Origin of the sequence: Streptomyces polygonati (assembly GCF_042650325.1) — a bacterium.
GTDB classification, from domain to species: domain Bacteria; phylum Actinomycetota; class Actinomycetes; order Streptomycetales; family Streptomycetaceae; genus Actinacidiphila; species Actinacidiphila polygonati.
The window spans coordinates 343,299-399,182 of record NZ_JBHSBB010000005.1; the positions used below are offsets into that span (position 1 = coordinate 343,299).

Here is a 55,884-nt window from a genome sequence, read left to right on the forward strand (position 1 = left end):
CTTCATGTGGGCCCACCCGGGCAAGCAACTGCTCTTCATGGGCCAGGAGTTCGCCCAGGGCTCGGAGTGGTCGCACGACAAGGGCCCGGACTGGTGGCTGCTGGACGAGACCTACCCGGCGGCGGCCGACCACCGCGGGGTACGGGACCTGGTCCGCGAGCTCAACGCGGTCTATGTCGCGACGCCGGCCCTGTGGCAGCGCGACACCGACCCGGCCGGCTTCGCCTGGGTCGACGGCGGCGCCTCGGAGGACAACACCTTCTCCTTCCTGCGCCACGACGCGGCCGGCGAGCCGCTGCTGTGCGTCAGCAACTTCTCCCCGGTGGTCCGCGAGGGCTACCGGCTGGGAGTGCCGGAGGGCGTCTGGGCGCAGGTGCTCAACACCGACGAGCAGCGCTACGGCGGCAGCGGCGTGGCCGCCGACAGCCCGCTGAAGAGCGAGCCGTCGGCCTGGCACGGCCGCCCGCACAGCATCCAGGTGACCCTGCCGCCGCTGGCGACGGTGTGGCTGCGCCCGGTGGGATGAGCGGCTGAGCCGGTGACCCGGTGGGCAGCCGCTCGGTCGAGCGGCCGCTCACCGGGTCAGAAGACCGACTCCGCCTCGTCCATCCGGTCCTCGGGGACCGTCTTGAGGTGGGTGATCGCGTCGGCCAGCGGGACCATCGTCACGCGGGTGCCGTGCAGGGCCGTCATATGTCCGAAGGCGCCCTTGTGCGCCGCCTCGACCGCGTGCCAGCCGAAGCGGTTGGCGAGGATGCGGTCGTAGGCGGTGGGCACGCCGCCGCGCTGGACATGGCCGAGGATGACCGGGCGGGCCTCCTTGCCCAGGCGCGCCTCCAGTTCGCGGGCGAGGGTGGTGCCGATACCGGTGAAGCGCTCGTGGCCGTACTTGTCGATCTCGCCGACGCCGTAGTCCATGGTGTCCTTCGCCGGGTGCGCGCCCTCGGCGACGCAGATCACGGCGAACTTCTTGCCGCGGGCGAAGCGCTCCTCGATCATGGCCACCAGGTCGGCGGGGTCGAAGGGCCGCTCGGGCACGCAGATGCCGTGGGCGCCCGAGGCCATGCCGGCCTCCAGCGCGATCCAGCCGGCGTGCCGGCCCATCACCTCGACCACCATGACGCGCTGGTGGGACTCGGCGGTGGTCTTGAGGCGGTCGATGGCCTCGGTGGCGACGGTGACCGCGGTGTCGAAACCGAAGGTGCGGTCGGTGCCGTTGATGTCGTTGTCGATCGTCTTGGGCACGCCGACCACCGGCATACCGGCGTCGGACAGCATCCGGGCGGCGGTCAGGGTGCCCTCGCCGCCGATCGGGATGAGCACGTCCAGGCCGTACTGGGCGCAGAGTTCGTCCGCGTTGTCCGCGGCCTCGCGCAGCCGGTCGCGCTCCAGCCGGGCCGAGCCCAGGATGGTGCCGCCGCGGGCGAGGATGCCGCTGACCGAATTGAGGTCCAGGGGCCGCAGGCGGCCCTCCAGCAGTCCGACGAAGCCATCCTCGAAGCCGATGACCTCGTCGCCGTGGCCGGTCATCGCCCGGTGGACCACGGACCTGATGACAGCGTTCAGTCCGGGGCAGTCGCCGCCCGCGGTGAGGACTCCGATGCGCATGAGGTGGTGTCTCCAAAGAGGTGCGGGTGGGTCGGCACGGGGCCGCTCACGGTGGGCGCGATGTTCACTTCTCTTACGGGGACTTCGGTACCAGCGTGCACTCGGTGATCCGCCCGGCGAGATAGTCGTCCACATTGCGGACGGTCGCTTCGACGATCTGGCTGACGGCTTCGACGGTGAAGTACCCCTGATGGGAGGTGACCAACACCTGCGGATGGGTCAGCAGTCGCGCCAGTGTCTCGTCCGTCATCACCTCCAGTGATTTGTCATAGAAGAAGACTCCTGCCTCCTCCTCGTACACGTCCAGTCCCACCCCGTCGAGCCGTCCCTGGTCCAGCGCCTCCATCAGCGCGGCGGAGTCGACCAGTCCGCTGCGGCTGGTGTTGACCAGGACCACGTCGTCCTTCATCCCGGCCAGCCGCCGGGCGTCGATCAGATGGTGGGTGGACGGCATCAACGGCACGTGCAGGCTGATCAGATCGGACTCGCGGCACAGCCTGTCCAGCTCCACGTATTCCATCCCGAGCCGCTCGCACTCGGGGTTGACGGTGATGTCCCAGCCCAGCAGCCGCATGCCGAAGCCGCCGGCGATCGCGGCGAAGGCGGTGCCGATCCGGCCGGTGCCGATCACCCCCACGGTACGCCCGTGGAAGTCGCGGCCGAGCAGGCCGTCCAGCCGGAAGTCGAAGTCGCGGGTGCGGCGGGAGGCCCGCACGATCCGGCGGTTGAGCGCCATGGCCAGGCCCCAGGAGAACTCGGCCACCGCGTGCGGGGAGTAGGCGGCGACCCGGGCCACGGTGAGGCCGAGCCGCTCGGCGTGGTCGAGGTCGATGTTGTTGTACCCGGTGGACCGCTGGGTGATCAGCCGGGTGCCGCCGCGCACCAGGGCCTCCAGCACCGGCGCGTCCAGCACCGCGCTCACACTGGTGGAGACCGCTTCGTAGCCGGCCGCGAGCGGCACCGTCTCGGCGGTCAGATTCGTCTCCAGCGCGCGGACGGTGTGCCGGGGGGCGAAGGCCCGCTCCAGCAGCGGCCGCTCGTCGCGCTGCACTCCGGTCACCAGGACATCCACCGCACCGGCCTCCTCTCGGCCAAACCGCCCCCTGCTGTTCACCCTACGTGCACTCCGCGGTGAACCGATAGACCCTATATCCGGGTATTTACGGTGCTGGGAACACGGTCCGTGAGCGGTGGGCCCCCTTGGCGGGCGACAGCCCGGCGGGCACGTTAGCGTCGTGGGTGCGTACGGCCGTACGCGCGGGCCCGCCGCCGGGCGGCGGGGACAGAACGGAGCACTTCGGTGACGCGCAGCGTCTATGTCACGGGGATCGGCCGCGGCGACGGCCGCCAGGTCGTGGAGCTGGGGGTGATGGAGCTGCTGACCCGGCAGGTGGACCGGGTCGGGATCTACCGCCCGCTGGTGCACGACGCCCCCGACCGCATCTTCGAGCTGCTGCGCAGCCGCTACCGGCTCGCCCAGGACGAGGGCACGGTCTTCGGCATGGGCTACGAGGAGGCCGCCGCGCTCCAGGCCGAGCAGGGCCAGGAGGCGCTGACCGCCCGGCTGGTCGAGGGCTATCTGCGGGTCGCCGAGTCCTTCGAGACGGTGCTGATCCTGGGCTCGGACTTCGCCGACACCAATCTGCCCGCCGAGCTGGGGGTCAACGCGCGGCTGGCCAACGAGTGCGGCGCCTCGGTGCTGGCGGTGATAGGCGGCCGCGAGCAGAGCGCCGAGTCGGTGGCAGCGGAGGTCCGCAACGCGCACCACGCGTACACCAACCTGGGCTGCGACGTGATAGCCCTCGTGGCCAACCGGGTGGATCCCGGTGAGGTCGAGGAGGCGGCGGAGCTGCTGCGCCGCGCCCTGGACGTCCCGGTGTACGTACTCCCCGAGGAGCCGGCGCTGTCCGCGCCGACCGTCTCCCAGATCGTGGAGCACCTGGGGGCCGAGGTGCTGCTCGGCGACGAGGCCGGGCTGGCCCGGGACGCGATGGGCTTCGTCTTCGGCGGCGCGATGCTGCCGACCTTCCTGCCGGCGCTGACCCCGGGCTGCGTGGTGGTGACCCCGGGCGACCGGGCCGATCTGATCATCGGGTCGCTGGCCGCGCACTCGGCCGGCTCGCCGCCGATCGCCGGGGTGCTGCTGACGCTGGACGAGAAGCCGGGGCCCGACATCCTGGCGCTGGCCGACCGGCTGGCGCCGGGCACCCCGGTGATCGCGGTGGCCACCGGTTCCTTCCCGACCGCGGCCGGGCTGTTCACCCTGGACGGCAAGCTGGGCGCCGGCACGCCGCGCAAGGCGGAGACCGCGCTCGGCCTGTTCGAGACCCATGTGGACACCGCCGAGCTGACCGAGCGCTTCTCGGTGGCCCGCTCCGAGCGGGTCACCCCGATGATGTTCGAGCACGCCCTGCTGGAGCGCGCCCGGGCCGACAAACGGCGGATCGTGCTGCCCGAGGGCGGCGAGGAACGGATTCTGCGGGCCGCCGAGGTGCTGCTGCGCCGGGGCGTCTGCGATCTGACCCTGCTCGGCGACGAGGCCGCGATCCGCAAGAAGGCCGGCGATCTCGGCATCGTGCTGGACGATCCGGCGGTGCTGGTCATCGACCCGCAGACCTCACCCCTGCGGGAACGATTCGCCGAGCTCTACGCGCGGCTGCGGGCGCACAAGGGCGTCTCCTTCGAGCTGGCCTACGACATAGTGGCCGACGTCTCCTACTTCGGCACCCTGATGGTGCAGGAGGGGCTCGCCGACGGCATGGTCTCGGGCGCGGTGCACTCCACCGCGGCCACCATCCGGCCGGCCTTCGAGATCATCAAGACCCGGCCGGACGCCGCGATCGTCTCCTCGGTGTTCTTCATGTGCCTGGCCGACAAGGTGCTCGTCTACGGCGACTGCGCGGTCAATCCCGACCCGGACGCCGAGCAGCTCGCCGACATCGCCGTCCAGGCGGCCGGCACCGCGGCCCGCTTCGACGTGGAGCCGCGGATCGCCATGCTGTCGTACTCCACCGGCACCTCGGGCACCGGCGCCGACGTGGACAAGGTGCGGACGGCCACCGAACTGCTGCGTGCGCGGCGGCCCGACCTGCTGGTCGAGGGACCGATCCAGTACGACGCGGCCGTCTCGCCGACGGTGGCGGCCGCCAAGCTGCCGGGCTCGCCGGTGGCCGGGCAGGCGACCGTACTGATCTTCCCGGACCTCAACACCGGCAACAACACCTACAAGGCGGTGCAGCGTTCGGCCGGCGCGGTCGCGGTCGGACCGGTCATGCAGGGCCTGCGCAAGCCGGTCAACGACCTGTCGCGGGGCGCCCTGGTGCAGGACATCGTCAACACCGTCGCCATCACGGCGATCCAGGCGCAGGGGGACGGCCAGTGAGCGCGACCAGGGTTCTCGTCCTCAACTCCGGCTCCAGCTCGGTGAAGTACCAATTGCTGGAGATGACCGACCACAGCCGGCTCGCCTCCGGCCTGGTGGAGCGGATCGGCGAGGAGGGCGGGGTGGCCGACCACACGGCGGCGCTGCGGCAGGTGGCCGCCGAGCTGGAGGACCGCGGCCTCGGCCTGGACTCCCCCGAACTGGCCGCGGTCGGCCACCGGGTGGTGCACGGCGGCACCAGCTTCACCGAGCCGACCCTGGTCACCGACGCCGTACTCGCCGAGATCGAGCGGCTGGTGCCGCTGGCGCCGCTGCACAACCCGGCCAACATCACCGGCATCAAGGTGGCCCGCGACCTGCGGCCCGACCTGCCGCAGGTCGCCGTCTTCGACACCGCCTTCCACGCCACCATCCCGGAGGCCGCCGCCCGCTACGCCATCGACACCGCGACCGCCGACCGCTACGGCATCCGCCGCTACGGCTTCCACGGCACCTCGCACGCCTATGTGTCCCGGGCCGCCGCCGCGCTGCTCGGCAGGGCCCCGGCCGAGGTCAATGTGATCGTGCTGCACCTGGGCAACGGCGCCTCGGCGTCGGCGGTCAGGGGCGGGGTGTGCGTGGACACCTCGATGGGGATGACGCCGCTGGAGGGCCTGGTGATGGGCACCAGGTCCGGCGACATCGACCCCGCGGTGGTCTTCCACCTGGCGCGGGTGGCCGGAATGGACGTCGACGCGATCGACACGCTGCTGAACAAGGGATCAGGGCTGCTGGGCCTGAGCGGCGACAACGACATGCGGGAGATCGGCCGCCGGATGGCCGAGGGCGACGAGCGGGCCCGGCTGGCCTTCGACGTGTACGTGCACCGGCTGCGCCGCTACGTGGGTGCCTTCACCGCGGTGCTGGGCCGGGTGGACGCGGTGGTCTTCACGGCCGGCGTCGGTGAGAACTCCGCCGCGGTACGGGCGGCCGCGCTTTCCGGCCTGGAGGGCCTGGGCATCGAGGTGGACCCGGTGCGCAACGCGGTGCGCGGCTCCGCGGCCCGGCTGATTTCGGCCGAATCCAGCCGGGTGTCGGTCGCAGTGGTGCCCACCGACGAGGAGCTCGAGATCGCCCGCGATACTTACGCATTGGCCCGCGGTTGACCGTCCCACGACCACGAAGCCCCTGGAATATTCCGGAGCGGAACAAACCGATAGGATAGCGCCCATGCGCCGAGCCAAGATCGTCTGTACCCTGGGTCCTGCCGTCGACTCGTACGAACAGCTGAAAACGCTGGTCGAAGCCGGCATGAACGTGGCACGACTCAACTTCAGCCACGGCAGCCATTCCGAGCATCAGGACCGCTATCAGCGGGTGCGCAAGGTGGCTGAGGAGACCGGAAGGGCGGTCGGCATCCTGGCCGACCTGCAGGGCCCCAAGATCCGTCTGGGCAAGTTCGCCGACGGTCCGGTGGAGTTGGTGGCCGGCGACGAGTTCACCATCACCACCGATGACGTCCTGGGCGACAAGAGCCTGTGCGGCACCACGTACAAGGGTCTGCCCGGCGACGTCTCGCAGGGTGACCCGATCCTCATCAACGACGGAAACGTGGCGCTGCGCGTCATCGAGGTCGAGGGCTCGCGGGTGCGCTCGCTGGTCGTCGAGGGCGGGGTCATCTCCGACCACAAGGGCATCAACCTGCCGGGTGCCTCGGTGAACGTGCCGGCGCTGTCCGAGAAGGACATCGACGACCTGCGGTTCGCGCTGGGCATGGGCGTCGACATGGTGGCGCTGTCCTTCGTCCGGGACGCCAAGGACGTCCGGGACGTGCACCGCGTCATGGACGAGGAGGGCCGCCGGGTCCCGGTCATCGCCAAGGTGGAGAAGCCGCAGGCGGTGCACAACATGGAGGAGATCGTCGCCGCGTTCGACGCGGTGATGGTGGCCCGCGGCGACCTGGCGGTCGAATACCCGCTGGAGCAGGTGCCGCTGGTGCAGAAGCGGCTGGTCGAGATGTGCCGGCGCAACGCCAAGCCGGTGATCGTGGCGACCCAGATGATGGAGTCGATGATCACCAACTCCCGGCCGACCCGCGCCGAGGCCTCCGACGTGGCCAACGCGATCCTGGACGGGGCGGACGCGGTGATGCTGTCCGCGGAGTCCTCGGTCGGCAAGTACCCGGTCGAGACGGTCAAGACGATGTCGCGGATCGTCGAGGCCGCCGAGGAGGAGCTGCTCTGCCGCGGCCTGGCACCGCTGGCCCCCGGCAAGAAGCCCCGCACCCAGGGCGGCGCGGTGGCCCGCGCGGCCGCCGAGCTGGCCGACTTCCTGGACGCCAAGTCCCTGGTGGCCTTCACCAAGTCCGGTGACACCGCCCGCCGTCTGGCCCGCTACCGCGTCCCCGAGCCGGTGCTGGCCTTCACCACCGACCCCGCCACCCGCAATCAGCTCGCGCTGACCTGGGGCGTGGAGGCGTACGTGGTGGAGCACGTCGAGACCACCGACGCGATGGTCGAGCTGGTCGACCGCGAGATGCTCAAGCACTCCGAATACACCACCGGCGACACCGTCATCATCACCGCCGGCTCCCCTCCCGGCGAGCCCGGCACCACCAACCTGGTCCGGGTCCACCACCTGGGCGGCTGACCCACGGCGCACGCGCGACGGCGCGGCCTCCGGTGCGGGTGCCTTCGGGCGCCCGGCCGGAGGCCGTTGCCGTTTCCGGCGCCGTTTTCCGGCGCCGGCCGGTCGGGGGCGTCAGGAGGCGGGCTGGCCGGGGAGGACCCGCATGCCCGGGACGAAGAGGTCGCCGCCGAACTGCGCTGCCTGGGTGACGGTCGCGTCGGTGAACCACAGCAGCGGGAGGGTCAGGGGCGGCGGGGCCTTCGGGGTGAAGGTGATGGGGACGACCCCGAGCAGATTCCCGCTGAGGGACTCGGTGTACATCGTCACGGTGCCGTTGCTGATGGTCGAGGTCGAGCCGGCCCGGGCGGTGACGTGGGTCGTCGTGCCGTCCGGCTCCTGGACTATCTGCTGGAGGTCGCCGATCTCCACGCCGGTGGCGGTGAACTTCATGACCTCCTTGACCGTGCGGTCCCAGGTGAGGACCTTCCTGATCCCGACGTACTGGAGGTTGTGCAGGGTGAGCAGATTGCTCTTGAGGATCCACGGCCGGTCCGGCAGCAGCGGTATGCCCTCCTCGACCGGGGCGTCGGACAGCGCCTCGGCGTCATAGGTCGGGCAGGGGTACGCCTGCTTGCCGCCGTCGCCCTCGGCCGCGGTGCCCGCGGTGGCGCCGGCGCCCGGGCTCGCCGAGGGGGACGGGGTGCCGGCGGCGTCGGTGCGGCCCTTGACCACGCCGGCCGCACCGCGGTGGTCCCCGGCGCCCGTTGAGCCCTTTGTGGCGCCGCTGGAGGGCTTCGCCGGGGGCGGTGCGGCGGTGGGGCCGGGGGCGGCCGGGGCGGTGCCGGTGGCGGGCGGCTCGGGGGCCCGGGTGGTGGGCGCGGAACCGGGGGTGGATGTCGGCGCGGCGGTCGGCTTGGGCGTCGGCGTCGGGGTGGGCTTCGGGGCCGACTTGTTCCCGCCGAGCAGGCCGCCCAGCAGATTGCCGAGCCCCAGCGGGTCCGGCGGGGCCGCGGGGGCGGTGGCGGTGGGCGCCGGCGTGGAATGCGGGGTGGAGTGCGGGGCGTGGCCCGGGGCCGCGTGCGGGTGGGCGGTGGCCGACGCGGAGGGGCCGGCCGCCGGCTCGGGTATGCCGGGCCGGGCCGCCGCGGGGCTCTCCGACGGCGTGGGGGTGGCGGTGGCACCGTCCGTGCCCTCGGGGCCCCCGGACGTGCCGTCCGCGGCGGAGGACGTCGCGGAGGGGGTGCCGGAAGGCGTCACCGAGGGCGTCGCCGACGGCGTGGCGGAGGCGGAGGGCGTCTCCGACTGGGTGACGCAGGGCCCCGGCTTGAAGGGAACGGCGGGCCGCTCGTCCGCGTGGGCCAGGTGCGGGGTCATCCCCATACCCATCAGCACGGCGGTGGGCATCGCGGCCAGCGCGACCGCCTTCCCGGCCGGCACGTGCAACTTGGTGAGCAGCGACTTGCGGGGAGCGGCGTGGCGCGGCCCGGAGACCGCCCGGCCGCGGGGATCGGCGTCGTCCTCGGCCGGCTCGGTCGGGTCACTCGGCACGGTGCCTCCCGTTCTCCTCGGCGGTCTCGTCCTCGGGCCGGGGGCCGGCCAGCGCCGGCTCGGGCGTGTCGAACGGATCCCCGGCCGGCCCGGGCCCGTACGGCGTGTCGGGCGGTCCGGCCGGCGGCGCGTCGTCGCCGGGCCCGTCGAAGGCGGCGGGAGCGTCCGGCGCCTCCACCGCCGCGCCCGGCTCGTCGGCGGCCGGCACACCGGGCGCCCAGGCGATCGACAGCGCGCCGCCGACCAGCGCGAGCAGGTAACCGACCACGAAGCCGCCGAAGTTGGAGATCACGATCGACACCAGCGCGAGCAGGATGCTGGCGACACCGGCGAAGATCCGTACCGCGGGCTGGAACCACATGGTCAGGCCCAGGACGAAGAGCAGGACGCCGATGATCAGCGAGCCGGAGCCCGCGGTGGTGGCGATCCGGATGGTCAGCTGACCGAACGTCACGTTCGCGTACGGGAAGTACACGATCGGGAGGCCCGCTATGAGGGTGAGCAGGCCCGCCCAGAAGGGGCGTTGCCACCGCCAGTGGCGGAACGCGACATAGCCCCGGGTGAAGCGGGAACTCTGCCCTGTCGACTCGGCGCTCATGGAAAACAGCTCCCTGGAACTGGCACGGTGAAGGTCGTTCGATGGCCCGGGCGAGCCGCGTCCCGCGCGGCTCGCCCGCCGCCACTCAGGCGGTGCTCAGTAGCACTCCACCGACGGGCCGGAGCCGCGGTGCAGTGACAGGCTCAGCCCGGGCAGCACGAAGGTGCCCGCGCTGGTCGCCCACGCGGTCTGCTGCACCCCGGCGAGGTCGACCGACTCCGCCTCCTGGGTGAACGAGCTGGCGCCGCCGTTCTTCTCGTCCTTGCCGACCGAGGGCTCGACCGGTGCGTACTTCGGGTCCGTGTTGCCGGCCGCGACACCGATGTTGATGCCGGTGAAGGTCGCGTCCGCGTCGAGCTGGTTGAGGTCGATGTACAGGTTCTTCGCGGTGACCTTGTCCTTGCCCCGGCCGGCCCTGAGCAGCATCGTCACATCGCCGATCGGGGTCGGCACGACGACCGACTGGCACAGGTCGGTGATGTCGGCGGAGTTGAACCCCGAGACGGCGACCGGGTGCGGGGTCCCGTTGTGCTCCACGTCGATGTTGCCGTACTGCACGAAACCCTCGCCGTGCAGCGTCGCGGCGCTGACCTTGAACTGCTGGCCCGACACGGCGAAGGACGCGGCGAGCGCGCCCTGGGCCAGTGCCACACCTATCGCGGCGGTGGCCGCGACACTTGGCACCATGACGACGGCGAAACGCCGCCATCTGGTGCCCCCACGAACGGGAGACTCCATACTTCCTCCTTCTCGGACGTACATCTCCGGCCGGGATCGTTCGGTCCGGGCCTGGGATGGGAGAAGTGCTACGTCCTCGGAAAGGAGAGCGCCGGGTCGCGGGAGCCGTCCTCCTCGCGGGAGTTGTCCTCCGTGGGGGAGTCGCGGACGGCGGTGTCCGAGTCTTCGGCGATCACCCCCGAGCGACAACCACTGGCCACGCTCGCACGCGACCTGCGGGACAGGCTCCATCCGGTGCGGTTCCATCCGGAGACGGAGACCCCCCTGTCCCGGGGCGGCGGCGGTCACCGCGCACCCCACCCGGCGGGGACCCGCGACCGCGGCGCCGACTGGCGGCCGGGCTGTGGCAACGGACCGAGCGTGGCCGATCGTGGTCCATTCCCGGCCGCCGCACAAGGGGGTTCGTTACTAGTGAGTAACGGATAGGCGGCGCAGGCGTGATCGACACGCGGAGTGATGTTACGGAGCGTAAGGGAGCGGCAGGCGGGGAAATCTGACATCCACCACCATCAACGGCCAAAGCGGGCCGGTACTTTTACCGGAAGTAACAGCTCGCAAACCTTGTCACGGTTTGATAAAGCGCCGCCGCCGTGTCGCTAAATCTCTGAGTGTCCCCACTGTGCGGACGGGCCCCGTCCGGACGACCGCCGGGACCCGTCCGGAAGATCAGAACAGGACTCTGGCCAGCGCCGTACGGGCCGCGGCCACCCGGGGATCGTCCGGGCCGATCACATCGAACAGCTCCAGCAGCCGCAGCCGGGCGGTGTCCCGCTCCTCACCTGCGGCTTGCCGCACGGTGTCCACCAGACGTCCGAACGCGTCTTCGACCTGCCCGCCGACCAGGTCCAGATCGGCGGCCGCCAGCTGCGCCGCTACGTCACCCGGTGCGTTCGCCGCGGCCTCGCGGACCGCCCGCGGGTCCAGGTCCTGCACTCTGTGCAGCAACTGGGCCTGCGCCAAGCCCAGTTTGGCCTCCACATTGGCCGGCTCGTCGGCCAGCACATTCTTGTAGGCCTGGATGGCGCCGCCCAGGTCGCCGGCGTCCAGCGCCTCGTGCGCGGCGGACAGGGCGAGTTCCTGCGGGGTGGCGGGGCGCGGGGGCGGCGGGGCCTGCGCCTCGGCGGGCGCTCCCGCGTCGACCTCGGCGCCGACGATGCCGAACCGCTGCTCGGCGACCTCGATCAACTGGTCGAGCACATCGGCGACCTGGTCCTCGGGCGCCGCGCCCTGGAAGAGCGGCATGGCCTGCCCGGCGAGCACCGCGAAGACCGCGGGCACACCCTGGACGCCGAACTGCTGAAAGAGCATCTGGTTGGCGTACACCTCGGCGGTGGCGAGGACGAAACGCCCCCGGTACTCCCCCGCCAGCCGCTCCAGCACCGTGTTGAGCTGCTTGCTCTGCTCGGCCTGGTCGGCCCAGAAGCTGATGACGACCGGGACCTCGTTGGAGCGCTGGAGTACATCGCTCTCGAAGGTCGCCTCGGTCACCTCGATGACGAGCGGGGGCGCGGTGGTGTCGGCGCCGGCTTCCTGCCGCTGAGCCCTGGCCTGTTCGGCCTTCACCTTGGCCTCGCCGGCCGCCTTCAGGGCGGCGAGGTCGACCACGCCGCTCATGGACATGTTCCGTGGCTGCATGGGGTCAATCCTCCCCCCTCGTGGAGCAAAGCGTGCACAGACCCCGAATCCCCGCCGGTTTGCGGGCGGCCGGTTCTGCCGCGCGGGTGTGCGGCGCACGGCTACCGGGTAGGTCCGTGCTGCCTGGTCGTACAGCGGTACGAATCCCCATTCGTACCAGTGGTTGTCACTGGTGTCGCTGGTTCCGCCGAGCGTCTTTCGCTACGCGTCGTAGCGTAACCGCCCCGCCGGGAACCCCGCCCGGCCGCTCGATGTGATCCCGGCCACTCGTCACGATACCTACCGGCCGGTATGGTCCGGCGTATGGTCCGGCCCATCCCCCCGTCCTCCCCCGCCGAGCCCGCCCGCCGGTCGGGCCGGCCCCGGAGCGCCGACGCCGACCGCGCGATCCTGGCCGCCACCCGGGCCGCGCTGGCCGAACTCAGCTGGAGCGAGCTGACGCTGGGCGATGTCGCGGCCCGGGCCGGCGTGGCCAAGACCACCCTCTACCGGCGCTGGGCGGGCAAGCACGAGCTGGTGGTGGACGCGATGGCGGCGCTGTTCGAGGAGCAGCTCGAACTGCCCGACCTCGGCAGCCTCCAGGCCGACATCCAGGGCGTGGTGCTGCGCTTCGCCCAGTTGCTGGACCGCCCGGACACCAGGACCGCGCTGATGGCGTGTGTCGCCGAGGCCACCCATGACGAGGCGCTGCGGCGGCGGATCAGGGAGGCGATCGTCGACCGGCAGAAGTACCTGGTGCTCACCGGCCGGGAACGCGCCCAGCGCCGCGGCGAACTGCCGCCCGACGACGGACCGGCCGACTCCGCCCGCGACGACCTGATCCTCGATGTGATCGCGGGCTCGGTGGTGCACCGGGTGATGGTCAGTTCGGAGCCGGTGGACGACGAGTGGGCGCTGCGGCTCGCCCGGCTGCTGGTCCTCGGCCTCGCCGGGGCGCCGGGGGGAACGCCGACCGGGACGTGACCTCGGGGCAGGGCCGGTGGGGTTGGCCCCGGAACGCGGCCCCTGGGCCGTTCGGGCCGCAGCTCCCACCGGGGTCAGGCGTCGGCGGCCTCCACACCCGCCACGAAGTGGTCGAACTCCCCCGCCATGACGCCCTTCACGAATGCCTCCCACTTGGCGAGGGTGGTCACGGCCACCACCTCCGGCTGCTCTGTCTCGCGGATGTAGACCATCCCGTCGTCGCCGACGGTCGCTTCGAGGGGCACGAGGCTCCTTCCTCGCAGGGCCGGTTGGGTCCGTACGAGGTTACGAGGCGGCAGCCGCGGGGTGGGCCGCGCTTCGTGAGCGTGCCGGCGTCTCAGGAGCAGGCCGGAGCACCAGGAGCACACCGGTGCCCCAGGGGCTCACCAGCGGCCCACGAGCGCCCCGGAAGCGCCCCCTCCGGGCGGGCCGGCGCGCCTCCCCGGCGCGGCCGGGCCCGGGTCAGAAGCGGGCCGGCTCGGTGTACGACCCCCACTCCTCGCGCAGCACCCCGCAGATCTCGCCGAGCGTCGCCTCGGCCCGTACCGCGTCCAGCATCGGCGGGATCATGCTGCCGCCGCCCCGGGCGGTGGCCAGTATCGCGGCGAGCGCGGACCGTACGGCCGGCTCGTCCCTGGCCGCCTTGCGGGCGGCCAGCGCCCGCACCTGGTCGCGTTCCACCTCGTGGCTGACCCGCAGGATCTCCAGGTCGCCGGTGACCGAGCCGGTGTTCCGGTTGACGCCGACCACGCCCTTCTCGCCCTTCTCCAGGGCCCGCTGGTAGCGGAAGGCGGACTCGGCGATCTCCCCGGTGAAGAAGCCGTCCTCGATGCCGCGCAGGATGCCGGAGGTGATCGGGCCGATCGGGTGCTCCCCGCTGGGCACCGCCTTGGCGCCCAGTTCCCTGATCCGGTCGAAGATCTTCTCGGCGTCCCGCTCGATCCGGTCGGTGAGCGCCTCCACGAACCAGGAGCCGCCCAGCGGGTCGGCCACGTTGGCCACCCCGGTCTCCTCCATCAGCACCTGCTGGGTGCGCAGCGCGATCTCGGCGGCCTGCTCGCTGGGCAGCGCCAGCGTCTCGTCCAGCGCGTTGGTGTGCAGCGAGTTGGTGCCGCCGAGAATCGCGCTGAGCGCCTCCACCGCGGTACGCACCACGTTGTTGTAGGGCTGCTGCGCGGTCAGCGACACCCCGGCGGTCTGGGTGTGGAAGCGCAGCCACTGGGCCTTGTCGGTCGTGGCGCCGTACACGTCGCGCATCCAGCGGGCCCAGATCCGGCGGGCGGCGCGGAATTTGGCGATCTCCTCGAAGAAGTCCAGGTGGGCGTCGAAGAAGAAGGACAGGCCGGGTGCGAATCCGTCCACGTCCATGCCCCGGGACAGCCCCAGCTCCACATAGCCGAAGCCGTCGGCCAGCGTGTACGCGAGCTCCTGCGCGGCTGTCGCCCCCGCCTCGCGGATGTGGTAGCCCGAGACCGACAGCGGCTTGTACGCCGGGATGGACGCGGCGCAGTGCTCCATCAGGTCGCCGATCAGCCGCAGGTGCGGGTCCGGGGCGAACAGCCACTCCTTCTGGGCGATGTACTCCTTGAAGATGTCGGTCTGCAGCGTGCCGTTGAGCACCGCGGGGTCCACACCCTGCCGTTCGGCGGCCACCAGGTACATGCAGAACACCGGGACCGCGGGCCCGGAGATCGTCATCGAGGTGGTGACCCCGCCCAGCGGGATGTCCTTGAACAGCAGCTCCATGTCCGCCGCGGAGTCGATGGCGACCCCGCAGTGGCCGACCTCGCCGAGCGAGCGGGGGTCGTCGGAGTCGCGGCCCATCAGGGTCGGCATGTCGAAGGCGACCGAGAGGCCGCCGCCGCCCGCCGCCAGGATCATCTTGTAGCGCTCGTTGGTCTGCTCGGCGTTGCCGAAGCCGGCGAACTGGCGGATGGTCCAGGTGCGGCCGCGGTAGCCGGTGGCGTGCAGCCCGCGGGTGAAGGGGTACTCACCGGGCCAGCCGATCCGCTCGAAGCCGGGGAGGTCGGCGCCGGGCGGCGGCCCGTAGACCGGCTCGACCTGATCGCCCGAAAGGGTGCTGAAGTCGGCTTCGCGCTTGCGCGCGGAGTCATAGCGTGCCTGCCAGCGCTGGCGGCCTGTCTCAATGCCGTGGGCGTCCATATCAGCGAATTTACTTGGACGTCCAAGTAATTGTCGATGCGGCACGGCCCCCCATGTGGGTGAGCCCGGGTCCGGGAGCGGCCAGAAGCACTCAGAATCGTTCGAAGACGTTCAGTACCGTTCAGTAACGTTCGGAGTCCTTCAAGGACCGTCAGACCTTGACCGGCTCGGCCCGCTCCCGGACGACCACCTTGGGGCCCAGCTCGCGGGTCACCCGGCGCTCGACGAAGAACGCGGCGGTGGGCACGGTCCCGGCCAGCAGGACCCACGCCATCCGGCTGAGCGGCCACTTCGCCTTGTTGCACAGGTCGAAGGCGAAGACGAGGTACACGACGTAGAGCCAGCCGTGGGCGAAGCCGACGATGCCGGTCACCTTGCTCGCGCCGTTGATGTCGAGGACGTACTCGGCGATGACGGACAGGGTGAGTGCGATCAGCAGCACGCCCGTCACATAGGCCATCACCCGGTAGCGGGTCAGCACGCTGGATTTCATGGCCACGAGCGTAGCCGCTCCCGAAATCGCCCCGGCGGCGGGGAGCGCCCGGCCCGCGACCGCTCCCGCGCCCCGGCTACTCCTCGAAGTCGCCGGCCGCTATCCGCAGCGGCCGCAGCAGCGCGAAGATCTCGCCGCACTCCTCCTGGTCGTAGACGGCCAGACCGAAGTCCATCGCCATCAGGTCCCGGGTGGCGGACTCGACGATCTCGCGGCCCCTCGCGGTGATCGAGGCGAGGGTGCCGCGCCCGTCGTTGGGATTGGGGCGCTTGTCGACCAGGCCGGCCGCCACCAGTCGGTCCACCGTGTTGGTCACCGAGGTGGGGTGCACCATCAGCCGCTCGCCGATCTTGGACATCGGCAGTTCGCCGGCCTTGGCGAAGGTGAGCAGCACCAGCGCCTCGTAGCGGGCGAAGGTGAGCCCGTACGGCCGTACCACCGCGTCGACCTGGCCCAGCAGGATCTGCTGGGCCCGCATGATCGAGGTGATGGCGGCCATCGACGGTACGCCGCCCCAGTGCCGCGTCCACAGTTCGTCGGCGCGGGCGATCGGATCGAAGGGGAGGCTCAGGGGCTTTGACACGCGCCCGAGCGTACCCGTCGGTCACCCAGGGCCGGCCTGGGCGGCCCCGTCTCAGGCCGGGCTGACCGCTCCGATCCGCCGGGTGTGCCGCACCGATTTGAGCACCGGCAGCACCGACACCGTGCCGAGCGCGCCCGCGCCCGCGATGACCGCGTAGGGCGGCGCCCACTCGGCGACCGCGCCGCCGACCGTCATGCCGACGCCCTGGAGGGTCATGACGCCCGCGGCGAGCAGCGACATGGCCCGGCCGCGCATCTCCTCGGGCACGTCGAGCACGAACCACTTGTCGATCCCCAGCGAGTAGGCCATGCACAGCCCGGTGCACAGCAGCAGCGCGATGGCGAAGGGCAGCGAGGGGTGCACCACGAAGCACACGAACGGCACCGTCGACAGGGCGGCCAGCGGAATCGCGATCCGCTCCCGGCTGGCCGGCCGCAGCAGGGTGCCGGCCGTCAGCTCGCCGATCACCGTCCCGGCGGGCATCGCCGCGAGCAGCACCCCGAATCCGGCGCTGCCCGCGCCGGCCGCCGCGGCGAAGGGCGCGGCGACCCCCTCGGCCACCACGCAGAACATCGGCGGCAGCCACCACATCAGCAGCAGCGCCCTGATCCGCGGGCTGCCGAACAGCCGCCCGGCCGAGGCGATCGAGTCGCGCATCATCGCCCCGCCGCCGGTGACCCGGGCGGCGTGCGGGCGGGTGCCGAAGCGCAGCAGCAGCGCGGAGCTCAGGAAGGTGCCGATGGTGACGCACAGCGCGGTGCGCGGCGAGAGCCAGACCAGCACCAGGCCGCCGACGCCGTAGCCGATGATCTGCGAACTCTGCGAGACGATCCGCACCAGCGAGCGGCCGAGCACGAACAGGTCGCCGTGCAGGATGTCCGCCAGGCTCGCCGCCCGGGCGCCGGTGAACAGCGGGGTGACCATCGAGACCGAGGTGCGCAGCACGAAGAGCACCGCGAGCGGGGTGCTGGGCACCGCCATCACCGTGACGCAGCCGGCGCACACCAGGTCGCAGGCGACCAGCACCCGCCGGGTCGGGAAGCGGTCGGAGATGCCGGACAGCAGGATGCCGCTGAGCGCGTAGGGCAGGAAGCCGAGCGCGAAGATCAGGGCGGTCAGCAGCGCCGAGCCCGTCTCGCGGAAGACCAGGACGGCCAGCGAGACCTCGGCGAAGACACTCCCCAGCACGGACAGCACATGGGCGGCGAAGATGGGCCGGAATTCCCGGACCGCGAAGACCGCGCCGTACTTGCCAGGGGCGTCTTCCGTGCTCCCGGGGGTGATGGGAGCGTCTTCTGAGCGGCCCGGCGAAGTGGAGTTTCCACCGCGAGGAGAGTGCTCGCTGTCCGTTGTCATGACATCACACTGGTGGCATTGGCCCCACCCGTCGTAGTCTTTCGTGCAGAGCCGAATCTTGGGGGTCGTGATGTCGTTTCGCATGCGATTTGCGGCAGAGGACCTCTTGCGGTGCCGCTTCGCCATCTCGCCGCTGCGGGAGACCCAGGGAGCCATCCGTACGCTGTCGCGGCCCGACCGGCACGGCTATCACTTGCCCTGGCTGCGGCAGGTGCGGGCGACGGCGGCCGGCCTCGATCTGGCGCCGCTGCGGCTGCTCTCGCCGGAGAACGGACACGACCCGGACTTCCTGCACCCGATGCCGGACGCGCCGCTGGCCGCGCTGGAGGACGAACTGGCCGCGATCCGGGCCACCCCCACCGAGACCGCGCGCCGGCAGATCGCCGCGGCCCTGGCGCACACCCCCGGCGCCGACAGGACCCGCCGGGGCCGGGCGATGGTGTCCGATCCGCGCGGGACCGTACGGCAGTTGGTGGGGCTGTACGAGCGGGTGTGGTCCTCGCTGCTGCTTCCGCACTGGCCGCGGCTGCGGGCGGTGCTGGAGGCCGATGTGGCCTACCACGCGCGGCGGCTGGCGGACGGCGGCATGCAGCGGCTGTTCACCGGGCTGCATCCGCAGCTGAGCTGGTCCGACGGAGCGCTGACCGCGGCCGTGCACACGCCGCGGCTGCCCGAACCCGCCGGGCAGGGCCTGGTGCTGGTGCCCAGCGTGTTCTTCTGGCCCGAGGCGGGCAGCGCCTTCGATCCGCCGTGGCAGCCGACCGTGGTCTATCCGGCCCGCGGCATCGGCGGCCTGTGGGCCGAGACCGGGCCGGCCGCCTCCACCGCGCTGATCCGGCTGCTGGGCGCCAACCGGGCCGCGATCCTCACCAGCCTCGACGCGCCCACCACCACGACCGCGCTGTCCCACCGGCACGCGCTGGCGATGTCCTCGATCTCCGGGCATCTGGTGGTGCTGCGGGACGCGGGTCTGCTGGCGTCGCGGCGCTACGGGCACCAGGTGCTCTACGAGCGGACGCCGCTGGGGGTCGCGGTGGCGTCCGGCGGGCTGCTGTAGCCCGCCGGGGATCGCGCCGACCGCCTCGGGCGGCGCCGGTGTTACGGGTGCCCCGGCCGCCTACGGCGCCAGATAGCGCTCCACGGTCTCCACCTTGGAGGTGAGGCCGTCGGTCACGCCCGGCCGGATGTCGGCCTTGAGCACCAGCGAGACCCGGGAGGCGCGCGCCTCGACCGCGGCCACCGCCCGCTTGACGACGTCCATCACCTCGTCCCACTCGCCCTCGATGGAGGTGAACATCGCGTCGGTGCGGTTGGGCAGCCCGGACTCGCGGACCACGCGCACGGCGTCGGCCACGTACTCGCCGACCTCCTCGCCGACACCGAGCGGACTGACGGAGAAGGCGACGATCATGCCGCACCCACCACGTCGGAGGAACCGGGCGCCTGCGCGGCCTGAGCCGCCTCGCGGGCGGCGACCACCGCGGCCACCGACTCCCGGGCCAGCATCCGCTCGGCGAAGAACCCGCCGGTCGGCAGCACCGACAGCACGAAGTAGAGCGCGCCGCGGCCCAGCGGCCAGCGGGCCCGGTTCCAGGAGTCGGCCCAGAAGAGCACGTAGAGGATGAACAGCACGCCGTGCACCATGCCCATCACGGGGACGGCGTTGAAGTCGGTGGTCCGCTTGAGCACCGAGCAGACCAGCAGCAGCAGGAACGACACCGCCTCCGGGGCGGAGATCAAGCGCAGCCGGCGCAGCGCGGCGGCGGTCTTCAGTTCCACGGTAACCTCACGGTAGACGGGCAAAGGGGACAATAGGCTTTTGTGAACGCGATCACAAAGCTCCGCACCATTATCACCGCCCGGGGGCGGAGATCCGGGGCGGGGGTCGGCAACCGTCCGCCGACCGGATAACGTCCCTCCACGCACAGCGTCCGACGAAGGGGGACCGTACGCGCCATGAGCACCGACTGGGACCGTCGCCACTGCGCCCGCAAGGGCCACGTCACCTACGCGCCCGACGAGCCCGGCCTGCGCGGCAAGCTGACCGCTAGCACCGCGGTCGGCCCGGTCTGGCGCTGCCTGCGCTGCGGCGACTTCGTCCTCGGTGAGCCGCACGGCGGCGGGCCCGCGGACCTCGCGCCGCTGGTGCCGCGCGGCCGGGCGCTGCGCGATCTGTTCATCCTGCGCTTCCTCGCCGTCGAGCGGGTGCTGCGCGGGCTGCTGATCGTGCTGGCCGCCTGGGCGGTGTGGAAGTTCAGCAATTCGCAGGACGCGGTGCACCAGCTCTTCGAGAACGACCTGACGGCCTTCCGGCCGGTGGCGGACCACTTCCACTACGACCTGGACCACTCCCCGGTCGTCGACACCATCCGCAAGACCTTCGACTACAAGAAGTCGACGCTCCAGGCGGCGGCCGGCGGACTGCTGCTCTACGCGCTGATCGAGATCGTCGAGGGCTTCGGCCTGTGGTGGGCCAAACGCTGGGCGGAGTATCTGACGGTGGTGGCCACCGCCGCCTTCCTGCCGATCGAGGTCTACGAACTCACCGAGAAGGTCAGCTGGTTCAAGATCGCCACCCTGGCGCTGAACGTGCTGGCCGTCCTCTACATCCTGCTCGGCAAGCGGCTGTTCGGGCTGCGCGGCGGCCGCGCGGCCTTCGAGGCGGAGCGGCGCGGGGCCTCGCTGCTGGAGGTCGAGCAGTCGGCCGGCGAGCGCCCCGGCGAGGAGCGGCCGGCCGGCGGACAGCAGCCGAAGGAGCCGCTTCCGGTACGCCGCCGCTCGCCCGCCGATACCGTCTGACCCATGGCGATTTTCCGGCAGCAGGGTTCCCGCATGCTCGCCGTGGACCTCAGCGGTGACGCGGTCAGGGCGAAGAACGGCGCGATGGTCGCCTACGACGGCGAGATGACGTTCAAGAAGATGACCGGCGGCGGTGAGGGCATCCGCGGCCTGGTCACCCGCCGCGTCACCGGTGAGGCGATGGCGGTGATGGAGGTCAAGGGGCACGGCACCTGCTACTTCGCCGATCGCGCCACCGAGATCAACCTGGTCCGGCTGACCGGCGAGAAGCTCCATGTCGAGGCCAGCAATCTGCTGGTCACCGAGCCGTCGCTGCGCACCGGCACCACCTTCACCGGGCTGCGCGGCGCCAGCCAGGGCAACGGGCTCTTCACCACCACCGTGGAGGGCAGCGGCCAGGCCGCGATCATGTCCGACGGCCCGGCGATCGTGCTGCGGGTGTCGGCGGCCTACCCGCTGACCGTCGACCCGGGCGCGTACATCGCCCACACCGGTCGGCTGCGCCAGCAGCTCCAGGCGGCGATCGGCTGGCGGACCCTGGTCGGCGAGGGCTCCGGCGAGAGCTTCCGGATCCGCTTCGAGGGCGAGGGCCTGGTGTATGTGCAGCCCAGCGAGCGCGTCACGATCGGGGGGCAGCTGTAGTGCCGTTCACCAGGATCAACTCCAAGATGGTGGAAGCCCCGATCATCCCGGGGCGGCGGATGTTCAGCCAGCGCGGCGCGATGCTGGCCTACCGCGGCTCGGTCTCGTTCACCCCGAGCATCACCGGCGGCCAGGGCGGGGCGACGGCGATGATCGGCCGCCGGCTGGCCAACGAGGCCACCCCGCTGATGACCGTCGAGGGCGACGGCTCGGTGATGTTCGGGCACGGCGGACACCACATCCACACCGTGGACCTGACCGGGGAGACGCTGTACGTGGAGGCCGACCGGCTGCTGGCGTTCGACGGCTCGCTGCGGCAGGGCACGATGTTCATGGGCTCGCAGGGCGGGGTGATGGGCGTACTGCGCGGCCAGGTCACCGGCCAGGGCCTGTTCACCACCACCTTGCAGGGCAAGGGCTCGGTGGCGGTGATGGCGCACGGCGGGGTCGTCGAACTGCCGATCACCCCGCAGCGCCCGGTGCATGTCGACCCGCAGGCGTATGTCGCCCACCGCGGCGAGGTGCGCAACAAGCTGACCACCGCGATCGGCTGGCGCGAGATGGTCGGCCGCGGCTCGGGCGAGGGCTTCCAGCTGGAGTTGTCCGGGCAGGGCACGGTCTACGTCCAGGCGTCGGAGGAGAAGCTGTGAGCCAGTACCCGCCCCCGCCACCGGGCCCGCCCGCGACGCCGGGCGGCGGCCCGGTCGTGTGGGACCCCGCCACGCTGCCGTCCGACGACAACGTCAATCCGTACGCGTTCAGCGTCGAGTTGAACGGTCAGTGGTTCCTGCAGAAGGGGAAGATGATCGCCTACTACGGGCAGATCGACTTCCACGGCATCGGCCACGGCCCGCTCGACGCCCTGGTGGCCGCCAACTTCCACTCCCCGCTGCACGCCGCCGACTGGGTCGTCGCGCAGGGCCGGGGCAAGATGCTGCTCGCCGACCGGGCGTACGACATCAACTCCTACGACCTGGACGACGGCAATCTCACCATCCGCTCCGGCAATCTGCTCGCCTACCAGCCGGGGCTCGCCCTCAAGCAGTCCATCATCCCGGGCTTCCTCACCCTGATCGGGACCGGCAAGTTCGTGGCCGCCTCCAACGGGGCGGTGCACTTCGTCGAGCCGCCGGTCCGGGTGGACCCGCAGGCCCTGGTCGGCTGGGCGGACTGCCCTTCGCCCTGCCACCACTACGACCACGCGTATCTGCGCGGGGTGCTCGGCGGTATCCGCCAGCTCACCGGTCTCGGGGGCGCGTCCGGCGAGGAGCACCAGTTCGAGTTCACCGGGGCGGGGCAGGTGCTGCTGCAGTCCACCGAGGTGCTGATGGGGGAGCGCGAGACCGGCGGCGTACCGCTCTCGGCCGGGCCCGGCGTCCCGGGCGCCGGACGGTAGCGGAACGTCCCGGGCCGCACCGCGGGCGGCCGGCCGGCGCCGTCGGCGGTCCCGGTCGGACCCCGTGAAACCCGGGGCAAGGGAGCACCCCCCGTGACCGACCGGCTACCCTCGCGGTATTCCGCGATTCAACCGCCGTTAGAATAGGTGTCATGGAGATCGACACCCCGGACGCCGGTGGCCCCAACTGGCTTACTGCGGACGAGCAGCGGGCCTGGCGCATTCACCTCGACGTGAGTCGGCTGATCATGTATCAGATGGAGCGCGACCTGCAGCCTTTCGGGCTGACCAACAACGACTACGAGATCCTGGTGAATCTTTCCGAGGCCGAGGACCACCGGCTGCGGATGAGCGATCTGGCGAAGTCCACCCTGCAGTCCAAGAGCCGGCTGTCCCACCAGATCACCCGGATGGAAGCCGCCGGACTGGTGCGCCGGGAGAACTGCGAGTCCGACCGCCGCGGCCTGTTCGCCGTCCTCACCGAACAGGGCTGGTCCACCATGCGCCAGGTCGCACCCCGTCATGTCGCCTCGGTGCGCGCCCACTTCATCGACCTGATCTCCCCCGAGGATCTGGCCTCCTACCACCGCGCCCTGCTCCCGGTGGCGGACCACCTGCGCACCGAACGGGCGCACTGAGCCGGCTTCCCCCGGGCCCGGACGGCCCCGCACGAGCTGAGGTTGTGGCATTTCCGGCCAATACGTCCGTACATCTGTCATGGACAGGTAAATAGCCGGACACTGTGCCATCCGACCGGCGTACACGGTCGGCCTCATCGAAGCGGAGGGACCCGTTAGATGCGCAGAATCACCGTTTTCACTGCCGTACTGATCGCGGCGCTGTTCGCCGTCGTCAGTCCGGCCGGCGCGACCGCCCACGCGGCGACCGCCGTTCCCGTGCTCTCCCGCATCGCGCCCGCGGGCCCGCCGGCGAACCCGGGAGATCTGCTGACCTCGTCGCTGACCCCCGGCACGGCGCTGAACTTCAGCACCGCGCCCGGCGGGCCGTTCGGCCTGTTCTGCAAGCAGTCCGTCTGGGGAGGCCAGCTGATGGCCAACCCGCCCGCGCCGGGGACCGCGGCGATCAAGCTGCTCAACCCGTTCACCGTCTCGTCCTGCTACGACAACTCGCCGACCGTCACCGGCGTGCTCGGTGTCACGGTCGGTAATCTGCCGGAGACCCTGACGGTCAGCGACTCCTCGGGCTTCCCGATCCAGATCCTGCCGTCGCCCGCGCCCCTGCAGATCACCGTCACCCTGGCCACCACCGGACCCACCGTCGTCTGCGTCTTCCAGGCGGCGACCGGCGCCGTCCTGGGCAACGCCGGGCCGGGCCCGGCGCCCTGGCAGTTCAACAACCAGCCGTTCAAACTGCTCAGCGGGGCGCTGCCGGCCTGCGGCACCTCGCCGATCGCGTATCTGACCGCTCAGTACAGCCCCGTGATCGACACCACCGCGGGCAGCGCCACGATCTTCGTCAACTGATCCACCGACCGCCCGGGGCGCCGCCGCGAGCCGCGGGCGGCGCCCCGGGACCGGTCCGCGCTCCATGGCCCGGCTTCATGACCGGGCTTCGTGGCCCGGCTTCGTGGCCCGGCTTCATGGCCCGGCTTCGTGGCCCGGCTTCGTGGCCCTCCGCCACAGCCCGCCTCCGCCGCCCGGCTCCACACCGGCTCTACAGCCCGGTGAGTCCCGCCACGAGTTCGTCCGCCGCCGCGTACGGATCGAGCTCGCCCCCGGTGACGCGGGCCGCGAGGGCCGACAGCCGGACATCGCCGCGCAGGTCGGCGAGCCGGGCGCGCAGCGCCGTGATGGCGATGGTCTCGATCTCGTGCGCCGCGCGGATCCGGCGCCGCTCGGCCAGCACACCGCGCTCGTCCATCCAGGCCCGGTGCTTCTCCAGGGCCTCCAGGACCTCGTCGATGCCCTCGCCGCGGGCGGCGACGGTCTTGACGATCGGCGGACGCCACTCGCCGGGACCGCGCGACTCACCAAGGCCGAGCATGTGGTTGAGCTCGCGCGCGGTGGCGTCGGCGCCGTCGCGGTCCGCCTTGTTGACCACATAGACGTCGCCGATCTCCAGGATGCCCGCCTTGGCGGCCTGGATGCCGTCCCCCATGCCCGGGGCCAGCAGCACCACACAGGTGTCCGCCTGGGCGGCGATCTCCACCTCCGACTGGCCGACCCCGACCGTCTCGACCACGATCACCTCGCAGCCGGCCGCGTCCAGCACCCGGATGGCCTGCGGAGCCGCCCAGGCCAGACCGCCGAGGTGGCCCCGGGTGGCCATCGAGCGGATGTAGACGCCCGGGTCGGAGGCGTGCTCGGACATCCGGACCCGGTCGCCGAGCAGCGCCCCGCCGGAGAACGGCGAGGAGGGGTCGACCGCGAGCACGCCGACCCGCTTGCCCGCCTTGCGGTACGCGGTGACCATCGCCGAGGTGGAGGTGGACTTGCCGACGCCGGGCGAGCCGGTCAGGCCCACCACATACGCGCCGCCGGTGAGCGGGGCCAGCGCCGCCATCACCTCGCGCAGCTGCGGGGACGCGCCCTCCACGAGGGAGATCAGCCGGGCCACCGCCCGCGGCCTGCCCTCCCGCGCCTGCTCGACCAAGGTGGCGACGTCCGCCATGAGCACTCCGTTCAGCGTCGACACTTCGGACCGGACCGGGCTGCCGGCCGGCCTCAGGGCACCCGGATGATCAGGGCGTCGCCCTGACCGCCGCCGCCGCACAGCGCCGCGGCGCCGGTCCCGCCGCCCCGGCGCTTCAGCTCCAGTGCCAGGTGCAGCACGATACGTGCCCCGGACATGCCGATGGGGTGGCCCAGCGCGATCGCCCCGCCGTTCACATTCACCTTTTCAGGTGTCACCCCCAGGTCCTTCATCGACTGGACGGCGACGGCCGCGAACGCCTCGTTGATCTCGATCAGGTCCAGGTCGGCGACGGTCAGGCCGGCCTTGGCCAGCGCGTGGTTGATCGCGTTGGACGGCTGGGACTGGAGCGAGTTGTCCGGCCCGGCCACATTGCCGTGCGCGCCGATCTCGGCGAGCCACTCCAGGCCGAGCTCCAGCGCCTTGTCCTTGCTCATCACCACCACGGCGGCGGCGCCGTCGGAGATCTGCGAGGAGGTGCCGGCCGTGATGGTGCCCTCGGGGGAGAAGGCGGGCCGCAGCCCGGCCAGCGTCTCGGCGGTGGTCTCGGGGCGGATGCCCTCGTCCTGGCTGAAGACCACCGGCTCGCCCTTGCGCTGCGGGATCTCGACCGGGGTGATCTCGGCGTCGAACAGGCCGTTCTTCTGGGCGGCGGCGGCGCGCTGGTGGGAGCGGGCGCCGAACGCGTCCTGCGGGGCCCGCTCGATGCCGAGCCGGGTGTTGTGGTGCTCGGTGGACGCGCCCATCGCGATGTTCTCGAAGGCGTCGGTCAGTCCGTCGTACGCCATCGCGTCGAGCATCTCGATGGAGCCGTACTTGTAGCCCGCGCGGGACTTGGGCAGCAGGTGCGGCGCGTTGGTCATCGACTCCTGGCCGCCGGCCACCACGATGTCGAACTCACCGGCCCGGATGAGCTGGTCGGCCAGCGCGATGGCGTCCAGTCCGGACAGGCACACCTTGTTGACGGTGAGCGCGGGCACGCTCATCGGGATGCCGGCCTTGACCGCGGCCTGGCGGGCCGGGATCTGGCCGGTCCCGGCCTGGAGCACCTGGCCCATGATCACGTACTGCACCTGCTCGCCGCCGATCCCGGCCCGCTCCAGCGCCGCCCGGATCGCGAACCCGCCCAGTTCGGCGCCGGAGAAGTCGCGCAGGCTGCCCAGCAGCCGGCCCATCGGAGTTCTCGCGCCCGCGACGATCACGGATGTACGTGCCTGGCTGCTCATGGTGCGGCCCCTTCGGCTGAAGCGTTGGGTTAACGAGGGTTATCGTCAATGTACTGACCGGTAGCGCCGGGGTCATCCGGCGGAACGTGTGATGGCGCGCACGTTGCGTAACCACATATCCGTAGGCTCCACTGTGTGGATGCTGACTCGCATCGACCACATCGGCATCGCCTGCTCCGACCTGGACGCGACCGTCGAGTTCTACCGTGCCACGTACGGCTTCGAGCTGTTCCACACCGAGGTCAACGAGGAGCAGGGCGTCCGCGAGGCCATGCTCCGGATCAACGGCACCTCCGACGGCGGCGCCTCGTACATCCAGCTGCTGGAACCCACCCGCGAGGACTCCGCGGTCGGCAAGTGGCTGGCCAGGAACGGCGAGGGCGTGCACCACGTCGCCTTCGGCAGCGAGGACGTCGGCGCCGACTCCGAGAGCATCAGGGACAAGGGCGTACGGGTGCTGTACGAGGAACCGCGCCGCGGTTCGATGGACTCCCGGATCACCTTCCTGCACCCGAAGGACTGCCACGGGGTGCTGACCGAGATCGTGACCTCGGCTCCCGCCTCCGCGAAGACCTCCGCGACGACCTCGCAGGACTCCCCCGCGGCGGCCCCCGCCGCCTCCTCCGCGGCGGACGAGGGCACCCTGGACCACTGACCCAACCCCCGCGCTGCCCGGTAGAGTGACCGGCGGAAGTACCGAGAATCTCACCCGGTTGGCGGGTGAGGACGCCAGGAGACCGATGGGACCGCGGAGTGCGGGGCAACGACAGCTACCGGGCTGACGACCACCTCTCGCTGCTCGAAGCCGAGATGGAACGGCTTCGGACCGAGCGGGGCAAGGCCGTCGACCACGCCGACGATCTCGGATACCAGGTCGAGGTGCTGCGCGCCAAGCTGCACGAGGCGCGCCGCAATCTGGCCGCACGCCCTGCCTACGACAACATCGGCCTGCAGGCCGACCAGCTGCTCCGCAACGCCCAGATCCAGGCCGACCAGCTGCGCACCGACGCCGAGCGCGAGCTGCGCGAGGCCCGCGCCCAGACCCAGCGGCTGCTCCAGGAGCAGGCCGAGCACCAGGCCCGTTTCGAGGCCGAGTGGCACGCCGAGGCCATCGCCCGCCGCCGCCAGCTCGACGAGGAGCTGGCCGAGCGCCGGGCCACCGTCGAGACCCATGTCAATGAGAACGTCGCGTGGGCCGAGCAGTTGCGGGCCCGCAGCGAGTCGCAGGCCCGCCGGCTGCTGGACGAGACCCGCGCCGAGACCGAGGCGGCGCTGACCGCGGCCCGCACCGAGGCCACCCGGGTCGCCGAGCAGACCAGCCAGCGGCTGACCGCGGACGCCGAGGCGGCCCGCGCCGAGGCCGAGCAGCTGCTGCGCCGGGCGCGTACCGACGCCGAGCGGCTGCTGACTGCCGCCTCCGCGCAGGCCCAGGAGGCCACCACCGAGGCCGAGCAGCTGCGGACCTCGACCCGCGGCGAGTCCGACGAGGCCAGGGCCCGGGCGATCGAGCTGTCCCGGCTGGCCGAGGAGCGGCTGCGGGAGGCCGACGAGGCGCTGCGGACCGCCCGCGCCGAGGCCGACCGGCTGCGCGAGGAGGCCGCCACCGGCGCGGCCAAGCGGCTGGCCGCCGCCGAGTCGGAGAACGAGCAGCGCACCCGCACCGCCCGCGCCGAGATCGCCCGGATGGTCAACGAGGCCACCCGGGACGTCGAGGAGGCGAAGACCGAGGCCGAGCAGACCATCGCCGACGCCCGCGCCCAGGCCGAGCGGATCAAGGTCGAGGCCACCGAGGCGGCCCGCGCGGCGGCCTCCGAGGACGCGGCGGCGCAGCTGGCGCAGGCCGCCAGATCCGCCGAGGAGATCCTCACCAAGGCGTCGGAGGACGCCCGCTCCACCACCAAGTCGGCCGCCGAGGAGGCCGAGCGGATCCGCCGGGAGGCCGACGCGGAAGGCCAGCGGCTGCGCGCCGAGGCCGAGGCGTCCGCCCAGGAACTGCGCGGCGCCGCCCAGGACGACACCGAGGAGTACCGCGCCAGGACCGTCGAGCTCCAGGAGGAGGCCCGCCGGCTGCGCGGCGAGGCCGAGCAGCTGCGCGCCGACGCGGTCGCCGAGGGCGAGCGGATCCGCGGCGAGTCCCGCCGCGAGGCGGTCCAGCAGATCGAGGAGGCCGCCAGCAAGGCCGAGGAACTGCTGGCCAAGGCCAAGGCGGACGGCGAGGAGGTCCGGCAGAGCGCCGCGACCGAGGCCGACCGGATGCGTACCGAGTCCGTCGAGCGCGCCTCCTCGCTGAACGGCAAGGCCGAGGAGTCGCTGCGGGCCGCCCGCGCCGAGGCCGACGAACTGCGCGCCGAGGCCGAGCGCGGCGCCGCCGCCGTCCGGGAGGAAGCCGACCGGGCCGCCCGGGAGCAGCGCGCCGAGGCCGACACCCTGGTCGCCCGGATGCGGGAAGAGGCCGAGGCCGATCTGGCCCGGCTGCGCGACGAGGCCGAGGCCCGGGTCACCGCCGCCGAGCAGAGTCTGCGGGACGCCAACGCGGAGGCCGACCGGGTCCGCGGCGAGGCCGAGCAGGAGGCGGAGCGGCTGCGCGCCGAGACCGCCGAGCGGGTCCGCCTGCTCCAGGAGCAGGCCGAGGCCGAGGCCGTACGGCTGCGCGACGAGGCGGCGGCCGACGCGGCGCAGACCCGCGCCGAGGGCGAGAACATCGCCGTACGCCTCCAGGCGGAGGCCACCGTGGACGCCGAGCGGCTGCGGACCGAGGCGCAGGAGACCGCCGACCGGCTGCGCGCCGAGGCGGCGACCGCCGCCGAGCGGATCGGTCTTGAGGCCGCCGAGGCGCTGGCCGCCGCCCAGGAGGAGGCGGCCAGGCGCCGCCGCGAGGCCGAGGAACTGCTGGGCGCCGCCCGCGCCGACGCCGAGCAGGAGCGCGCGCAGGCCCGCCGGGAGAGCGAGGAACTGCTCGCCGCCGCCCGCCGCCGGGTCGAGGACGCCGCCGCCGAGGCGGACCGGCTGGCCGCCGAGGCCGCGCAGCGCGCCGCCGAACTGGTGGCCGCCGCCGAGAACACCGCCCAGCAGGTGCGGGACTCCGTCGCCCATCTGCACCTGGAGGCCGAGCAGGAGATCGCCGGGCTGCGGTCGGCCGCCGAGCACGCGGCGCAGCAACTGCGGGCGGACGCGCAGGGCGAGGCCGACCGGCTGCACGCCGACGCCAACTCCGAGCGGGAGCGCGCCGCCGAGGACGCCGCGCGGGTCCGCCGGGAGAGCAAGGAAGAGGCGGAGGCGGCCCGTTCGCTGGCCGACCGCCAAGTCACCGAGGCCATAGAGGAATCCGACCGGCTGCGCGCCGAGGCCCGCGAGGACGCCAACCGGATGCGTACCGACGCGGCCGGCCAGGCCGACCACTTGGTCACCAAGGCCCGCGAGGAGGCCGAACGCCTCGGCATCCTCGCCAAGGACGCCCTGGACACCGCGGAGCGCGAGGCCGAGCAGGCCCGCGACCAGTCGCAGCGCATCCTCGACGAGGCCAGGGAAGCGGCCAACAAGCGCCGCAGCGAGGCCGCCGAGCAGGCCGACGAGCTGATCGGCAAGGCGCAGGCGGAAGCGCGCAAGACCGCCGCCGAGGCCGAGGAGCGGTCCGACACCATGGTCGGCGCGGCCCGCGCCGAGGCCGAGCGGATCGTCAACGAGGCGACGGCCGACTCCAACAGCATGGTGGAGCGGGCGCGCACGGACGCGGATACGCTGTTGCGTGAGGCCCGCCAGGATCAGACCGCGATCCGGGAGCGCACCCAAGAGCTGCGCTCCCGCACCGAGTCCGAGGTCGACGCGTTGCACGAGCGGGCCCGCAAGGAGGCCGCGGAGGCGATGAAGACGGTCGGCGAGCGGGTGGACAAGCTGGTGGCCGCGGCCACCGAGCAGCTCGCCGAGGCGGAGGCGAAAGCCGCCGAGATCAAGTCCACGGCCACGGCGGAGGCGAGCAAGGTACGGATCGCCGCCGTCAAGAAGGTCGAGGGCCTCCTCAAGGAGGCCGAGCAGAAGAAGGCCGAAGCCGAGCGTGAGGCGGAACGGGTCAAGAGGGAGGCCCGCGCCGAGGCGGAACGCACGGTGGGCGACGGCAGAAGAGAATTGGAGATCCTTGTGCGCCGCAGAGAAGACATCAATGCGGAGATCTCCCGTGTCCAGGACGTGCTGGAGGCGTTGGAGTCGTTCGAGGCACCGAGCAGTACCCCGCCCAAAAGCGCCGTAGCCGCAGGTGCGGGCGCCGGCACCACCCGAACGAGCGGCAAGCGCACCGATGATGCTCCACTCGATTGAGCGGACCTTTTTCATACCTGATGCGCAATGGCTCGGTGACACGCCGCCTGGGCCCCTAGGATTCCCTCTATCACCTCACCGGTCTGAATCGACAGGAACCCCATGAGCGACACTTCCTCCCCCTTCGGCTTCGAGCTCGTGCGGCGCGGATACGACCGCGGACAGGTGGACGACCGCATCACCAAGCTCGTCGCCGACCGTGACAGCGCCCTCACCCGCATCACCGCGCTGGAGAAGCGCATCGAGGAGCTGCACCTCGAAACCCAGAACGCCCAGGCTCAGGTGAACGACTCGGAGCCGTCGTACGCCGGTCTCGGCGCCCGTGTGGAGAAGATCCTGCGGCTGGCCGAGGAAGAGGCGAAGGACCTGCGTGAGGAGGCCCGCCGCGCCGCCGAACAGCACCGTGAGCTGGCCGAGTCGGCCGCCTCGCAGGTGCGCAACGACGCGGAGGCCTTCGCCAACGACCGCAAGGCCAAGGCCGAGGACGAGGGCGCGCGGATCGTCGACAAGGCGAAGGGCGACGCCACTCAGCTGCGCGCCGACGCGCAGAAGGACGCGCAGGCCAAGCGCGAGGAAGCCGACGCCCTGTTCGAGGAGACCCGCGCCAAGGCCGCCCAGGCCGCCGCGGACTTCGAGACCAACCTGGCCAAGCGCCGCGAGCAGTCCGAGCGCGACCTGGCGTCGCGTCAGGCCAAGGCGGAGAAGCGCCTGGCGGAGATCGAGCACCGCGCCGAGCAGCTGCGCCTCGAGGCGGAGAAGCTGCGTACGGACGCCGAGCGCCGGGCCCGTCAGACGGTGGAGACCGCGCAGCGCCAGTCCGAGGACATCGTGGCCGACGCGAACGCCAAGGCCGACCGGATCCGCAGCGAGTCCGAGCGCGAGCTGGCGGCGCTGACCAACCGCCGCGACAGCATCAACGCCCAGCTGACCAACGTCCGCGAGATGCTGGCCACGCTGACCGGTGCCGCGGTGGCCGCGGCCACCTCCCCCGCCGACGACGAGCCGATCTCGCGCGGCGTCCCGGCCCAGCAGTCCCGCTGACGCGTACTGTTCTCCCGGAATTCCAGGAACCCCCGTCCCGGCTTTTCCCATCGGGATCGGGGGTTCCGCCGCGTCTTGCTAGCCTCCCCTCATGATTGAGTTGCAGGGGCTCACCAAGCGGTACGGGGACAGGACCGCAGTCGACCATCTGACCTTCACCGTGCGCCCCGGCGTGGTGACCGGCTTTCTGGGGCCCAATGGCGCGGGAAAGTCGACGACGATGCGGATGCTGCTCGGTCTGGACTCGCCGTCCAGCGGTGATGTGCGGATCGACGGCAAGCACTACGCGCAGCTCAGTGAACCGCTGAAGTACATCGGCGCGCTGCTGGACGCCAAGTCCGTGCACGGCGGCCGGACCGCGTACAACCACCTGCTGTGCCTGGCGCAGTCCAACCGCATCCCGCGCCACCGGGTGGACGAGGTGCTGGAGACGGTGGGGCTGACCGCGGTGGCCCGCAAGCGGTCCAAGGGCTTCTCGCTCGGCATGGGCCAGCGGCTCGGTATCGCGGGCGCGCTGCTCGGCGACCCCGAGATCCTGATGTTCGACGAACCGGTCAACGGCCTGGACCCCGAGGGCATCCACTGGATCCGCAATCTGATGAAGAGCCTGGCCGCGCAGGGCCGTACGGTCTTCGTCTCCAGCCATCTGATGAGCGAGATGGCGCTGACCGCCGAGCACCTGATCGTGATCGGCCGCGGCCGGCTGCTGGCCGACACCTCGATGGCCGACTTCATCGCCCAGAACTCCCGCTCCTACGTGCGGATTCGCACCCCGCAGGTGGAGCGGCTCAAGGACATCATGGATCAGGCCGGGCGTCCGGTGGTGGAGACCGGCGACGGCTCGTTCGAGATCACGGACGGCGATCCGGCCGAACTCGGCGAGCTGGCCGCCCAGCACCGGCTGGTGCTGCACGAACTGAGCCCGCAGCGGGCTTCGTTGGAGGAAGCGTTCATGCAGTTGACCGCGGAGTCGGTGGAATACCACGCGGGCGGCCCGATGGGTTCGGGGCCGTCCGGGGTGGGGGCGGTGCCGGACGGCCAGCCGGTCCCGGCGGCCGGCGCGGGGCGGTCGCGGCAGCCGCAGTGGGGCGACAGCTGGCGCAATCCCGGCAAGGGGTCGGGCGCCGGGTCGGAGCTGGGTCCTGACAACGGCTCGGGCTCCGAGTCCGGCTCCGGTTCCGAGTCCGGAAAGGGGCGTTGACATGGCCGCCACCTCGGCCGTCCTCCAGTCGGAGTGGACGAAGATCCGCTCGGTGCGTTCCACGGTGTGGACGCTCGCGCTGGCCTTCCTGGTCACCGTCGCCCTCGGCGCGGTGATCAGCCTGGTGTTCAACAACACCTTCGACAGCCTGTCCCCGACCGACCGGCTGACCTTCGACCCGACCAACACCAGCTTCTTCGGCATGACGCTGGGGCAGCTGGCACTGATCGTCTTCGGTGTGCTGGTGATCTCCAGCGAGTACAGCACCGGCATGATCCGCACCTCGCTGGCCGCCGTCCCGCAGCGCGGCGAGTTCTATCTGTCCAAGGTCACCGTGGCCGGGGTGCTGGCCTTCGTCGTCGGCGAGGCCACCGCCTTCATCACCTTCTTCCTCGGCCAGGCGCTGCTCGGCTCGCACAAGGCGCACATCGGTGATCCCGGGGTGCTGCGCGCGGTCTTCGGCGCCGGCCTCTACATGACGCTGCTGGTGCTGTTCTGCGTCGGAGCGGCGACCATGCTGCGCAGCCCGATGCTGGGCCTGGGCGTGCTGATGCCGTTCTTCTTCCTGGTCTCGCCCATCCTCACGGCGGTGCCGAAGGTGAAGACGGTGGCCCGCTACTTCCCCGACCAGGCCGGACGCAAGATCCTCGAAGTCGTCCCCTCCACCGGCGACCACACGCCGTACGGCCCCTGGGGCGGCATCCTCATCATGGCGGCGTGGGTGGCGGCGGCGCTGCTCGGCGGTTATCTGGTGCTGCGCAAGCGGGACGCCTGAGGTCAGTACCGCGGCGCGTTACGGGACCGCTGCACCTTGCTGGTGCGGCGGTCCTTCGCGTTCCAGCAGGCCCGGTGCCAGTGCCGCCGGTCGTCCACTCCCCCGTACTCGCGCCAGGCCACCACATGGCCGACGCCGGGCGGGATCTCCTGGTCGCAGCCGGGGCACCGGTAGTGCTTGCCGGAGGCGCCGCCGGCCACCGGCCGCACGATCCACTCGTCGCCCTGCCACTGCTCGGTGGCGCCGTAGCCCAGGCGGGACTCGCGCTCCGGGTCGTCCGGGTCGCGCCGGCCATCGGAGCGGCCGGCGCCCTGCGGGTGGTTTCGACGCGGCGACATGGGCGCACCTCGCGCTCTTCTGGGCAGTACGGACTTCCCGTCCAGCGTAAGGGTCGCCACCCGGCGGGCTGAACAGGACGCCCGGGCCAGCTGGGAGACCGGACGTCGGAAAATCATGAAAACGCCCCTCCGAAAGCGTGCCTTTGGCACGTGCCAAGCGTTAGACGGAGCAGGAGGGAGTGAGCGATGCGAGTTGGGACGTTTGTTCTCGCGGCGCAGTTTCCGGGCCAGGGCCCGGCCGAGGCGCTGCACCGGTCGATACGCACGGCGGAGGCGGCCGAGGCCGTCGGGCTCGACGCGGTGTGGCTGGCGGAGCACCATTTCGTGCCGTACGGGGTCTGTCCGTCGGCCATCACCCTCGCGGGTGTACTGCTGGGCCGCACCTCGCGGATCGGGGTGGGCACCGCGGTGAGCGTGCTGCCGACCGTGCACCCGGTGGCGCTCGGCGAGCAGGCCGCGATGCTGCATCTGGTCTCCGGCGGCCGGTTCACCCTGGGGGTGGGCCGCGGCGGCCCCTGGGTGGATCTGACGGTCTTCGGGGCCGGGATCGCCGCCTTCGACACCGGCTTCCCCGAGTCGCTGGACCTGCTGCTGAGCTGGCTGCGCGATCCGGCGGTGGGCGCGGACGGCGCCCGCTACACCTTCCCCCCGGTGCCGGTGGTGCCGCGCCCGGACGAACTCGACGGCGGCGGTCCGCCGGTGGTGGTCGCCTGCACCTCGCCGAGTACGGTCCGGCTGGCCGCCGAGCGCGGGCTGCCGATGCTGCTGGGCATGCACTGCGGTGACGAGGACAAGGCGAACATGGTGGCGCTGTGGCGGCGCAGCGCGCTGGCGGCCGGCCACTCCCCCGACGCGGTGGCCGCGGCCGACCATGTCTCGGCGGGCGTGGTCCAGATCGCCGACACCCGGGCGGACGCCACCGAGACCTTGCTGAAGGCGATGCCCGGCTGGCTGCAGCAGGGCCTGTCCGCGCACCGCACACACGACGGCCTGCCCCGTACGATGCGTGATCCGCACGGCTACACCGAGCTGCTCTGCTCGCTGCACCCGGTGGGCTCGCCGCGCTTGTGCGCCGACCGGCTGGCGGCGACCTCGGCGGCCACCGGCATCACCCGCTTCGCCCTGCTGGCCGAGGGCTCCGGCGACTTCCAGGCCACGCTGGAGAATGTGACCCGGCTGGGCGGTGACGTACTCCCGGAACTGGCCTGATCCGGTGCGGATCGGTGCGGATGTCCGGTTTCGGGAGCACGCCTGGTTGTGGGACCGCCGTTGATCGTTTACGGCCGGGCGCGCCCGGGTCAGCAGTCCCGCAACTCCGGTGACTGGTTGAGCAGTTGGGCGCGCACCGAGGTGAACTTCGCATAGCGCGCGTCCACCGCCGGGTCGAGCGGGAACACCGCCACGCGGTGGCAGTTCTGGAAGGCCAGCCGTACGCCGAAGTGCCGCTGCAGGGCTCCCCGGATGGCATCGCTCGCCAGTGCGCGCAGTAGCTGACCCCGCTCCTGCTCGCTCGGCGGCGGCACCTGGTTGTCGGCGAATTCCCCCCCGTCAACCTTGAGTTGTGCCACCAGCGAGCTGATCATCTCCCAGGCGTACGGGAGGGACGTCCGGACGCAGTCGACGAATTCCTGCTCGTCGACCTCGCCTCGCTCGGCCTGCTCGAGAAGGGCCGGTGAGACGTCGAGCGACATGGGTACTCCTCTCGTGACCCCTCCGAGGGAAGGGGTCTGGGCGTACCCCCAGGCCCGAAGGACCCTGGAGGAATGAGTTCCGGGAGCCGGTTCCGGCGACAGCCGCACCCGTGCCCCCCGGCCCTCCACCGTAGGCGCCCCCGCCTCACCCGCACCAGGCGGCAGTACCCACAACCAGCCAATTTTCGGCTGCGCCGCCGGGTTAGGCCGGACTCCTACGGGTCGGCCGCCGACCGGCCGAATCGCGCGGCGGGCACCGGGTCGAGTAGCGTTGCCGACCATGCGTCTCGTGATCGCCCGCTGTTCCGTCGACTACGCGGGTCGGCTGTCCGCCCATCTCCCCTCGGCCACCCGGCTGCTGCTGATCAAGGCGGACGGGAGCCTGTCGGTGCACGCCGACGACCGTGCCTACAAACCGCTCAACTGGATGTCCCCGCCCTGCTCGCTGAAGGAGACCGAGGACAACCTCTGGACGGTCACCAACAAGGCCGGCGAGCAGTTGATCATCACCATAGAGGAGATCCTGCACGACTCCTCGCATGAACTCGGCGTGGACCCGGGCCTGATCAAGGACGGTGTGGAGGCCCACCTCCAGGAACTGCTGGCCGACCGGATGGAGGTCCTCGGCGACGGCTGGACCCTGGTCCGCCGCGAATACCCCACCGCCATCGGCCCGGTGGACATCCTCTGCCGCGACTCCTCCGGCACGGTCCTCACCGTCGAGACGGACAGCGTCCCGCCCCGCCCCCGCCACTGGGCGGTCGAGATCAAACGGCGCGCCACCATCGACGGCGTCGAGCAGCTCACCCGCTACCTCGAATACCTCAACCGCGACACCACCCTCGCCCCGGTGGGCGGTGTCCTCGCCGCCCAGAGCATCGCCCCCCAGGCCCGCACCCTGGCCGAGGACCGCGGCATCCGCTGCCTCGTCCTGGACTACGACGAACTGCGCGGCATCGACAAGGCGGAGGACCGGCTGTTCTGAGCGGCGGCCCGGGCCGGAGGTCGGCTGTCGGTGTCGTGCGCGGGGCCGCCGGATGGCGGGACGTGGTCGCCGCGCCGCCGCGCCGCCGCAGGCGACAAACCCGGGGACACCGACGGTCGTCCCCGGGATACTGGTCGCCCATGGATGAGGTCGAAGTCGTCGTCGCCCACTCCGAGCGCGCGACCCTGCGCGTCGGCGATGTATTCCTGAAGGTGGACGCCGATCAGGCGCGGATCGACGTCGAGGTCGAGGCGATGGCCCTGGCGCCGGTCCCGACCCCGGAGATCCTGTGGCGCAAGCCGCCCGTGCTCGCGATCGCCGCGGTCCCGGGGACGGCACTCGGCCGCCTCGGCGAGCCGTCGACCGCCTCCCCGGCGGCGTGGGCCGCCGCGGGCGCCGCCATCCGGACACTGCACGAGGCGCCGCTGCCGCCCTGGCCGGCCCGGGGAAGGGGCCCCGACGAGCTGACGGCGGATCTCGACACCGAGTGCGAGCGGCTCGTCACCAGCGGCACCCTGCCCGCCGACCTGGTCACTCGCAACCGCCAGGTCGCCCAGGCCGCGCTCCGGCCGTGGACCCCGAGATTCACCCACGGCGACCTGCAGATCACCCATGTGTTCGTCGAGGGTGACCAGATCACCGGCATCATCGACTGGTCCGAGGGAGGACCGGGCGACGCCCTCTTCGACCTCGCCACCCTGACGCTCGGCCACGAGGAGCACCTCCCTGACGTCGTCGCCGGCTACGGCACCGACGTCGACCTCGACGTGATCCGCGCGTGGTGGTCGCTACGGAGCCTGCTGGTGATTCGCTGGCTGGCCGAGCACGGCTTCGACCCCTTCATGGCGGGCTGCGAGGTCGACGTACTCAGATCCCGGATGTGAGGCTGCGCGCTCTAGCCGGGCAGCTCGTCCTCGGCTTCGGCCCGGTCGTCGTCCTCGGCATCATCTTCGTCACGGCTCACCGTCTTGAGGAGCCATCCGACGACGAACGCGTTGAAGCACGCCAGCCCCACCGCCCAGCGGTTTCGGCTGCCGTGAATCGTGTCGGCGACGTTGTACAGGCTGACCGCTATGAACAGGACGAAGAAGAACACGGTGGCGAATTTCGCGGGGGTGGGACGCCCCGGGCGGAAGAAGGACTTCATGGACCGGCTCCGATGAGAAGAGGAAGGATCACGGCGCCCGCAGCGGTGGGGACACCGTGATCCGGCTGGCCGAGGTCGCCTACGTCCGTGGGCCGGGCTCGTCGAGCGAGCCGCCGTGGTCGAGATAGGTGTGCAGACGGATGGTGGTGCCGCCGGTGGGGCCGGTGCGGATCTGGACCAGGTCGCAGAGCTGGTGGACCAGCCAGAGTCCGCGGCCGCCGAGTTGGTCGACGGTCGGGCGGCGGCGGCCGGCCAGCGGGTCCTCCAGATAGCCGTCGTCGTGGAATTCGCAGATCAAGGTGGCGTCCTCGACCCAGGTGCGCAGGGTGCCACCGCCGCCGCCGTATTTGATGCTGTTGACGGCGCACTCGGTGACGGCGACCTGGAGCTCGCGCAGCCGGCTCCCCTCCAGGCCGTGGGCGCCCGCGCAGGCGGCGACCTTCTCACGGACCGTGGAGAGGCCGCCCCGGGTGAAGGCGAGCTCCTCGAAGGGGTCGCAGGGGACGCCGAAGGGCTCGTGCGGATACGCCTCGTCGCTGAAGGCGTCGCTCGGCGTGTGCTCGCCGCCCTGCAGGACCAGCGGGTGGCAGCGCCGGCCGGCCCGCAGGATCTCGGGGTCGACGGTCGTGGTGTCGTAGGGGCACAGCAGCCACCAGGCCGGTGAACCGGCGAAGGCCCGGTTGAGCAGCCACTCGTGGTAACGCAGCTCGGCGCTCTCGGCCGCCGTCCGCCCGGACCACGCCGCCTCGTTGATCCCGCGTACGGGGTGTCCGGCCTGTGCCTGGGCGGTGATCCAGTCCTGCCAGGCCGGGATCAGCCGTCCCGGGTTACGGCCCAGCGCGGTGGTGTCGAGGTAGACCACACCGGCCGGGGTGTCGGTGATCTCGGACCGCAGCAGCTGCTCCTTGTCGGCCGAGACGGCGACCAGCACGATCTCCTCGCCCGCCAGGGCGTCGTGGATGAAGGACAGCGCACCGCTGAGGAACTCGTCCGTACCGTGGTGCGGATACATCTCGTGCCGGAAACCCGGAGCGCCGCGGTCCAGGGCCGACGCGACGGCGGAGGTGGGCGTCATGGCACGAGCTCCACCGGGACGTCCAGCTTCGGGTATCCCAGCAGTTCCCAGCAGCGTCGGACGGTGTCGTTCACATCGACCAGATGGACGCGGTGCCCGGCGTGGGCGCCGGCGGCCTGCACCAGGGCCCGCATACCGGCCGCGTCCATGAATTCGAGGTCGGCGCAGTGCAGCCGGACGACGGGGCAGTCGGCGGCGATCATCGTGAGGGCGGAGCGGAACGCCTGCGCCCCGTCGGCATCCACTACGCCGCTCACGTGCCAGTGCTCCGTTCGTGCCTGAAATATCCGGAAACTCGGCTCCACTGTGCTCCGCATGCCCGCGTGGTGCGGATGCACACTCAGCGCCTGCGCCAGCGAGCCGTCAGCGAAGTGGACCCGGGGATAGGCGCAGACCACGATCGCCCCGGTGGCGGCCGTGAAGGCCTCCATGCCCAGCTCATACTCGCCGATGGTCCGCTCGGTGGCACCGGCGGGCCACATCCGGTCCATCAGGGCCAGCACCCGCAGGGTGCGGTAGCCCTGCGCACCGGCCTCCCGCGCCTCGCGGCGCACCGCGCCCATCAGTGAACCACGCGCCTGGACCGGGTGGAGCGCCGTCACACCGGGCCCGAGCCCGTGCGTCTCCGGCGGACCGAGGACCAGGACCTTGTCGCCGAACAGGGCTCCGTCGGCGACGAAGGCCCGCGTGTAGGCGACGCTGTCGCGGGCGTCGGCCGCCACCAGACACGCGTGGTCACCGACGTCCACGGTGTCCAGCGTGGCCATGTCCCTGGCTGTCCTCACACACCCCTCCACAACCGAAACCGCCCAGCGCAACCTACAACACCCGCAGCGGCAGGGCGGATCAGGTGGTCGGCGGGGTGCCGTCCGGGGTCAGGGTCGGGGAGACGATCGGGGCCGAGTCGGGCGCTTGCCCGGGTGTCGTCGTCGAGCTCGGGGGCGGTGTCGTGCTCCCCGTCGGGGAGGGCGAGGTCGACGTCGGAGTCGCGCTCGGCTTCGTCGACGTCGGCGCCGGCGAGTGGGTCGTCTTCGTCGGCGTCGGCGACGCCGGATGCGACGACGGCCCGCCCGGCGGCAAGGTGATCGGCACCCCCGGCGGGGACGTCGTGCCCTCCGACGGCGTCGTGGTCGGGGCGCTCGGCGTGGTCGTATCGCCGCCGGCCGGGCTGGACGGGGTGACCGTCGTGGACGCCGAAGTGGACGCGGAGGTGGTCGAGGCGGCCGGCGCCGCGTGGGTGGCGTCCACCGAGGACGGGGAGGTGTCCGAGGGGGCGTCCTGCTCGACGGTCTCGATCGGCTTGGTCTGGGTGGGGGCGCCGTCGCCACTGGAGGTCGCGCCGAGGGTGACGAACGTGCCGAGTACGGCGGCCAGCAGGACTCCGGTGCCGGCCGCGACCAGATTGCGGCGCGAGCCGATGACGGCCAGCCGGCGGACGGAGGGCGCGCCCGGGCCGAGGGCCGGCGGCACCTTGCTCAGCACGACGGTCGCGGTGTCGGGCTGCGGGAACGCCGACTCCAGTGCGCCGGGCGGGAGTTCAGGGGTGTAGGTGCCGACACGGTCGTTGACGAGCGCCAGTGTCCGCCGGCCGACGACGGTCCCCTGGCGGTCGGCCAGCGCGCCCCGGAGCGCGATGGAGGCCTCCAGTTCGGCGCGGGCCCGGTCCATACCGCCCGTGCACAGCGCGAGCACGCCCAACTCGTGGTGGAAGTAGGCCTCTTCGGCGACCTCGCCGGACAGCCGCGCGGCTTCCTGCCCGATCCGCAGGGCCCGCTCCCAGGCACCCCAGTGCAGGGCGGCGGCGAAGACAGGTGAGACCGTACGGGCCAGCAGCACGGCGGCGCTGGCGTGGCCGCCGTCACGGCAGGCGGTCATCGCCGCCAGGATCGCCTCCGACTCGGCGGTGGCGCGCTCGGGGGTGACCGAGGGGTGACCTGTCCACCAGGCATAGTGCAGGGCGGCGGTGTGCGCCTGGACGTCGTTGAGTTCGCCGTCGGCCGCGAGCGCGGGGCCGAGCTGCTGGACGACGCCGGCCGCGAGCCGGAAGTGGGAGGCGACGGGGACGGCCAGGCCGACCGAGATCAGTTCGCCGAGGGCCGCGTCGCCGTGGGTGTCGCCGACCAGCGCCGGCAGGTGCGAGGGGTGCGGGCACTCGCCGTCCAGCGCCACCGCGAAGGCCAGCGCCTCGCGGGCGGCCTCACTGAGCCGGGAGGCCAGCAGGTCGGCGGGGGCGGCGCTCTCCGCGAGCGAGGGCAGCGGTACGTCGTCGACCGGCAGCCGCAGGGGCAACGGAGGCGGCGGGGGTATCTCGGGGGCTGCGGCGCCGGACTCGGGTCCGTCGAAGCCGGTGAGGTCGGGCAGCGGCGGCTCGGCCGGCGACAGCAGCGCCGAGCCGTTCAGCCAGACCGAGTCGTCCAGGTCCGGGTCGGGGGGCGTGCGCATCGCGTCCCGCTGACGCAGCAGCGCGCCGGCCTGCACGAAGCGCAGCGGCAGGCCCTCGGACTCGAACCACAGGTCGGCGGCCCACGCCGTCTCGTCCTCCTCCAGCCGCCGCCCGGTGACGAGTTGGAGCAGATCGACGCAGGCGACCCGGGTCAGTCCGGACAGCAGTACCTCCTCGACCATCGAGTCGGCGGCGGGCGCCGGGACATCCGGGGTGGCGGACATCAGGAACGCGCACTCGGGCGCCGCGTCCAGCAGCTCCTCCAGTGCGGCGCCGCCTATCTCCAGGTCGTCCAGCACGACGACGGCGCCGACCTCCCGCAGCAGGCCGGGCAGTTCGGCGCGGCCGGGGCGGTAGCCCTCGCCGGCGTAGACGATGGTGTAGAGATCGTGCAGCAGGTCGGCGGCGGTGCGGTGGTAGCCGGAGAGCCGGATCACGCCGTCGGGCGCGAGGTCGGCGCAGGCGTTGGCGACGGATTCCAGCAGCGCGGTACGGCCGGCGCCGGACGGCCCGGTGACCCGGGTGGAGCGGCCCCGGGCCAGCAGCCGGATGAGGCGCTCGCGCTCCTCCTCCCTTTCCAGCAGCGGCACTTCGGGCGCGGGCGGGCCGGGCGGCGGGGTGGGCCGGCCGGCGTTGATGCGCGCGGCGCGGTCCTCCGGGGTGCGGCGAACCGGGGTGCGCCGCTCGTCGGGCGGGCAGGGTACGACCTCGGTGCCGTCGACCGGGTTCACGGTGAGCAGGTACTCGGGGGTGACGACCTTCGGGACCCGGCTGGTGGCGCCGCCGGAGGTGCCCAGTTCCGGGGCGAGCGGGTCACGGGTGGGCCGGGTCACCTTCGGCAGCGGCATGGTGCCGTCGAACAGCGAGGTGCCCTGCTGCAACGGCATCGGCTCGCCGAAGGACCGTACGACGAGCTCGTTGCCGGGGCCGGGGTCGGCCGGCGGCAGCGCGGGCCGGGACTCCGCGGGTTCGGAGCCAGACCCGGAGCCGGACCCCGATCCGGCCGGGCGCTTGGCCCCGGCCGCGAACGCGTCGAAGCTCCCGACCGCCTCGAACCGCCCGACGCGCTCGCGCCGTTCGGAGCTGTCCCGCCGCTCCAGCTCCCCGGACCGCCCGGGCGCGCCCGGAGCCGTATCGCCGCTCTCGAAGCCGCCGGCGGCGCTGCCCGGGCCGGCGCTCCCGCCCACGACCCCGCCTGCGACCCCGCCGCCGAAGACATCCAGCTCGTCGCCGAGCGCGGGCTCCTCCCCGAAGGCGTGCTCACTGTCGATGGGCCGGGCCGCCCCGAAGGCGTCGAAGGCGGACAGGCCCTCGGACCCGTCGAAGCCCTCCGTGCCGCCCGGGGCCGGTCGCGCGGCGGCCCCCGGCGTACGGCCGGCCGCACCCGCACCGCTTCCGTTCGACAGGCCATTGCTTCCCGGCAGTTCCACCGGACGCTCCTCGGGTCGGCCGCCCTGCTGCTCGCCGGTCTGCTGGTCCATGTCCTACGCCCCCCGGGTGCGTGACGTGCGAGGGCACCCTCGTACCGGGACGACTCCGCGCCCGCCGTACGCTCGCGGCGGCGCCGAGCCCCGGCCCGAATCCCCTGCTACGGCGTACGGGGTGCACGCCTCCTGGCCATTGATGCGCAAACTCTAAAGGCTCGCCACCCTATCCATGAAGGCCCGGGGCCCCCATGCCCGCATTACGTGCCGAACGTCACCTTTCGACCGCGATCAGCCCTCGATCGCCAGGATGCGGTGCAGCCGGGTGGCCACCAACAACCGCTGCATCCGCGGCGGGACCCCGCGCAGCACCAGCCGTCGGTTGGCCCGGCCGGCCCTGCGATGGGCGCCCATGATGACGCCGAGCCCGGTGGCGTCCCACGAGTCGAGTTCGGTGAGGTCGAGCACCAGATCGCCGCGACCGGAGTCGACCGCGATGTGCAGGGCGGTACGGGCGTCCGCCGCGCTGACCACGTCGAGGCGCCCCCCGACGATCAGCTCGGCGTGGTCGCCCCTGATGTGCATAGTCACTCCCCGAGACGCTGGCATGGCCTACCGGCCGGTCCGTATGTGGTCGCACACCTGACGGTCCGTCGCAAAGAGACGTTGCCGCCGATGAGCGAACCGATACCGAATTCACTCCAAAGAGTGATTTCCTTTGGTCCGTTCCCCGGACGGGTCCGCGGCGGACTCAGTACGCGTAGAAGCCGTGCCCGCTCTTGCGGCCGAGGTCGCCCGCGTCCACCATCCGCCGCATGATCTCCGGCGGCGCGAACTTCTCGTCCTGGGACTCGGTGTAGATGTTGCCGGTGGCGTGCAGCAGGATGTCCACCCCGGTCAGGTCGGCGGTGGCCAGCGGGCCCATGGCGTGGCCGAAGCCGAGCTTGCAGGCGGTGTCGATGTCCTCCGCCGAGGCGACCCCGGACTCGTAGAGCTTGACCGCCTCCACCACCAGCGCCGAGATCAGCCGGGTGGTGACGAAGCCGGCCACATCGCGGTTGACGACGATGCAGGTCTTGCCGACGGCCTCGGCGAACTCCCGGGCCCGCTCCAGGGTCTGATCACTGGTCTTGTAGCCGCGCACCAGCTCGCACAGCCCCATCAGCGGCACCGGCGAGAAGAAGTGGGTGCCGACCACCCGCTCGGGGTGCTCGGTGGCCGCGGCGATCTTGGTGATCGGGATGGCGGAGGTGTTGGAGGCGAGCACGGTGTCGGGGCCGACGACGCGGTCCAGCGCGCGGAAGATCTCCTGCTTGACCTCGATCCGCTCGAAGACCGCCTCCACCACGAGATCCGCGCCGGCCGCCGCGTCCAGGTCGGTGGTGGTGGTGATCCGGGCCAGCGCGGCCTCCGCCTCCTGCTCGGTCAGCCGGCCCTTGGCGGTGAACTTCGCGTAGGAGGCGCGGATTCCGTCCTTGCCGCGGGCGAGGGCCTCGTCGGTGACGTCCCGCAGGACCACCTCGTAGCCGGCCTGGGCGGACACCTGCGCGATACCGGAACCCATCAGTCCGGCTCCGATGACGGCGAGCTTCTTCACCACGGCTCACGCACCTCTCCGTTGGGGTATCAGCCGGACCATAACGTCCGCTCAGCGCCGGGCGCGACCGGTTGTCGGCCGTGTCACCGTGTGTCGTTGGTCGCACAGTTGGGGTCCGGCCGGAAATCGATCGGGCCCCGCCGGAAACCGACACGGCAACGGACCCGGGCGCGGACGCGCACCCGGTCACCCACCCGGACCCGGCCCGGCGGTCGGCCGGCGCGCGACCGCCGACAGCAGGCCCTACGCTCGGGGACATGGTCAACCTCACCCGTATCTACACCCGTACCGGCGACGACGGTACGACCTCACTCGGCGACATGAGCCGCACCGCGAAGACCGATCCGCGGATCGCCGCCTACGCGGACGCCAACGAGGCGAACGCCGCGCTGGGGGTGGCGCTCGCCCTGGGCGCGCTGCCGCCGGAGGTCGCCGCGGTCGTGGTGCGCGTGCAGAACGACCTCTTCGACGTGGGCGCGGACCTGGCCACCCCGGTGGTCGCCGACCCGGAGCACCCGCCGCTGCGGGTCGAGCAGTCCTACGTGGACCGGCTGGAAGCCGACTGCGACCGCTTCCTGGCCGGCCTGGAGAAGCTGCGCAGCTTCATCCTGCCCGGCGGCACGCCCGGCGCCGCGCTGCTGCACCAGGCCAGCACCGTCGTGCGCCGCGCGGAGCGGTCCACCTGGGCGGCGCTGGCCGAGCACGGGCAGACGATGAACCCGCTGACGGCGACCTACCTCAACCGCCTGTCCGACCTGCTCTTCATCCTGGCGCGGACGGCGAACACCGAGACCGGCGACATCTTGTGGGTGCCGGGCGAGAACCGCTGAACCGGCCGCCGCCGGGCGGATGTGGTCCAGACCTCTTGACCGATGGTCCAGACCTTTCTACGCTCACTGCACACGCCGGGTGAGCGGAACATGACGCCCGGAGAGCACCTCCCCCCACACGGCCGGGGGTCGACTCCGCCGCCCGTCGGCTCCCGGTCCCCGCGGTCCGGCCGGTCCCCCCGGCCGATCCGCCGCAGCCCGCCGGTGAGCGCTCAGGCCACGTTGACCCGCTGGCCGGGCGGCGCCGCCTCCAGCCAGGCCAGGAAACCGGTCAGCGCGTCGTCGCTCATCGCCAGTTCCAGCCGGGTGCCGCGGTGCGCGCAGGACAGCACCACCGCGTCGGAGAGCAGCGCGAGCTCCTCGGAGCCCTGCGGGGCGCGGCGGCCCAGCACCTCGATCGCCGGACGGTCCAGCACCCGGCGCGGGCGGGGAGCGTAGGAGAAGACCCGGAACCACTCGACCCGGTCGTTGTCATAGCGGGCGACGCCGTAGACCCAGCCCTTGCCGGCCTGCTCGGCGTCCCCCGGCGGGGCCGCGCGCAGGCTGCAGTCGAAGGTGCCGCCGGGGCGCTGGATGAGGCGCCGGCGGAGTCCGAAGACGAAGAGTCCCAGCAGCGCCGCCGCGATGATCGCGAAGCCCACCTGGAAAGCGAGGATCACGTCCGTCGACCTCCTCGCCTTGGAATGGTTGCCGCCCTTGCTGTGCCGGAGCCGCGGACCGCCCGGTGGGGCAGTCCGCGGCGCCGTGTTCCCGCTGTTACGTCCGGTGTCGCGTGGTCACCGGTCGTGGTTGGTGAAAACTGGTGGTACGTGGTGCGCGGTACGGGGTCGTACCTGGTGGTACGTGGGGTGCGGTGGTCGTTTCAGCGGTCGCCCGCCGCCGCGGCCAGCCGGACCTCGGCGCGGCGTTCGGCCCCCGCGTCGGCGTCGGACCTGGACCGCTCCAGCGCCCGCTCGGCCCGGGCCACATCGATCTCGTCGGCCAGCTCGGCGATCTCGGCGAGAATCGAGAGCTTGTTGTCGGAGAACGAGATGAACCCGCCGTGCACGGCCGCCACCACGGTGCCGCCCTCGTCGGTGGTGCGGATGGTCACCGGTCCGGTTTCGAGCACCCCGAGCAACGGCTCGTGGCCCGGCAGGATGCCGATGTCACCCGACGTGGTGCGGGCGATGACCAGGGTGGCCTCGCCGGACCAGATGCTGCGGTCCGCGGCCACCAGCTCGACGTGAAGATCGGCCAAGACGGCTCCTCGGGTCGGCATCCACCGCCTGCGGCGGATGCGTAAGACAAAGAATAGGGGGTGCGAGAGGGGGGCGGTCACCTGGGTTGTGCCAGGCCGCCCCCCTGCCGCGTGTGCCGTACGCCGGCAGGCCCGGTGTCAGTTGACGCCGAGCTTGGCCGCGTTGGCCTTCAGGTCCTCCAGGCCACCGCACATGAAGAACGCCTGCTCGGGGAAGTGATCGTAGTCACCGTCGGCGATGGCGTTGAACGCCGCCACCGACTCGTCCAGGGTCACGTCCGAGCCGTCGACACCGGTGAACTGCTTGGCCGCGTGGGTGTTCTGCGACAGGAAGCGCTCGATCCGGCGGGCGCGGAAGACGGTGAGCTTGTCCTCCTCGCCCAGTTCGTCGATGCCGAGGATGGAGATGATGTCCTGGAGATCCTTGTACTTCTGCAGGATTCCCTTGACGCGCATCGCGGTGTCGTAGTGGTCCTGCGCGATGTAGCGCGGGTCCAGGATGCGGGAGGTGGAGTCGAGCGGGTCCACCGCGGGGTAGATGCCCTTCTCCGAGATCGGCCGGGACAGCACCGTCGTCGCGTCGAGGTGCGCGAAGGTGGTGGCCGGGGCCGGGTCGGTCAGGTCGTCCGCGGGGACGTAGATCGCCTGCATCGAGGTGATGGAGTGGCCGCGGGTGGAGGTGATCCGCTCCTGCAGCTGGCCCATCTCGTCCGCCAGGTTCGGCTGGTAGCCCACCGCGGACGGCATCCGGCCGAGCAGCGTGGAGACCTCGGAGCCGGCCTGGGTGAAGCGGAAGATGTTGTCGATGAAGAACAGCACGTCCTGGTTCTGCACATCGCGGAAGTACTCCGCCATGGTCAGACCGGCCAGCGCGACCCGCAGCCGGGTGCCCGGCGGCTCGTCCATCTGGCCGAAGACCAGCGCGGTCTGCGGCAGCACACCGGACTCGGTCATCTCCGCGATCAGGTCGTTGCCCTCACGGGTGCGCTCGCCGACGCCGGCGAACACCGAGACGCCCTCGTGCAGCTTGGCCACCCGCATGATCATTTCCTGGATGAGCACGGTCTTGCCGACGCCCGCGCCGCCGAACAGGCCGATCTTGCCGCCCTTGACGTACGGGGTGAGCAGGTCGACGACCTTCAGACCGGTCTCGAACATCTCGGTCTTCGGTTCGAGCTGGTCGAAGGCCGGGGCCTTGCGGTGGATCGGCCAGCGCTCGGTAACCTCGGACTCGGCCTCCGGGTCGTTCAGGATCTGGCCCAGGGTGTTGAACACCCGGCCCTTGGTGACGTCGCCGACCGGCACCGTGATGCCGTTGCCGGTGTCGGTCACCGGGGCCTGGCGGACCAGGCCGTCGGTGGGCTGCATCGAGATGGCGCGGACCAGGCCGTCGCCCAGGTGCTGGGCCACTTCGAGGGTCAGCGTCTTGGCGCCCGACTCGGAGGTGTCGGCCACATCGACGTGCAGCGCGTTGTAGATCTCCGGCATGGAGTCGACGGGGAACTCCACGTCGACGACCGGGCCGATGACCCGAGCGACGCGGCCAGTGGCGACGCCACTCGCAGCGGCCGATTCAACAGTGGTGGTCATAGTGGTCAGTCACTCCCCGCGCTCGCGTCGGCCAGGGCGCTGGCGCCACCGACGATCTCGCTGATTTCCTGGGTGATGTCGGCCTGTCGGGCCGCGTTGGCTAGCCGCGTCAGCGACTTGATGAGGTCTTCCGCGTTGTCGGTCGCCGACTTCATCGCCCGGCGGCGGGCCGCGTGCTCGGAAGCGGCGGCCTGCAGCAGCGCGTTGTAGACCCGGCTCTCGACGTACCGCGGCAGCAGCGCGTCCAGGACGCCCTCGGCGGACGGCTCGAACTCGTACAGCGGCAGGATTTTGCCCGGCTGCTGCTCCGTCCGCTCCGGCGCCGCCACCTCGTCCAGCGACAGCGGCAGCAGCCGCCGGGTGACCGGGTTCTGCGTCATCATCGAGATGAACTCGGTGAAGACGATGTGCAGTTCGTCCACGCCGCCGTCGGCGGTCTCCCGCTGCACCGACTCGATGAGCGGCGCCGAGACGTCCTTGGCGTCGCCGTACCGCGGGCTGTCGCTGAAGCCGGTCCAGGACTGCGCGACCGCACGGTCACGGAAGCCGTAGTAGGCCAGGGCCTTGCGGCCGACCAGGTAGTGGTCGACCTCCTTGCCCTCCGCGCGCAGCCGCTCGGTGAGCCGCTCGGCCGCCTTGATCGCGTTGGACGAGTAGCCGCCGGCCAGGCCGCGGTCGCTGGTGATCAGCAGGACCGCGGCACGGGTCGGGTTCTCGGCCTCGGTGGTCAGCGGGTGCTTGGTGTTGGAGCCGGTGGCCACCGCGGTCACCGCGCGGGTCAGCTCGTCGGCGTACGGCGAGGAGGCGGTCACCTGGCGCTGGGCCTTGATGATGCGCGACGCGGAGATCATCTCCATCGCCTTGGTGATCTTCTTGGTGGCGGTGATGCCCCTGATCCGGCGCTTGTAGACGCGAAGCTGTGCGCCCATGATCAGCCCTCGACCAGCAGCGCGCCGGAGGACGTCTCGAACTGCCTCTTGAACGCGGCCACGGCGTCGGTGAGCACCTCGACGGTCTCGTCCGGCAGCTTGCCGGTCTCGACGATCGCGGTGAGCAGCGACTTGTGCTCGCGGTGCAGGTAGTCCAGCAGTTCCCGCTCGAAGCGGCGTACGTCCTCGACCGGTACGTCGTCCAGCTTGCCGGTGGTGCCGGCCCAGATGGAGACGACCTGGTCCTCGATCGGGTAGGGCGCGTACTGGCCCTGCTTGAGCAGCTCGACCATGCGCTGGCCGCGCTCCAGCTGCGCCTTGGAGGCCGCGTCCAGGTCGGAACCGAAGGCGGCGAACGCCTCCAGCTCGCGGAACTGGGCCAGGTCCACCCGCAGCCGTCCGGAGACGCTCTTCATGGCCTTGATCTGCGCCGAGCCGCCGACCCGGGAGACCGAGATACCGACGTTCAGCGCGGGGCGCTGTCCGGCGTTGAACAGGTCCGACTCCAGGAAGCACTGGCCGTCGGTGATGGAGATGACGTTGGTCGGGATGAACGCCGACACGTCGTTGGCCTTGGTCTCCACGATCGGCAGACCGGTCATGGAGCCGGCGCCCAGCTCGTCGGAGAGCTTCGCGCAGCGCTCCAGCAGCCGGGAGTGCAGGTAGAAGACGTCGCCGGGGTAGGCCTCGCGGCCCGGCGGGCGGCGCAGCAGCAGGGAGACCGCGCGGTAGGCGTCGGCCTGCTTGCTCAGGTCGTCGAAGACGATCAGGACGTGCTTGCCCTGGTACATCCAGTGCTGGCCGATGGCCGAACCGGTGTACGGCGCCAGGTACTTGAAGCCGGCCGGGTCGGACGCCGGGGCGGCGACGATGGTGGTGTACTCCAGCGCGCCGGCCTCCTCCAGCGCGGCGCGCACGCCGGCGATGGTGGAGCCCTTCTGGCCGATGGCGACGTAGATGCAGCGGACCTGCTTCTTCGGGTCGCCGGAGCGCCAGTTGTCGCGCTGGTTGATGATCGTGTCGATGGCCAGCGCCGACTTGCCGGTCTGCCGGTCGCCGATGATCAGCTGGCGCTGACCGCGGCCGATCGGGGTCATCGAGTCGACGGCCTTGAGGCCGGTCTGCATCGGCTCGTGCACCGACTTGCGCTGCATGACCGAGGGGGCCTGCAGCTCAAGGGCGCGGCGGCCGTCGGTCTCGATCTCGCCGAGGCCGTCGATGGGGGCGCCCAGCGGGTCCACGACCCGGCCGAGGTAGCCCTCGCCGACCGCGACCGAGAGCACCTCGCCGGTGCGGTGCACCGGCTGGCCCTCCTCGATCCCACTGAACTCGCCGAGGATGATGGCGCCGATCTCGCGCTCTTCGAGGTTGAGGGCGAGACCGAGGGTGCCGTCCTCGAACCTCAGCAGTTCGTTCGCCATCGCCGAGGGCAGTCCCTCGACCTTCGCGATGCCGTCTCCGGCAACGCTGACCGTGCCGACCTCCTCGCGCGAGGCGGCGTCCGGCTGGTACGACTGGACAAACGTCTCCAGCGCGTCCCGGATCTCCTCCGGCCGGATCGTGAGCTCCGCCATCTGGGTTCCCTGCTCTCCTTGTTGGGCCCGAAGTTTCTGGGGGTTCCGGGGGATCTCCCCCAGAGCAAACCGCCGGCCCAACTCGGGCCGCGTTGATGCTTGTTGAGTTGGTGTTGAGACGGTGACCGTCAGCCGGCCATCCGCCGGGCCGCCTCATCGAGGCGGTCGGAGATGGCGCCGTTGATGACCTCGTCGCCGATGCGGATCCGCAGCCCGCCCAGGACCGTCGGGTCCACGTCCAGGTTCAGGTGCACCTGCCGGCCGTAGATCCTGGCCAGCGAGTCGGCCAACCGCTGCCGCTGCCGATCACTCAGCGGAGTCGCCGAGGTCACTTCCGCGACCATCCGGTTGCGGCGGGCCGCCGCCAGCTTGGACAGGGATTCGATCCCGCTTTCCAGGCTACGTCCTCGCGGCGCGGTGACCAGCCTGGTCACCAGCCGTTCGGTGACCGGATCGGCGCGGCCGCCCAGCAGGGAGTGCAGCAGTCCGGCCTTGGCCTCGCCGCCGGACACCTGGTTGGCCAGTGCCGAGCGCAGCTCGCTGCTGCCGGACAGGATCCGGCCGAACCGGAACAGCTCGTCCTCCACGTCGTCCAGCGCGCCCGCGCGCTGGGCGGCGATCAGGTCGGCGATGTCGGCGAGCTCCTCGACCGCGTCCACCAGGTCGCGGGACCGCGACCAGCGGGAGCGGACCAGGCCGGACAGCAGGTCGAGGCTGTCCTCGCCGATCTGGGCGCCGAGCAGCCGCCGGGCCAGCTCGGCCTTGGCCTCGCCGGACTTCGCCGGGTCGCTCAGCGCCCGGCGCAGCGTCCCCTCGCGGTTGAGCAGCGCGGTGACGGAGGCCAGCTCCGAGGCGAGCCGCGCGACGTCGACCGACGTGTTGTCGGTCAGCGCGTCGAGCTGCTCCCGGGCGGCGTGCAGGGCCTCGCGGCTCGCTCCGTTCACCGGGTCGCCTCGGCGGTGGGCGCCGCCCCGTCGAGTCCGTCGAGGAAGCGGTCGATGGTGCGGCTCTGCCGGGCGGAGTCCTCCAGGGCCTCGCCGACCAGCTTGCCGGCCAGCTCGGCGGCCAGCTTGCCGACGTCCTGCCGCAGCGCGGCGGCCGCGGCCTTGCGGTCGGCCTCGATCTGCGCGTGGCCGGCCGTGACGATCTCCTCGCGCTGACGCTGGCCCTCGGCCCGCATCTCCGCGATGAGCGCCGCGCCCTGCTCCTGCGCCTCCTGGCGCAGCCGCGCGGCCTCGTGCCGGGCCTCGGCGAGCTGGGCGCGGTACTGGTCGAGAGCCTGCTGCGCCTCGGTCTGGGCGGCCTCGGCCTTCTCCATGCCGCCTTCGATGGCCTCCCGGCGCTCGTCCAGAACCTTGTTGATGTTCGGGAGGAGCTTCTTGGCAAGGAAGATGAAGACGATGGCGAAGGCGATCAGGCCGATGATGAGCTCGGGAATCGGCGGGATCAGCGGGTTCTCCGCGTTACTGGCCGCCAGCGGTACCAGGGCGATCACATCAGTGCCTTCCGTCTGTGGGTTCCGTCGTCAGCCGAGATCAGGAGGGGTAGACGAACGGCATGACCAGACCGATCAGGGCGAGCGCCTCGCAGAAGGCGAAGCCGAGGATCTGGTTGGCGCGGATCAGGCCGGCCGCCTCGGGCTGGCGGGCCAGCGCCTGGGTGCCGTTGCCGAAGATGATGCCGATGCCGACGCCGGGGCCGACGGCGGCCAGACCGTAGCCGATCGAGCCGAGGTTGCCCTTGATCGATACGGCGGCGAGCGTCGCGTGCGCGAGTGCGGACATGCCGGGGACTTCCTTCTCTTTCACGGACCGGTGGGGGTTGGCCACCGGAACATCTGTCAGGGTCGTAAGGGGGGCGGGGTGCTCAGTGGTTCTCGGCGAGAGCGCCCTGCACGTAGTTGCAGGCCAGCAGCACGAACACATAGGCCTGAACGGCCTCGATGAACAGCTCGAAGGCGATGAGCACGACGGTCATGACGAACGACACGCTCGCGTAGATGATCCCGATGCCGTTGAGCAGGTACCAGCTGGCGATGGTGAACAGCAGCAGCAGGGTGTGGCCGGCGAACATGTTGGCGAACAGTCGGACCGCGTGGGTGAACGGCCGGACCAGCAGGTTGGAGAAGAGCTCGATCGGCACCGAGAGGACCAGTACCTTGCCGAGGTTCTTGTCGTAGCCGGAGATGTTCTTCAGGGCGCCGACAAAACCGTGCTTCTTGAAGGTCAGGAAGAGCCAGGTGACGTAGACGATGATCGCCAGTGCCGCCGGGAACGAGATGATCGACGTCACCGGGAACTGGGCGAGCGGGATGATCGCCCAGATGTTCATGATCCAGACCGTGAAGAACAGCGACACCATCAGCGGTACGTACTTCTCGCCGGCCTTCTTGCCCATCGTCTCGTAGACGATCCCGCGGCGGACGAAGTCGTAACCCGCCTCACCGATCATCTGCAGTTTGCCGGGGACCACCTTGGGCCTGCCGAAGGCGGCCCAGAAGAAGGCCACCACCACCACCGTGCTGAGCAGCGCCAGCAGGATCGGCTTGTCGAAGTGGAAGCCGTCGACAGTGAAGATCGGACGGAAGTGGAACGAGTGCAGTCCCGGGGCCGGAAAACCGCATCCGTCGAAGATGTGGCAGTTCGTCTCGAAGGCGAGAACCTGGTCAGCACTCACCGAGAGCTCCTTCAGCGTGACGCATGGGTACGGCAACCTCGATGTGTCGGCGCGGCGCTGAGCCGCGGAACGGCACTGGACAGGTGGTACGGATGTGGGGGCGGCGGGTCGGCGCTGAATCCAGCGGCGAGAAGGACCGGGTCACCGCTCGCCGCACCTCAGCCGCAGTTGAGTCGGGACGATAGCAAATGAGCGAGCGGCTCTTTACAGGGGCCCTACCCCGGTGGCCGGGGCGGTCGTGCCCGGAGGTCACGACGCGGTCCCCGCCGACTCGGGCTCCACGTACAGGATCTTGGCCTTCATGTGCGCCCTGGCCTGCGCGGCGATCCAGACGAGCGCGGCGGCCAGCAGCGAGAAGGCGAAGGCCCTGGTGTTGAAGAGCGAGGTGTCCCGGAACGCGGCGAGCACGATCGCGAGCAGCAGGATCTGCACCGTGTACAGAGCCAGACCCATCATCTGGAACAGCGACGGGTAGGTCTTCGCGGTGCGTTGCAGCACCACCATCCCGATCGCCATGAAGGCGATCACGACCAACGTGCCGGCGGCGGCGCCGATCGCTCCCTTGCCGCCGGCCATCGCACCGCTGACAACGGTGGCGATGGCACCGGCCGCGGCAGTGGGGACGGTGCAGTTCAGGAGGGTTCGGACGTCGTTGGACTGCATGGGGGCAGCTCCTCCGGCGGGAGTTGGGGAAAGCGGATGTCGTCGGAGACGAGCGTATCCGGGGCTGGTCGAGGCTGAAGACGTGCCTCACGCCGGAAGACCGTCGCACTATGGTCTTTCGGCTGTTTCCCGGGTTTCGTGAACGGTATCACAAAGTATTTGATCCGGTCTTTACCATGGAGATGTGCTGCCCGTCACACGCACGAGCTACCGACACGCTGCCAATGACCCACTCATACGAGTGAGTTGACCGATTTGACCGAATTGTCCAATACCCACAGTGGAATTCATCCGGCGTTTCCGGTGAATTCAGCTGAATTCACCGGTGACTGTCCACCGGGCGCCGGCGGTCCGGCAGCTGGGAGCGGTCGCCGATCGCGGTCGAGCCGTTCAGCGCGGGCGGATCGGCGGACAGCATCTCCTGCTCGGCGGCGGCAGCGGCGGCCGCCAGCCGGCGACGGCGGCGCCGGTAGCGCGGCGGCACCAGCGACTCGGCCCAGTGCGGGGCCCGCGGCCGGACCCGCGGCAGCAGCAGCACGACCAGGCCCACCGCGCTCAGCGAGGCGATGACCAGCACGATCAGCAGGCTGGAGGAATTCACCGAGAACGCCACCGCGGCGAAGGCGATCAGCGCCGACCAGAAGTACATGATGAGCACGGCCCGGCTGTGCGAGTGCCCGATCTCCAGCAGCCGGTGGTGCAGGTGACCGCGGTCGGCGGCGAACGGCGACTGGCCCTTCCAGGTCCGGCGCACCACCGCGAGCACCAGGTCGGCGGCCGGGATGGCGATCATCGTCAGCGGCAGCAGCAGCGGCATGTAGACCGGCACCATGAAGTGCACGGTGCTCCGGGGCGACCCGGTGAAGTCGGTGATCACATCCGGGTCCACCTGGCCGGTGATCGAGATCGCGCCGGAGGCCAGCACCAGGCCGATCAGCATCGACCCCGAGTCGCCCATGAAGATCCGCGCCGGGTGGATGTTGTGCGGCAGGAAGCCGACGCACATCCCGATCAGGATCGCGCTGAACAGCGTCGCGGGCGCGGCCGCCTCGACGCCGTAGCCGTACCACATGCGGTAGGCGTACATGAAGAACGCGATGGACGCGATGCAGACCACACCGGCCGCCAGGCCGTCCAGGCCGTCCACGAAGTTGACCGCGTTGATGGTGATCACGACCAGCGCCACGGTGAGCAGCGTGGACTGGACGGGGGTGAGCGCGACCGGGCCGATGCCCGGAACCGGCAGCCACAGGATGGTCAGGCCCTGCCAGACCATCACACCGGCGGCGATCATCTGCACGCCCAGCTTGATCAGGGCGTCCACGCCCCACTTGTCGTCCAGCACGCCCAGCAGCCAGATCAGGCTGGCCCCGGACAGCAGCGCCCGCGGCTCGGTGGACTGGGTGAAGACATCCCCGATGTTGCTCAGATGCGCGGCCACCAGGAGTCCCGCGCACAGTCCGCCGAACATGGCGATGCCGCCGAGCCGCGGCGTCGGTTCGCGGTGGACGTCACGCGCGCGGATTTCCGGCATGGCACCGGCCGCGATGGCGAACTTCCGTACCGGGCCGGTCAGCAGATACGTGACGGCGGCGGAGACGCACAGGGTCAGCAGATACTCGCGCACGGGCAGCCTCCGAGGTGATCGGGGGCGCAGCCGAGATGCGCACGCGTCCGGGGGTTCCTCACAGCGTCACACCCTAGTGGTGACCGGGCCGGGACGGCGAACACCTGTAGAGACTCACAGGGAGCCCGGACGGTTGCGGTGACCTCCGACTGGGTATCGCGGGATTCCCCGCGCGGTCCCGGCACCTTCGAGAGGCGTCCCGGCGGCTTTCCAGCGGCCTCCCAGCGGCGTTCCGGCAGCTCCCCGGTGGTATGCGGCGCCGGGGCCCCGGCGGACGGCAGGAGCCGTCGCTAGACGGCCGCCGGGGCCGGGATGCCGGTCAGGGCGGTCACCACCGG

The 55,884-nt window shown here is 71.5% G+C and carries 56 protein-coding genes (2 of these 56 running past the window's edge); 21 read left to right on the forward strand and 35 right to left on the reverse strand.

Annotation, left to right across the window (positions count from 1 at the left end):
* Positions 1-526: the end of a 1,4-alpha-glucan branching enzyme gene (gene glgB / locus ACFO3J_RS04960; RefSeq protein ID WP_386426457.1), read on the forward strand. 1,778 nt of this gene lie to the left of the window's left edge; only the last 526 of its 2,304 coding nucleotides appear in the window; its start codon lies beyond the left edge, outside the window; it ends in the stop codon at positions 524-526.
* Between the two features lie 56 nt (positions 527-582).
* Here the strand turns inward: glgB and ACFO3J_RS04965 are convergent, their stop codons facing one another.
* Both ACFO3J_RS04965 and ACFO3J_RS04970 read right to left on the reverse strand, forming a co-directional pair.
* Positions 583-1,608: an ATP-dependent 6-phosphofructokinase gene (locus ACFO3J_RS04965; protein ID WP_386426459.1), complete on the reverse strand. Its 1,026-nt coding sequence runs from the start codon at positions 1,606-1,608 to the stop codon at positions 583-585.
* A 73-nt stretch (positions 1,609-1,681) separates the two neighbouring features.
* Entirely contained in the window at positions 1,682-2,680 is a 999-nt protein-coding gene (locus ACFO3J_RS04970) for a 2-hydroxyacid dehydrogenase (protein ID WP_386426461.1), read from the reverse strand.
* A gap of 228 nt (positions 2,681-2,908) precedes the next feature.
* Between ACFO3J_RS04970 and pta the strand changes: the two genes are divergently transcribed.
* The 3 genes from pta (at position 2,909) to pyk (ending at position 7,618) form a co-directional block, all read left to right on the forward strand.
* Complete coding sequence (pta, locus tag ACFO3J_RS04975; protein ID WP_386426463.1) at positions 2,909-4,990, forward strand: phosphate acetyltransferase; 2,082 nt, start codon at positions 2,909-2,911, stop codon at positions 4,988-4,990.
* Positions 4,987-6,135, forward strand: a complete 1,149-nt coding sequence (locus ACFO3J_RS04980) for an acetate/propionate family kinase (protein ID WP_386426465.1) — start codon at positions 4,987-4,989, stop codon at positions 6,133-6,135. Before pta ends, ACFO3J_RS04980 begins: the two co-directional genes overlap by 4 nt.
* Before the next feature lie 64 nt (positions 6,136-6,199).
* A complete protein-coding gene (pyk, locus tag ACFO3J_RS04985) occupies positions 6,200-7,618 on the forward strand; it encodes a pyruvate kinase (protein WP_386426467.1) in 1,419 nt (472 codons plus the stop codon).
* Between the two features lie 111 nt (positions 7,619-7,729).
* On the opposite strand, the gene ACFO3J_RS04990 is transcribed toward pyk, so the two are convergent.
* The 4 genes from ACFO3J_RS04990 to ACFO3J_RS05005 all read right to left on the reverse strand — a co-directional run bounded on the left by ACFO3J_RS04990 (position 7,730) and on the right by ACFO3J_RS05005 (position 12,116).
* Positions 7,730-9,145, reverse strand: coding sequence for a hypothetical protein (locus tag ACFO3J_RS04990; protein WP_386426469.1), 1,416 nt, complete (start codon positions 9,143-9,145; stop codon positions 7,730-7,732).
* Positions 9,135-9,743, reverse strand: coding sequence for a DUF6114 domain-containing protein (locus ACFO3J_RS04995; RefSeq protein ID WP_386426471.1), 609 nt, complete (start codon positions 9,741-9,743; stop codon positions 9,135-9,137). The genes ACFO3J_RS04990 and ACFO3J_RS04995 overlap by 11 nt, the downstream gene beginning before the upstream one ends.
* Before the next feature lie 96 nt (positions 9,744-9,839).
* Complete coding sequence (locus ACFO3J_RS05000) at positions 9,840-10,481, reverse strand: DUF6230 family protein (protein WP_386426472.1); 642 nt, start codon at positions 10,479-10,481, stop codon at positions 9,840-9,842.
* A gap of 666 nt (positions 10,482-11,147) precedes the next feature.
* Positions 11,148-12,116 carry a co-chaperone YbbN gene (locus tag ACFO3J_RS05005; protein ID WP_386426474.1) on the reverse strand — a complete coding sequence of 323 codons (969 nt, stop codon included), beginning with the start codon at positions 12,114-12,116 and terminating at the stop codon, positions 11,148-11,150.
* A 303-nt stretch (positions 12,117-12,419) separates the two neighbouring features.
* On the opposite strand from ACFO3J_RS05005, the gene ACFO3J_RS05010 reads away from it, so the two are divergent.
* Positions 12,420-13,079 carry a TetR/AcrR family transcriptional regulator gene (locus tag ACFO3J_RS05010; RefSeq protein ID WP_386426475.1) on the forward strand — a complete coding sequence of 220 codons (660 nt, stop codon included), beginning with the start codon at positions 12,420-12,422 and terminating at the stop codon, positions 13,077-13,079.
* A 74-nt stretch (positions 13,080-13,153) separates the two neighbouring features.
* Here ACFO3J_RS05010 and ACFO3J_RS05015 read toward each other — a convergent pair whose 3' ends face one another.
* The 5 genes from ACFO3J_RS05015 to ACFO3J_RS05035 all read right to left on the reverse strand — a co-directional run bounded on the left by ACFO3J_RS05015 (position 13,154) and on the right by ACFO3J_RS05035 (position 17,674).
* Positions 13,154-13,324, reverse strand: a complete 171-nt coding sequence (locus tag ACFO3J_RS05015) for a hypothetical protein (RefSeq protein WP_386426477.1) — start codon at positions 13,322-13,324, stop codon at positions 13,154-13,156.
* Between the two features lie 217 nt (positions 13,325-13,541).
* Positions 13,542-15,242, reverse strand: coding sequence for an acyl-CoA mutase large subunit family protein (locus tag ACFO3J_RS05020; protein ID WP_386426478.1), 1,701 nt, complete (start codon positions 15,240-15,242; stop codon positions 13,542-13,544).
* Between the two features lie 151 nt (positions 15,243-15,393).
* Entirely contained in the window at positions 15,394-15,735 is a 342-nt protein-coding gene (locus tag ACFO3J_RS05025; RefSeq protein ID WP_386426480.1) for a DUF3817 domain-containing protein, read from the reverse strand.
* A gap of 76 nt (positions 15,736-15,811) precedes the next feature.
* Entirely contained in the window at positions 15,812-16,318 is a 507-nt protein-coding gene (locus ACFO3J_RS05030; RefSeq protein WP_386426481.1) for a MarR family winged helix-turn-helix transcriptional regulator, read from the reverse strand.
* 51 nt (positions 16,319-16,369) lie between these two features.
* The gene (locus ACFO3J_RS05035; protein WP_386426483.1) at positions 16,370-17,674 is read right to left on the reverse strand and encodes an MFS transporter; all 1,305 of its coding nucleotides are present in this window, start codon (positions 17,672-17,674) and stop codon (positions 16,370-16,372) included.
* An 82-nt stretch (positions 17,675-17,756) separates the two neighbouring features.
* Between ACFO3J_RS05035 and ACFO3J_RS05040 the strand changes: the two genes are divergently transcribed.
* The gene (locus tag ACFO3J_RS05040) at positions 17,757-18,731 is read left to right on the forward strand and encodes an ArsR/SmtB family transcription factor (RefSeq protein WP_386426485.1); all 975 of its coding nucleotides are present in this window, start codon (positions 17,757-17,759) and stop codon (positions 18,729-18,731) included.
* 60 nt (positions 18,732-18,791) lie between these two features.
* Here the strand turns inward: ACFO3J_RS05040 and ACFO3J_RS05045 are convergent, their stop codons facing one another.
* Positions 18,792-19,085, reverse strand: coding sequence for an MTH1187 family thiamine-binding protein (locus ACFO3J_RS05045; RefSeq protein WP_386426487.1), 294 nt, complete (start codon positions 19,083-19,085; stop codon positions 18,792-18,794).
* Positions 19,082-19,453 (reverse strand): DUF3817 domain-containing protein, encoded by a 372-nt coding sequence (locus tag ACFO3J_RS05050; protein ID WP_386426489.1) that lies wholly within the window; start codon positions 19,451-19,453, stop codon positions 19,082-19,084. Before ACFO3J_RS05050 ends, ACFO3J_RS05045 begins: the two co-directional genes overlap by 4 nt.
* 177 nt (positions 19,454-19,630) lie before the next feature.
* Between ACFO3J_RS05050 and ACFO3J_RS05055 the strand changes: the two genes are divergently transcribed.
* The 6 genes from ACFO3J_RS05055 (at position 19,631) to ACFO3J_RS05080 (ending at position 23,995) form a co-directional block, all read left to right on the forward strand.
* A complete protein-coding gene (locus ACFO3J_RS05055; RefSeq protein WP_386426491.1) occupies positions 19,631-20,473 on the forward strand; it encodes a DUF2127 domain-containing protein in 843 nt (280 codons plus the stop codon).
* 3 nt (positions 20,474-20,476) lie between these two features.
* A complete protein-coding gene (locus ACFO3J_RS05060; RefSeq protein ID WP_386426492.1) occupies positions 20,477-21,115 on the forward strand; it encodes an AIM24 family protein in 639 nt (212 codons plus the stop codon).
* Positions 21,115-21,765, forward strand: a complete 651-nt coding sequence (locus ACFO3J_RS05065) for an AIM24 family protein (RefSeq protein ID WP_386426493.1) — start codon at positions 21,115-21,117, stop codon at positions 21,763-21,765. Before ACFO3J_RS05060 ends, ACFO3J_RS05065 begins: the two co-directional genes overlap by 1 nt.
* 56 nt (positions 21,766-21,821) lie before the next feature.
* Positions 21,822-22,511 carry an AIM24 family protein gene (locus ACFO3J_RS05070; RefSeq protein ID WP_386426610.1) on the forward strand — a complete coding sequence of 230 codons (690 nt, stop codon included), beginning with the start codon at positions 21,822-21,824 and terminating at the stop codon, positions 22,509-22,511.
* 152 nt (positions 22,512-22,663) lie between these two features.
* Positions 22,664-23,149, forward strand: a complete 486-nt coding sequence (locus tag ACFO3J_RS05075; RefSeq protein ID WP_386426494.1) for a MarR family winged helix-turn-helix transcriptional regulator — start codon at positions 22,664-22,666, stop codon at positions 23,147-23,149.
* Positions 23,150-23,308: 159 nt separating this feature from the next.
* On the forward strand, positions 23,309-23,995 hold the full coding sequence (locus tag ACFO3J_RS05080; RefSeq protein WP_386426496.1) for a hypothetical protein: 687 nt from the start codon (positions 23,309-23,311) through the stop codon (positions 23,993-23,995).
* A gap of 190 nt (positions 23,996-24,185) precedes the next feature.
* Here the strand turns inward: ACFO3J_RS05080 and meaB are convergent, their stop codons facing one another.
* Positions 24,186-25,142, reverse strand: a complete 957-nt coding sequence (meaB, locus tag ACFO3J_RS05085; protein WP_386426498.1) for a methylmalonyl Co-A mutase-associated GTPase MeaB — start codon at positions 25,140-25,142, stop codon at positions 24,186-24,188.
* Positions 25,143-25,195: 53 nt separating this feature from the next.
* On the reverse strand, positions 25,196-26,365 hold the full coding sequence (locus ACFO3J_RS05090) for an acetyl-CoA C-acetyltransferase (RefSeq protein WP_386426612.1): 1,170 nt from the start codon (positions 26,363-26,365) through the stop codon (positions 25,196-25,198).
* Positions 26,366-26,528: 163 nt separating this feature from the next.
* Here ACFO3J_RS05090 and mce point away from each other — a divergent pair, with 163 nt between their 5' ends.
* The 5 genes from mce to ACFO3J_RS05115 all read left to right on the forward strand — a co-directional run bounded on the left by mce (position 26,529) and on the right by ACFO3J_RS05115 (position 33,717).
* Positions 26,529-27,044 carry a methylmalonyl-CoA epimerase gene (mce, locus tag ACFO3J_RS05095; RefSeq protein ID WP_386426500.1) on the forward strand — a complete coding sequence of 172 codons (516 nt, stop codon included), beginning with the start codon at positions 26,529-26,531 and terminating at the stop codon, positions 27,042-27,044.
* 98 nt (positions 27,045-27,142) lie between these two features.
* Positions 27,143-30,700, forward strand: coding sequence for a polarized growth protein Scy (gene scy, locus ACFO3J_RS05100; RefSeq protein ID WP_386426502.1), 3,558 nt, complete (start codon positions 27,143-27,145; stop codon positions 30,698-30,700).
* A 102-nt stretch (positions 30,701-30,802) separates the two neighbouring features.
* A complete protein-coding gene (locus ACFO3J_RS05105) occupies positions 30,803-31,741 on the forward strand; it encodes a cellulose-binding protein (RefSeq protein ID WP_386426503.1) in 939 nt (312 codons plus the stop codon).
* 91 nt (positions 31,742-31,832) lie between these two features.
* Complete coding sequence (locus tag ACFO3J_RS05110; RefSeq protein ID WP_386426504.1) at positions 31,833-32,942, forward strand: ABC transporter ATP-binding protein; 1,110 nt, start codon at positions 31,833-31,835, stop codon at positions 32,940-32,942.
* 1 nt (position 32,943) lies between these two features.
* Positions 32,944-33,717 carry an ABC transporter permease gene (locus ACFO3J_RS05115; protein WP_386426506.1) on the forward strand — a complete coding sequence of 258 codons (774 nt, stop codon included), beginning with the start codon at positions 32,944-32,946 and terminating at the stop codon, positions 33,715-33,717.
* 2 nt (positions 33,718-33,719) lie between these two features.
* On the opposite strand, the gene ACFO3J_RS05120 is transcribed toward ACFO3J_RS05115, so the two are convergent.
* A complete protein-coding gene (locus tag ACFO3J_RS05120; protein WP_386426507.1) occupies positions 33,720-34,055 on the reverse strand; it encodes an ATP/GTP-binding protein in 336 nt (111 codons plus the stop codon).
* Between the two features lie 186 nt (positions 34,056-34,241).
* Here ACFO3J_RS05120 and ACFO3J_RS05125 point away from each other — a divergent pair, with 186 nt between their 5' ends.
* Positions 34,242-35,264 (forward strand): LLM class flavin-dependent oxidoreductase, encoded by a 1,023-nt coding sequence (locus ACFO3J_RS05125; protein ID WP_386426509.1) that lies wholly within the window; start codon positions 34,242-34,244, stop codon positions 35,262-35,264.
* A gap of 89 nt (positions 35,265-35,353) precedes the next feature.
* On the opposite strand, the gene ACFO3J_RS05130 is transcribed toward ACFO3J_RS05125, so the two are convergent.
* Positions 35,354-35,746: an SCO5389 family protein gene (locus ACFO3J_RS05130; RefSeq protein ID WP_386426511.1), complete on the reverse strand. Its 393-nt coding sequence runs from the start codon at positions 35,744-35,746 to the stop codon at positions 35,354-35,356.
* A 280-nt stretch (positions 35,747-36,026) separates the two neighbouring features.
* On the opposite strand from ACFO3J_RS05130, the gene nucS reads away from it, so the two are divergent.
* Both nucS and ACFO3J_RS05140 read left to right on the forward strand, forming a co-directional pair.
* Positions 36,027-36,731 carry an endonuclease NucS gene (gene nucS / locus ACFO3J_RS05135; RefSeq protein WP_386426512.1) on the forward strand — a complete coding sequence of 235 codons (705 nt, stop codon included), beginning with the start codon at positions 36,027-36,029 and terminating at the stop codon, positions 36,729-36,731.
* Positions 36,732-36,871: 140 nt separating this feature from the next.
* A complete protein-coding gene (locus ACFO3J_RS05140) occupies positions 36,872-37,615 on the forward strand; it encodes a phosphotransferase family protein (RefSeq protein ID WP_386426514.1) in 744 nt (247 codons plus the stop codon).
* Positions 37,616-37,626: 11 nt separating this feature from the next.
* On the opposite strand, the gene ACFO3J_RS05145 is transcribed toward ACFO3J_RS05140, so the two are convergent.
* The 6 genes from ACFO3J_RS05145 to ACFO3J_RS05170 all read right to left on the reverse strand — a co-directional run bounded on the left by ACFO3J_RS05145 (position 37,627) and on the right by ACFO3J_RS05170 (position 44,420).
* Positions 37,627-37,878 (reverse strand): hypothetical protein, encoded by a 252-nt coding sequence (locus ACFO3J_RS05145; protein ID WP_386426515.1) that lies wholly within the window; start codon positions 37,876-37,878, stop codon positions 37,627-37,629.
* 79 nt (positions 37,879-37,957) lie between these two features.
* Entirely contained in the window at positions 37,958-38,953 is a 996-nt protein-coding gene (locus ACFO3J_RS05150; RefSeq protein ID WP_386426516.1) for an anti-sigma factor RsbA family regulatory protein, read from the reverse strand.
* Positions 38,950-39,738, reverse strand: coding sequence for an MEDS domain-containing protein (locus ACFO3J_RS05155; protein ID WP_386426517.1), 789 nt, complete (start codon positions 39,736-39,738; stop codon positions 38,950-38,952). The genes ACFO3J_RS05150 and ACFO3J_RS05155 overlap by 4 nt, the downstream gene beginning before the upstream one ends.
* Positions 39,739-39,799: 61 nt before the next feature.
* Positions 39,800-42,877, reverse strand: a complete 3,078-nt coding sequence (locus ACFO3J_RS05160; RefSeq protein WP_386426519.1) for an ATP-binding protein — start codon at positions 42,875-42,877, stop codon at positions 39,800-39,802.
* 234 nt (positions 42,878-43,111) lie between these two features.
* Positions 43,112-43,405 carry an STAS domain-containing protein gene (locus ACFO3J_RS05165; protein ID WP_386426520.1) on the reverse strand — a complete coding sequence of 98 codons (294 nt, stop codon included), beginning with the start codon at positions 43,403-43,405 and terminating at the stop codon, positions 43,112-43,114.
* A 166-nt stretch (positions 43,406-43,571) separates the two neighbouring features.
* Positions 43,572-44,420 carry a 3-hydroxyacyl-CoA dehydrogenase family protein gene (locus ACFO3J_RS05170; protein ID WP_386426522.1) on the reverse strand — a complete coding sequence of 283 codons (849 nt, stop codon included), beginning with the start codon at positions 44,418-44,420 and terminating at the stop codon, positions 43,572-43,574.
* A gap of 254 nt (positions 44,421-44,674) precedes the next feature.
* Between ACFO3J_RS05170 and ACFO3J_RS05175 the strand changes: the two genes are divergently transcribed.
* The gene (locus ACFO3J_RS05175) at positions 44,675-45,247 is read left to right on the forward strand and encodes a cob(I)yrinic acid a,c-diamide adenosyltransferase (protein ID WP_386426523.1); all 573 of its coding nucleotides are present in this window, start codon (positions 44,675-44,677) and stop codon (positions 45,245-45,247) included.
* A 212-nt stretch (positions 45,248-45,459) separates the two neighbouring features.
* Here ACFO3J_RS05175 and ACFO3J_RS05180 read toward each other — a convergent pair whose 3' ends face one another.
* The 12 genes from ACFO3J_RS05180 to ACFO3J_RS05235 all read right to left on the reverse strand — a co-directional run.
* The gene (locus ACFO3J_RS05180; protein WP_386426525.1) at positions 45,460-45,906 is read right to left on the reverse strand and encodes a DUF2550 domain-containing protein; all 447 of its coding nucleotides are present in this window, start codon (positions 45,904-45,906) and stop codon (positions 45,460-45,462) included.
* Positions 45,907-46,109: 203 nt separating this feature from the next.
* The gene (locus tag ACFO3J_RS05185; RefSeq protein ID WP_386426527.1) at positions 46,110-46,487 is read right to left on the reverse strand and encodes a F0F1 ATP synthase subunit epsilon; all 378 of its coding nucleotides are present in this window, start codon (positions 46,485-46,487) and stop codon (positions 46,110-46,112) included.
* Between the two features lie 138 nt (positions 46,488-46,625).
* Positions 46,626-48,077: a F0F1 ATP synthase subunit beta gene (atpD, locus tag ACFO3J_RS05190; RefSeq protein WP_386426529.1), complete on the reverse strand. Its 1,452-nt coding sequence runs from the start codon at positions 48,075-48,077 to the stop codon at positions 46,626-46,628.
* 5 nt (positions 48,078-48,082) lie between these two features.
* Entirely contained in the window at positions 48,083-49,006 is a 924-nt protein-coding gene (locus ACFO3J_RS05195; protein ID WP_386426530.1) for a F0F1 ATP synthase subunit gamma, read from the reverse strand.
* 2 nt (positions 49,007-49,008) lie between these two features.
* On the reverse strand, positions 49,009-50,580 hold the full coding sequence (atpA, locus tag ACFO3J_RS05200) for a F0F1 ATP synthase subunit alpha (protein ID WP_386426531.1): 1,572 nt from the start codon (positions 50,578-50,580) through the stop codon (positions 49,009-49,011).
* 128 nt (positions 50,581-50,708) lie between these two features.
* Positions 50,709-51,524 (reverse strand): F0F1 ATP synthase subunit delta, encoded by an 816-nt coding sequence (locus tag ACFO3J_RS05205; RefSeq protein WP_386426533.1) that lies wholly within the window; start codon positions 51,522-51,524, stop codon positions 50,709-50,711.
* Positions 51,521-52,075, reverse strand: coding sequence for a F0F1 ATP synthase subunit B (locus ACFO3J_RS05210; protein ID WP_386426534.1), 555 nt, complete (start codon positions 52,073-52,075; stop codon positions 51,521-51,523). Before ACFO3J_RS05210 ends, ACFO3J_RS05205 begins: the two co-directional genes overlap by 4 nt.
* A gap of 40 nt (positions 52,076-52,115) precedes the next feature.
* The gene (locus tag ACFO3J_RS05215) at positions 52,116-52,364 is read right to left on the reverse strand and encodes an ATP synthase subunit c family protein (protein WP_093736492.1); all 249 of its coding nucleotides are present in this window, start codon (positions 52,362-52,364) and stop codon (positions 52,116-52,118) included.
* 82 nt (positions 52,365-52,446) lie between these two features.
* Positions 52,447-53,256 (reverse strand): F0F1 ATP synthase subunit A, encoded by an 810-nt coding sequence (gene atpB, locus ACFO3J_RS05220; protein ID WP_386426535.1) that lies wholly within the window; start codon positions 53,254-53,256, stop codon positions 52,447-52,449.
* A gap of 249 nt (positions 53,257-53,505) precedes the next feature.
* On the reverse strand, positions 53,506-53,919 hold the full coding sequence (locus ACFO3J_RS05225) for a hypothetical protein (protein ID WP_386426537.1): 414 nt from the start codon (positions 53,917-53,919) through the stop codon (positions 53,506-53,508).
* A 319-nt stretch (positions 53,920-54,238) separates the two neighbouring features.
* The gene (locus ACFO3J_RS05230; protein ID WP_386426539.1) at positions 54,239-55,546 is read right to left on the reverse strand and encodes an MraY family glycosyltransferase; all 1,308 of its coding nucleotides are present in this window, start codon (positions 55,544-55,546) and stop codon (positions 54,239-54,241) included.
* A 290-nt stretch (positions 55,547-55,836) separates the two neighbouring features.
* Positions 55,837-55,884, reverse strand: partial view of an arsenate reductase/protein-tyrosine-phosphatase family protein gene (locus tag ACFO3J_RS05235; protein WP_386426613.1) — the final stretch only. It continues 537 nt past the right edge of the window; only the last 48 of its 585 coding nucleotides appear in the window; its start codon lies off the right edge, out of view — the gene reads right to left on this strand; it ends in the stop codon at positions 55,837-55,839.

Bases quoted from the DNA above. Each gene is read 5' to 3' on its own strand.
- ACFO3J_RS04965 (WP_386426459.1), bottom strand. From the start codon at position 1,608: ATGCGCATCGGAGTCCTCACCGCGGGCGGCGACTGCCCCGGACTGAAC.
- pyk (WP_386426467.1), top strand. From the start codon at position 6,200: ATGCGCCGAGCCAAGATCGTCTGTACCCTGGGTCCTGCCGTCGACTCG.
- ACFO3J_RS04995 (WP_386426471.1), bottom strand. From the start codon at position 9,743: ATGAGCGCCGAGTCGACAGGGCAGAGTTCCCGCTTCACCCGGGGCTAT.
- ACFO3J_RS05000 (WP_386426472.1), bottom strand. From the start codon at position 10,481: ATGGAGTCTCCCGTTCGTGGGGGCACCAGATGGCGGCGTTTCGCCGTC.
- ACFO3J_RS05005 (WP_386426474.1), bottom strand. From the start codon at position 12,116: ATGCAGCCACGGAACATGTCCATGAGCGGCGTGGTCGACCTCGCCGCC.
- ACFO3J_RS05010 (WP_386426475.1), top strand. From the start codon at position 12,420: ATGGTCCGGCCCATCCCCCCGTCCTCCCCCGCCGAGCCCGCCCGCCGG.
- ACFO3J_RS05020 (WP_386426478.1), bottom strand. From the start codon at position 15,242: ATGGACGCCCACGGCATTGAGACAGGCCGCCAGCGCTGGCAGGCACGC.
- ACFO3J_RS05025 (WP_386426480.1), bottom strand. From the start codon at position 15,735: ATGAAATCCAGCGTGCTGACCCGCTACCGGGTGATGGCCTATGTGACG.
- ACFO3J_RS05035 (WP_386426483.1), bottom strand. From the start codon at position 17,674: ATGACAACGGACAGCGAGCACTCTCCTCGCGGTGGAAACTCCACTTCG.
- ACFO3J_RS05040 (WP_386426485.1), top strand. From the start codon at position 17,757: ATGCGATTTGCGGCAGAGGACCTCTTGCGGTGCCGCTTCGCCATCTCG.
- ACFO3J_RS05045 (WP_386426487.1), bottom strand. From the start codon at position 19,085: ATGATCGTCGCCTTCTCCGTCAGTCCGCTCGGTGTCGGCGAGGAGGTC.
- ACFO3J_RS05055 (WP_386426491.1), top strand. From the start codon at position 19,631: ATGAGCACCGACTGGGACCGTCGCCACTGCGCCCGCAAGGGCCACGTC.
- ACFO3J_RS05060 (WP_386426492.1), top strand. From the start codon at position 20,477: ATGGCGATTTTCCGGCAGCAGGGTTCCCGCATGCTCGCCGTGGACCTC.
- ACFO3J_RS05075 (WP_386426494.1), top strand. From the start codon at position 22,664: ATGGAGATCGACACCCCGGACGCCGGTGGCCCCAACTGGCTTACTGCG.
- ACFO3J_RS05080 (WP_386426496.1), top strand. From the start codon at position 23,309: ATGCGCAGAATCACCGTTTTCACTGCCGTACTGATCGCGGCGCTGTTC.
- meaB (WP_386426498.1), bottom strand. From the start codon at position 25,142: ATGGCGGACGTCGCCACCTTGGTCGAGCAGGCGCGGGAGGGCAGGCCG.
- mce (WP_386426500.1), top strand. From the start codon at position 26,529: ATGCTGACTCGCATCGACCACATCGGCATCGCCTGCTCCGACCTGGAC.
- ACFO3J_RS05105 (WP_386426503.1), top strand. From the start codon at position 30,803: ATGAGCGACACTTCCTCCCCCTTCGGCTTCGAGCTCGTGCGGCGCGGA.
- ACFO3J_RS05110 (WP_386426504.1), top strand. From the start codon at position 31,833: ATGATTGAGTTGCAGGGGCTCACCAAGCGGTACGGGGACAGGACCGCA.
- ACFO3J_RS05115 (WP_386426506.1), top strand. From the start codon at position 32,944: ATGGCCGCCACCTCGGCCGTCCTCCAGTCGGAGTGGACGAAGATCCGC.
- ACFO3J_RS05120 (WP_386426507.1), bottom strand. From the start codon at position 34,055: ATGTCGCCGCGTCGAAACCACCCGCAGGGCGCCGGCCGCTCCGATGGC.
- ACFO3J_RS05125 (WP_386426509.1), top strand. From the start codon at position 34,242: ATGCGAGTTGGGACGTTTGTTCTCGCGGCGCAGTTTCCGGGCCAGGGC.
- ACFO3J_RS05130 (WP_386426511.1), bottom strand. From the start codon at position 35,746: ATGTCGCTCGACGTCTCACCGGCCCTTCTCGAGCAGGCCGAGCGAGGC.
- nucS (WP_386426512.1), top strand. From the start codon at position 36,027: ATGCGTCTCGTGATCGCCCGCTGTTCCGTCGACTACGCGGGTCGGCTG.
- ACFO3J_RS05140 (WP_386426514.1), top strand. From the start codon at position 36,872: ATGGATGAGGTCGAAGTCGTCGTCGCCCACTCCGAGCGCGCGACCCTG.
- ACFO3J_RS05145 (WP_386426515.1), bottom strand. From the start codon at position 37,878: ATGAAGTCCTTCTTCCGCCCGGGGCGTCCCACCCCCGCGAAATTCGCC.
- ACFO3J_RS05150 (WP_386426516.1), bottom strand. From the start codon at position 38,953: ATGACGCCCACCTCCGCCGTCGCGTCGGCCCTGGACCGCGGCGCTCCG.
- ACFO3J_RS05160 (WP_386426519.1), bottom strand. From the start codon at position 42,877: ATGGACCAGCAGACCGGCGAGCAGCAGGGCGGCCGACCCGAGGAGCGT.
- ACFO3J_RS05165 (WP_386426520.1), bottom strand. From the start codon at position 43,405: ATGCACATCAGGGGCGACCACGCCGAGCTGATCGTCGGGGGGCGCCTC.
- ACFO3J_RS05175 (WP_386426523.1), top strand. From the start codon at position 44,675: ATGGTCAACCTCACCCGTATCTACACCCGTACCGGCGACGACGGTACG.
- atpD (WP_386426529.1), bottom strand. From the start codon at position 48,077: ATGACCACCACTGTTGAATCGGCCGCTGCGAGTGGCGTCGCCACTGGC.
- ACFO3J_RS05195 (WP_386426530.1), bottom strand. From the start codon at position 49,006: ATGGGCGCACAGCTTCGCGTCTACAAGCGCCGGATCAGGGGCATCACC.
- atpA (WP_386426531.1), bottom strand. From the start codon at position 50,580: ATGGCGGAGCTCACGATCCGGCCGGAGGAGATCCGGGACGCGCTGGAG.
- ACFO3J_RS05215 (WP_093736492.1), bottom strand. From the start codon at position 52,364: ATGTCCGCACTCGCGCACGCGACGCTCGCCGCCGTATCGATCAAGGGC.
- ACFO3J_RS05225 (WP_386426537.1), bottom strand. From the start codon at position 53,919: ATGCAGTCCAACGACGTCCGAACCCTCCTGAACTGCACCGTCCCCACT.